Source organism: Billgrantia bachuensis, from assembly GCF_011742165.1.
Classification (GTDB): domain Bacteria; phylum Pseudomonadota; class Gammaproteobacteria; order Pseudomonadales; family Halomonadaceae; genus Halomonas; species Halomonas bachuensis.
Genome location: NZ_JAAQTO010000013.1, coordinates 272,599 through 329,707, shown reverse-complemented (window position 1 = coordinate 329,707; position 57,109 = coordinate 272,599). Strand labels below are relative to the sequence as shown.

The window sequence follows — 57,109 nt, the reverse complement described above, 5'->3', positions numbered from 1 at the left end:
TTCATCGCTGAACTCGCCCCAGCTGGCACGGGCCTTGCCCATGTACTCTTTCCATTTGCCTTCGATCTGGTCCCAGTTCATCTCGTCACTCCTTCCGTGAGTCGACCGTTCCCGTCATTGGACCCGTTGTGTACTTCACAAGCTAGATCACGAATCTGCCACTGTAAGTCAAAGTCGGTTTCAGACTGTTACGAAGGGTAGTTAGGGTTACGCCCAGCGACTAAAGAGCAGCCAAGGGTAAGGCTCGGGGCTAAGCCAGCAGGCTGCGGAAGGCACGCAGCATGAGCGGCATCAGGAGCATCAAAGCCGTGATGCGCAGCAGATGATGAGACGTCACGAAGGCAGGGTCGATGCCGAGCGAAAGGGCAACCAGACTCAGCTCCGGGGCACCACCGGGCATGTTGGCCAGAAGTGCCGCCGCCATGGAGTACCCGGTCACCACATGAATGCTCCAGGCCGCCGCGACGGCAATTAGCATCAGCACCGCTGCTTGCAGTGTCGCCATCCACAGGTTGAAGGCCACTGCGGCAAGCGACGTTCCGCCGAAGCGGATGCCCACCGATACCCCGATGATGACCTGAGCGAAAGCCAACACCGCAGGTGGGACGACCGCGTGAGTCAGGCCGGTCAGGTGAAGCGCCGCCGACACCAGCGCGGGACCGAACAGGAAGGCATTGGGCAAGCGCAGCAGGCGGCCCAGGCCGATGCCGACCACGCCTGAGCCCAGCAGCCAGGCAATATCGAAGAAGGAAGGAAGCCACAGCCAGGAGGCGGAATCGGCGGGGCGCATGCCGAGTTCGACGTGACCCAGCACGTCCAGCAGCGGGGGTATCGCAAGCAGCAGGATCAGGATGCGGGTGGCGTGGGTCAGGCCGACGATGCGCAGGTCCGCCCCCGATTCCATGGCCATGGCGGTCACCGCCGAAACGCCGCCGGGAATGCCGGCGTACAGGGAGGTCTCGACGGAGTATCCGGCCACCCGATGCGCGAACCAGAACGAGAAAGCCCACATGGCGGACGTGGCGAGCAGCATCATGCCGAGGCTGATCGTCCAAGACGAGACGTCGCCGGCCATATCGGGGGAGAAGGCCGAACCCAGCATGACGCCGATCACCGCCAGCACGGCCTTGCGTGCCGACCCCGGCCCGCGCAGCCGCATCCCGGCCAGGCTGGGCAGGGTCGTCGCCAACATGGCGCCCAGCAGCCAGGGCAGCGGCAGGCCGGCCCAGTAGGCGAGGCTGCCGCCGAGCAGGCCCAGCAGCAGGGTGGGGAGGAAAGCGCGCAGGGCGTCGAATCGGGTTCGCTTCGAGGGCAAGGTTGGTATCCGCATCAGGCCATCAGTAAATCCGGAAAGAGGGCATCGCCGGGGCTGGGCCCCGGCCGGGTTCAGGCGCGTCCCAGGCGCGCCTTCAACAGCTTGGGCAGCAGCCACGGCAACACCAGCAGCGCCGCGGCAGCGATCCACAAGCCGAGCGAGATGCCCGAGCGCCACAGAATCTCCAGGTCGCCTCCGCTGATCGACAGAGCGCGGCGAAGGTTCTGCTCCATCAGCCCGCCCAGCACGTAGCCGAGGATCACCGGTGCCAGCGAGAAACCCAGCTTGCGCAGCAGGTAGCCGAACACGCCGATGATCAGCATAAGGTAGATGGCGGTGAGGTCGGAATGGAGCTGGTAGACGCCGACGAAGGCCAGGATGGCGATACCCGGCACCAGCACCCAGCGCGGGATGGTCAGCACCCGGGCGAACACCCCGGCGAGCGGCAGGTTGAGTGCCAGCAGCACCAGGTTGCCGATGTACAGCGAAGCGATCAGGCCGCCGGCGACTTCCGGGCGTTCGCTGAACATCATCGGCCCGGGGGTGATGTTGTAGAGCATCAGCGCGCCGAGCAGCACGGCGGTGGTGCCGGAACCGGGAATGCCCAGGGTCAGCATCGGCACGAACGAGCCCGCCGCCGCCGCATTGTTGGCCGATTCCGGTGCCGCCAGGCCGCGCATGTCGCCGTTGCCGAAGGTACCTTCCTTGTCGGAAAGGCGCTTCTCGGTAGTGTAGGAGACCGCGCCGGCCACCGAGGCCCCGGTACCGGGCAGCACGCCGATGATGAAGCCGATCAGCCCCGAACGCAGCATGGCGCCCTTGCAGAAGAGCACCTCCTTGAGGGTGACGAACACCCGCCCCAGCGGGGGAATGTCGCCGCCGGAATCCTTGCGGTTGGCATGTTCGAGCATCAGCAGGATCTCGCTGATGGCGAACAAGCCGATGATCATCACCACGAAGTCGATGCCGTCGTAGAGTTCGGCCATGCCGAAGGTGTAGCGCAGCACCCCGGTACCCGAGTCGACGCCGACGGTACCGATCAGCACGCCCAGCACCGCGCCGATGGCGGTCTTGGTCGGGTCCTTGCCCATCATCACCGACATCGAGGCGAAGGCGAACACCATCAGGGCGAAGAACTCGGCGGGGCCGAACATCACCGCGACTTCCGCCAGCAGCGGGGCGAACAGGGTCAGGCCGAGGATGGCGATGGTCGCGCCGACGAAGGAACTGACCGCCGACAGGCCCAGTGCCGGGCCGGCGAGCCCCTGCTTGGCCAGCGGGTGGCCGTCGAGGGTGGTCATGACCGCGCCGGCGTCGCCGGGCACGTTGAGCAGGATGCTCGACATGCGTCCGCCGTATTCGGCCCCGGTGTAGATGCCGGCGAGCAGGATCAGCGCCGATTCGGCCGGTAGGCCCAGGGTGTAGGCCAGCGGCATCAGGATGGCAATGCCGTTGATCGGGCCGATGCCGGGCAGGGCGCCGAACAGCGTGCCGAGCAGGGCGCCGAGGAAGGCCAGCCCAAGATTCAGCGGGCTCAGCGCAACGCCGAAGCCCTGGATCAGGAAATCGAACATGAGGGCGTTCCTCTAGAGTAACGGGCGCAGCCAGTCACCGCTGGGCAGCGAGATCCCAAGCCCGGCGGTGAACACGTAATAGCTGCCCACGGCCATCAGCACGCCGGTCAGCAGCGCCTTGCCCCAGGGGGCGGCGAAGGCCCGGGCCAGGGCGACCGTCGTCAGCAGGGTGGTGGCGACGAAGCCCAGCCGCGTGAACAGCAGGGCATAGACCAGCAGTGCGGCGAGCACCGCCAGCAGCTTCACGGCCAGGGAGCGGTCGGGCCAGTGGCCGTTGCTCCCGGGCTTGAGCACCAGCACCAGCGACAGCGCGGCGAGCAGGATGGCGAGAATCAGCGGAAAGGCCTTGGGCCCCACGGGATCGTAGCTGAAGGGCACGTGAAGCCTGGCGGCCTGGACGGCGACGAACGCCGCCAGACCGATCAGGCACAGGCCCAGCACTCGGTCGGCGGCAAGCTTCATTGGCTCAGACCCACTTCTTCCGCCAGCGACTGGAACTGCGCGACCTGATCCTGGACGTAGCGGTCGAACTCGGGCCCGAAGCTAGACATCGGAAACAGCCCGCGTGCCTCCCGCAGCTCGGCGAACTGCGGGGACTCGGACAGTTCGGTGAGCCGGTTGACCCAGGAGAAGTAGGCGTCGTCGTCGACCTCGGGGCCCATGTAATAGCCGCGCCAGATAGGCCAGTGCACGTCGTAGCCCTGCTCGGCGGCGGTGGGAATGTCGGCATAGGGGCCGTCCATGCGCTCCTCGGAGAGCGCCGCCAGCACGCGGATCTTGCCGCTCCCGAGCTGCGACTTGAGCTCGGAGAGGTCGCCGGTGAAGACCTGGATATGGTCGCCGAGCAGCGCCGCCAGCGCTTCGCCGCCCCCTTCGAAGGCGACATAGCGCAGATCCCGCGGCGAAATGTCGGCGGACTTGGCGGTCAGCGCCGCCTTCATCCAGTCCTGGCTGCCGATCGTGCCGCCGGCGCCGAAGGCGATCTCGCCGGGGCTGTCGCGCAGATCGTCCATCAGCTCGTCGAGGTTCTGCCAGGGCGCATCGGCACTGACCACGATGGCGCCATAATCGACGCCCAGGGCGCCCAGCCAGCGAACTTCGGTGGCGTCGTACTGGCCGAACTTGCCCAGCGCCAGGTTGACCGCCGCGCCGGTGCTGGCCGCCACGATCAGGTTGGGGTCGTCCTTGCGCACGCCGTTGACATGGTTGTAGGCCACGGCGCCGATGCCGCCCGGCATGTAGGTGACGACCATCGGCTGGTCGATCAGCCCGGTCTCCTGCAGGCCGTTGGCCGCCAGGCGGCAGGTCAGGTCGTAGCCGCCGCCCGGCTTGGCCGGAGCGATGCACTCGGTGGAATCGGATTGGGCCTGGGCGCCGCCGGCAACCAGCATGCCGCCCAGCAGGGCCAGCCCGGAGCAGTGACGGAAAGCCTTGTTGATCTTCATGGCGAACTCCTGTTCTCTTGTTCTGGGAATGCGGAGAGGGATTTCCCCGCCTGCCATCGCCGTGGATGCCAGAACGGCCATGCTAGGCGCGCAACCTTTCATCAACCTGTCATCTCGCCACCGCCTCATGGGACTTTGGTCGTATGCGCCTGCTCGTCGTCGAGGACGATCCTCTCATCGCCCGTTCGCTGCACCAGGCCCTGACGCCGCTGGGCAATACCGTCGAAGGCTTCGCAAGCCATGCCGAGGCCGGCGCGGCGCTGCGACACGACAGCTTCGACCTGATCCTGCTCGACCTGGGGCTGCCCGACGGCGACGGCCTGACGCTGCTCGGTGAACTGCGCGAGCGTGGCGACACCACCCCGGTGCTGATCCTCACCGCCCGCGACGGCATCGACGACCGCGTGCGCGGGCTCGACCTGGGCGCCGACGACTATCTGGCCAAGCCGTTCTCGCTTGCCGAGCTCGAGGCGCGGGTGCGCGCCCTGCTGCGGCGCAGCCAGCAGCGCAGCGACAACCGCCTACGCCTGGGCGCGCTGTGCTTCGACCCGGCCCTGGGTGTGGCCTCGCTGAATGACGAGGCCCTCGAGCTGCCGCGTCGCGAGCTGTGCCTGCTGGAAGACCTGCTGCTGCATGCCGGCAGCATCACCCCGCGCGAGATGCTCGAGAACCGACTGTTCGGCTTCGGCGTGGTGGGCTCCAATGCCCTGGAGGTCTACATCAGCCGCCTGCGCAAGCGGTTGAAGGACAGCGGGCTGCGCATCCGTACCTTTCGCGGCCTGGGCTATCGGCTCGAGGAAGAGCGCGAGTGATCGAGGTCGACGGCACCCTCAAGTCGCGCCTTGCGGTATGGCTGTCGGTCACTGTCACTGCACTGGGCGCGCTGCTGCTGGTCGAGGCCTATTTCAGCTCGCAGCGCGCCGCCGAGCGCGCCTACGACAGCCAGCTCGAATCGGCGGCGCTGACCATTGCCGAGGCCGTGCAGTGGCAGGAAGGGCAGCCGGTGGTGGAAATTCCCGCCGCAGCGCTGCAGATCATCGCCACCCGTCATCAGGAACGGGTCTTCTACGCCGTGCTCGACGCCGAGGGGCGGCGGGTCTCGGCCAATCTGGATATCCCCATTCCGGCCGAGTGGCGCACCCAGGTGGCCGAACGTCCGGTGTGGACGAACACCGAGCACAGCGGCGCCGAATGGCGCCTGCATGGCTGGGAGTTCGACTCCGCGGGTTGGGAAACCCAGGACCCGGTGCAGATCTGGGTCGGCCATACCCTGGCCGGGCGCCAGGCCTTGACCGGTGAGCTGTTCGAGGGCGCGGTGAGCCGCTTCCTGGTCATGGTGCTGGTGGCGGGATTGTTGATGCTGCTGGCGATGCGGGTGGCATTGAAGCCCATGCGCCGGCTGCGCCAACTGCTGCGCCAGCGCGAGGCCGACGACATGCGCCCGCTCGATGCGCGGGTGCCGGAAGAGCTGCGCGAGCTGGCCGAAACGCTCGACACCCTGTTCGCCCGCCAGCGCGAGAGCCGCGATGCGCTGCTGCGTTTCACCGCCGATGCCAGCCACCAGCTCAAGACACCCCTGTCGGGGCTGCAGAGCACCAGCGAGCTGGCCTTGAAGAGCACCCGGCCCGAAGAGTGGCATCGGGCACTGACGGCGGTCCACCAGGGGGCCGAACGCACCAGTCGTCTGGCGAGCCAGCTACTCAGCCTGGCGCGGTTGCGTCACGTCGCCGATGGCAGCGGGATGAACCGGCTCGACCTGGCGGCGCTGCTGCGCGAGACCGTGTTCGACTGGGCCGGGCGCGACGTCGCCCAGGGCCACGACCTGGGCCTGGCCGAACTTCCCGATACACCGCTGTACATAAACGGCGAGCCGTGGGCACTGCGGGAACTGCTCGGTAACCTGATCGACAATGCCCTGCGCTACACGCCGCCGGATAGCGTGATCACCCTGGGCTTAGTGAAGCGCGGTGGAGAAGTGGAGCTCTACATCGAGGACGACGGCCCCGGCGTGGCCCCCGAGGTGATGGAGCGCCTGCATCAGCCCTTCGAGCGTGGTGGACGCCAGGACACCGAAGGCTCGGGGCTGGGGCTGGCGATCGTCGACTCCATTGCCCGGCGCCACGACGCCCGCCTGAAGGTGGCGCCGCACACGCCATGCGGGCTGCGAATCAGCGTTTCTTTCCCCTTGGAGAACAGGCCATGATGCCCCGCTATTTCCACGCCTTCGCGTTCGTCGCTCTCCTGCTGGCGGCGGCACCGGGCCGGGCGGCGAATCCGCTCGTGGTCGAGGCGGCGCTCGACAGGGAAGTGGTCGCACCGCTGCTGGCAGCCTTCGAGCTGGCGCATCCCGACATCGACCTGGACTTCCTCGACCGCTCCACGCTGGAAGTCGATGAGCGCGTCACCGGCGCCGCCCCGGCGCCGGACGTGGTGATCAGCTCGGCCATGCCGTGGCAGATGGCACGCGTCAACGAAGGCTACGCCAGCCGCCTGGATTCGGCCGAAGCGCGGGCCTGGCCGGAATGGGCCAAGTGGCGCGACGAAGTGTTCGGCTTCACCTTCGAGCCGATCGTCATGGCCTACCGTCTCGACCTGTCGCGTCATATGATGCCGCCGGCCACCCATGCCGACCTGCACACGCTGCTGACCGAGCAGTGGGATCTGCTGCGCGGTCGGGTGACCACCTACTCGCCGTCCCAAAGCGGCGTGGGCTACACGCTGTTCCAGCAGGATGCCCGCTATACCACCCGCTTCTGGGACCTGGTCGCCGCCATGGGCAACGCCGAGGCCGTGCTCGAAGCCAACACGCGCGACATGCTCGAAGGCATCAGCGAAGGCCGCTACTGGCTGGGCTACAACCTGCTGGGCTCCTACGCCATGGTGTGGGCCCAGGAGCATCCCGAAGTGATCGTCCAGGTGCCCCAGGACTACTCGCTGGTGATGATGCGCATGGCGTTCATTCATCGCGATGCGCCGCACCCCGCCGCGGCCCGGCAATTCCTCGACTTCCTGCTCAGCCGCGAAGGCCAGCGGGTAATCGCCGGCGAGACGCCGCTGTTCAGCGTGCGCCCCGACGTGATCGGCCCCTATACCGCGCAGCGCCTGCGCGACCAGGTCGGCGATCGGCTCTATCCCATCCCGATCGATGCCTCGCTGCTGGCGTTCGTCGACCCGCAGCGCCGCGATGCCTTCATGCAGCGTTGGCGACGCGAATTCATGCGCCGTTGACAAATCGACCCGGCCGGCCTTCGCATTGCCCGTGCCTTGGCCCGGACGCTATAATGGTCGATTACTTTCCCCACTCCCCCCACCAGCACTGGGTGTTGCCGATTATGTTACGTATGGCCCAAGAAGCTCTTACGTTCGACGACGTATTACTCGTACCCGGCTACTCGGAGGTCCTGCCCAAGGACGTCAGCCTGCGGACCCGCCTGTCCCGCGACCTCTACCTCAACATCCCCCTCGTCTCCGCCGCCATGGATACCGTGACCGAAGCGCGCCTGGCCATCGCCATGGCCCAGGAAGGCGGCATCGGCATCATCCACAAGAACATGAGCATCACCGCCCAGGCGGCCGAGGTGCGCAAGGTCAAGAAGCACGAGAGCGTGATCGTCAAGGACCCGGTAACGGTGGGGCCCAAGGCCAAGCTCGAGGACCTGCTGACGATGGCCCAGGAGTACGGCTTCTCCGGCTTCCCGGTGGTGGAGGGCGAGACCCTGGTGGGGATCGTGACCGAGCGCGACATGCGCTTCCAGCCCAACCAGGGCGACCGCGTGGCAGACATCATGACCCCGCGTGACCGCCTGGTGACCGTGGCCGAGGGCACCGAACTCGACGTGATCAAGTCCAGGATGCAGGAGCACCGGGTCGAGAAGATGCTGGTGGTCAACGACGCCTTCCACCTGCGCGGCCTGGTCACCTTCAAGGACATCGAGAAGGCACGCACCTTCCCCAACGCCGCCAAGGATGCCGACGGCCGCCTGCTGGTCGGCGCCGCCGTGGGCACCGGGCCGGAAACGCCGGACCGCGTGGCCGCCCTGGCCGAAGCCGGCGTCGACGTGATCATCGTCGACACCGCCCACGGCCACTCCAAGGGCGTGATCGACCGCGTGGCCTGGGTCAAGGAGCACTTCCCGCAGATCCAGGTGATCGGCGGCAACATCGCCACCGCCGCCGCCGCCCGCGCACTGGCCGAAGCCGGCGCCGATGGTGTCAAGGTGGGCATCGGCCCCGGCTCCATCTGCACCACCCGCGTGGTGGCAGGCGTCGGCGTGCCGCAGATCACGGCCGTTTCCAACGTCGCCGAGGCGCTCAAGGAGTACGACATCCCGCTGATCGCCGACGGCGGCGTGCGCTTCTCCGGCGACCTGGCTAAGGCCATCGCCGCCGGCGCCAGCTCGGTAATGGTGGGCGGCCTGCTGGCCGGCACCGAGGAAGCCCCGGGCGAGGTCGAGCTGTTCCAGGGCCGTACCTACAAGGCCTACCGCGGCATGGGCTCGATGGGCGCCATGGCCCAGAGCCAGGGCAGCGCCGATCGCTACTTCCAGGACAAGGACGCCGGCGCCGAGAAGCTGGTGCCGGAAGGCATCGAAGGCCGCGTACCCTACAAGGGCGTGATGAGCGCCATCGTCCATCAGCTGATGGGCGGCCTGCGCGCCTCCATGGGCTACACCGGCTGCACCAACATCTTGGAGATGCGCACCAAGCCGGAGTTCGTGCAGATCACCGGCGCCGGCTTCGCCGAATCGCACGTGCATGACGTGCAGATCACGAAAGAAGCGCCCAACTATCGCGCGGGCTAAGACCCGCTCGAGAGGGTAGAGATAGGAAGTAAGACGGAAGATAGAAGATAAGAGAAGGAAGGGAGAAGATGTTTCTTCTTTCTTCCCTCTTATCTCTTCCTACTTTCTACTTCCCTCTCATTCTAAGAGACATTGACCCAAGCCGCGGCGCTTGAGTCCACAACGGCGGTGGCCTTTTCAATGCAAGACATTCACGCCCACAAGATCCTCATCCTCGACTTCGGCTCCCAGTACACCCAGCTGATCGCCCGCCGCGTGCGCGAGATCGGCGTGTACTCCGAAGTGCGCGCCTTCGACATCACCGAGGAGGAGATCCGCGAGTATCAGCCCAACGGCATCATCCTCTCCGGCGGCCCGGAATCCACCGTGGCGGCCGGCTCGCCCCGCGCGCCCCAGTGCGTGTTCGAGATGGGCCTGCCGGTACTGGGCATCTGCTACGGCATGCAGACCATGGCGGTGCAGCTCGGCGGCGAAGTGGAAGGCTCCAACAAGCAGGAGTTTGGCTACGCCCAGGTCAAGGTCGACGGCAGCGACGAGCTGTTCCGCGACATCAAGGATCACGTCGACCATGACGGCAAGGCGCTGCTCGACGTGTGGATGAGCCACGGCGACAAGGTGGCCCGCGCGCCCGAGCCCTTCACCGTCACCGCCTCCACCCCGAGCTGCCCCGTGGCCGCCATGACCTGGCCGGAGAAGCGCTTCTACGCCGTGCAGTTCCACCCCGAGGTGACCCACACCCTGCAAGGCATGCGCATCCTCGAGCACTTCGTCGTCGGCATCTGTGGCGCCGAGAAGCTGTGGACCCCGGCGCGCATCATCGAGGACCAGATCGCCCGCGTGCGCGACCAGGTCGGCGACCGCCACGTGCTGCTCGGCCTCTCCGGCGGTGTGGATTCCTCGGTAGTCGCGGCGCTGCTGCACAAGGCCATCGGAGACCAGCTCACCTGCGTGTTCGTCGACAACGGCCTGTTGCGCAAGAACGAAGGCGACCAGGTGATGGAAACCTTCGCCCGCCACATGGGCGTGAAGGTGATCCGTGTGGACGCCGAAGAACTGTTCCTCGGCAAGCTGGAAGGCGAGAACGACCCGGAAGCCAAGCGCAAGATCATCGGCAACACCTTCATCGACGTGTTCGACGAAGAGGCCAGCAAGATCGAAGGCGTCGACTTCCTGGCCCAGGGCACCATCTACCCCGACGTGATCGAATCCGCCGCCAGCAAGACCGGCAAGGCCCATGTGATCAAGTCGCACCACAACGTCGGCGGCCTGCCCGAAACCATGAAGCTGCAGCTCGTGGAACCGCTGCGCGAACTGTTCAAGGACGAAGTGCGCAAGCTCGGCCTGGAACTCGGCCTGCCCTACGACATGGTGTACCGCCACCCCTTCCCGGGGCCGGGCCTGGGCGTGCGCATTCTCGGCGAAGTGAAGAAGGAGTACGCCGACATCCTGCGCGAAGCCGACGCCATCTTCATCGAGGAACTGCACAACGCCGACTGGTACCACAAGACCAGCCAAGCCTTCGCCGTGTTCCTGCCGGTCAAGTCCGTCGGCGTGGTCGGCGACGGCCGCCGCTACGAATGGGTCATCGCCCTGCGCGCCGTGGAAACCATCGACTTCATGACCGCACGCTGGGCACATCTCCCGTACGAGCTGCTGGAGAAAGTCTCCAACCGCATCATCAACGAGATTCGCGGCGTATCACGCGTGACGTATGACGTCAGCAGCAAGCCACCCGCAACGATTGAGTGGGAGTGAAGCACGCGTAAGGGGTTAGCTGGCAATGGAAACGTTTAAGCCCATATTTTATGGGCTTTTTTCTTTTTTTAGTGCTGTCTTGAAATTTTTTGTCAGCTCCAAGGACCGCTTGAGCGTGGCATCTGAGGTGGTATGATCAAGTCATGATGCATGGGTAATAGCTGATACCGTGCGTACCGACCAAAGACCAACGTTTAGATCAGTAGTGTGATGCGCTCATTCGAGCTGGGGCGTAGGATGTACTTCTGAAGAGCCGTTAGCGGTAAGAGAGAGGTCAGCTCGGAAGTTGGAGCAAAACCGAAGGACGCTGCAGATGGTACGTACTTTTTTCTGAAGGCCATTGTCCATAATCCGAACAGTCTAAGCGAAATCATGGGCGGTAAAGTGGGGAGCATGAAGATCTACAGCGCATCGCAACTGTCTGCTCTGACCCGGCTGTTCTCTGCCGCCGTTTTCCGTGAAATGGCGAAGAAAGGCCGATCCGGCATATACCGTCGGCTTTTAGAGCAGACGGATCTGACCAAGCATGCCGGCCCGAATGCGACTGTCGGTGACACCTTCGACTCCGCATTCGACATTTTGAAGGTCGCGGGGCAGCGTGACGAATATATCTATCGAGCGGCAATCAGCCAGAAAGTATTGATGGGAACGCATTCGCTCCGCACAGCCTCGATGCTCAATGAGTTTCGTGCTGGTAGTAGTAAGGCTGATCTTGTTATCTTGAATGGCACTGCTACCGTATATGAAATCAAGTCGGAGCGGGATTCGCTTGCGCGGCTCGCCAACCAGGTCGAGGACTACAAGCGCGTTTTCGCCAAGGTGAATGTGATCGCGAGCGAGGGCCATATCGAAGGCGTGATGAAAACGGTCCCGGAAGATGTTGGGGTAATGTGCCTTTCAAAGCGCTATCGGATCACAACTGTGCGCGAAGCATTAGAGTGCTCGGCGCGAATTTGTTCGGTGACCGTCTTTGATTCGTTGCGCATGGCCGAAGGCATCGCAATCTTGCAGGCAATGGGCGTGATAGTGCCGGAGGTTCCCAACACGCAAAGACATGCGGTGATGCGTGACCTTTTCGCTACGCTAGACCCGGTGGCGCTACATGTAGAAATGGTGCGGACGCTCAAGCGGACGCGCAATCTTGCGCCGCTTGGTGACTTCGTCAATCGTTTGCCCAAGTCTTTGCAAGCTGCGGCGCTTTCAATATCGGTGCGCCGTTCTGATCATCAGAAATTGATCGACGCCATTGAGACTCCGCTGCACACAGCCATGACTTGGAGCTGACCGACGCATGTATTATCCCTATTTCCGCGGAAAACAATTCGAGCTCATCACTATCCGAGAGATGTCAATATTGCTTGCAGAAAAGGGCTTTGTGCCTGTGATTGAGCCAGTACGTGAGTCACTTGGTAGCCTCAAAAAAACTTTGAGCGCAGTATGCGACGCCGGTGGGCGCGCTATTGTTATCGTAAATCCTTATCACGGTGACCATAAGGAAGACGGGGCGAGCATTACTGGTCTACTCCAAGAAGAATTTAGCAACGTTAGTAATATCGCTGCCGGAATTTTGTTGCGCAACGACATGAGTTCCGATGAAGTAATTTCCTGCTATGGCCAACATATCAATCATCATCCTATTTTAGTCCATGCGGGCTTTACTGCGCCCAAGGAGCTGGCGGCCGCGCTGGAGAATGACATGCCCGGCCTCACTAATATCTTTATCGAAGATCATGCAAAGCTGCTTTACCGGAAGCACTTCGAACATAGCAGGCGCATTCTCGTGCGCGACGGCTTCAAGCGACAGCGCAATGCCGATTATCCGCCGATAGAGGAGTTTTCCGAACTTCATGTCACTTATGATGATCTCGGAATGAGAGGCTTTGGCGACTTTCTTATTGCAGGCGATGTCTACAGCGAGAGCGGAGGTCCGGCTTATGCCGTCGCGATCCATCTGACCTTCATTGATCCTGACAAAGACAATGTAATGTACATCTATCATTTCGTCTAGAATACAAATGACACTCCAACCGACCCTGCCGGAAAGTTTGCTCAGGCGTTGGAGAAGCTGGTCATTAAACTGAATAGCGGTACCTCTCATATTCTCGAAACCAAGGCGATAGAGGAGTTTCGCGCCCTTCATGCTAAGGGCCATTTTCCGGGCCTTGGCTACGTTAAAAAGCTCTCGATGAAGCATCACATCGAGACGCTTGCCCACTATCTGGGTTGAGCCCCATGGCACAGCGATTCTGTTGCCCCGAGTGTTTCGATGATCGCAGCTTGCGCGATCAGCTCTTCCCATCTCTCGGTCCTAGCCACGGGACGTGTGATTTCTGCGGGACCGCTAATACTCATCTCGTTGAACCGGGTAATCTCGCCAATTATTTCGAGCTCCTAGTTAATATTTATGAGCCGAGTGAGGACGGAAAGTCTCTAGTCGAATGGATGAAGGATGATTGGCAGCTCTTTAGTCACAGGCGCATGGACATTGCCCACGCTAAGGAATTGCTCGGCGAGATTTTGGATGACGGTGACATCGTCCGAAGAAGCTTTGCACCGTCTCCAAGCTATATCAGCGAGGGTCTCGCACAGTGGGACAAGCTGCGCGACGAAATGATGTATGCCAACCGTTGGTTTCTCGACGTTGCCATTGATCTAGACCGACTTGACGAGCTATTCGGTATGCTGTTGTCGTTGCATTTACCCCGGCAATGGTATCGTGCGCGCCTCCGCGCTGAAGACGAGGTCTTCCCGATAGAGAAGATGGGTGCACCGCCGAAACGACGCTCATCACATGGCCGAGCCAACCCGGCTGGAATCCCATACCTTTATCTGGGGTCGCTTCCTGAAACTGCTGTGGCAGAGATCAGACCTCATACCGGCGAGGTCGCTTGCGTCGCCGAGTTCACGATCCCTGATATTAAGGCCGTGGACTTGCGCAATCCGCGCAAGCTCGTTTCGCCCTTCATCCTGTCAGAGTCGAGCGCAATTGGTCAGCTGCGCGCCGACTTGCCGTTCCTCGAACGCTTAGGTGAAGAATTGACTCGACCAGTTCAGCCGTCGGGGGCGGCGATTGACTATATTCCGAGCCAGTATTTGTGTGAGTTCATTAAGAAGAGCGGGTTCGACGGAGTGGTCTATCGTAGTTCAGTCAGCGACGGTATCAATCTCGCTCTGTTCAATCCCGAACAGGCGGTCGGTGGGAATGTTACGCCCTACAATGTTACCAAGGTGTCGGTCGCAGTGGGTGCTGCCTAAGTAACCACATATATAACTGCGGACCAGCCTTCAGGTCCGGCGATCGCTATCTACGGCGGCGTAGACGAGCCGCAAGACGTGGCTCATTGGTTCCGCATCACGCTGGAGAAGTTCGGCCGTATCAATGTGGCGATAATACAGCACTGGCATTATGCACATAGCGGCCATAGATAGTGGCCATCTGCATCATTGCCACCACAGTATGATAGCCAAATCTTTTTTCCACACATTGCCAGCAAAACCGGCAAGGCCCACGTGATCAAGTCGCACCACAACGTCGGCGGCCTGCCCGAGACCATGAAGCTGCAGCTGGTCGAACCGCTGCGCGAACTGTTCAAGGACGAAGTGCGCAAGCTCGGCCTTGAACTCGGCCTGCCCTACGACATGGTGTACCGCCACCCCTTCCCGGGGCCGGGCCTGGGTGTGCGCATCCTTGGCGAAGTGAAGAAGGAGTACGCCGACATCCTGCGCGAAGCCGATGCCATCTTCATCGAGGAGCTGCACAACGCCGACTGGTACCACAAGACCAGCCAGGCCTTCGCCGTGTTCCTGCCGGTCAAGTCCGTCGGCGTGGTCGGCGACGGCCGCCGCTACGAATGGGTCATCGCCCTGCGCGCCGTGGAAACCATCGACTTCATGACCGCAAGGTGGGCGCATCTCCCATACGACTTGCTTGAAAAGATCTCCAACCGCATCATCAACGAGATCCGTGGCGTCTCCCGCGTGACGTACGACGTCAGCAGCAAGCCGCCCGCGACGATTGAATGGGAGTGAGGCGCGCCTAGGCAGAACGCCTGACACAGCTAGGCTGACCGAGATCAAGGGCTTACCATTTGGTAAGCCCTTTTTCTTTGCAATTTGTTACAGAGATGGGTTAACTCGGTCTAAGGTCGCTGAGACGACTGCCGATAGAACAGGTAGGTACAACGCAGACAGGACTGTCGCAGGGAAAGGATGTCATCCCCGGGCGGTAGCGTGTTTGATCCCTTTAACCAAAGCAGCCATTCATCTGTGGAAGGGTTGGGTCTTAGTTCCGACTATTCTGTGCGATTGGTGCCTGGAAAATCATCGAAAATCTTGGGGTCAAGGCGGAGCCGGGCACTTGTTCATAAAGGCCTTTCGTTTAGGGCGACCGCAAGTCTCACGAATGTCTTGGGAATGCGGAAGGGCTGGATACCCCCTCAAACCAACTAGCTTTTTAGCGAGGAATTGGAAAAGATTGTTCTTCATTTCCACCAACAGGTAGGCCATGCGGCTGCGGAATGGCCTTTGCGCTGAGAGTAGCTTTTAGAACATAGGATTGGTAATGTTGGGAACGATATTATTTGATAATGCAGTCAAGCTGGCCACTCCGATTGCCCAGCGTTTGGTTAGAGATAAGCTGCTGCCTTTAACTGAAGGTAAGATAGCTTCGCTTTTCGAAAACAAAGCTGCCATCAAGAAGTTTGAAAAAAAATCGGTTAAGTATATAGCCAAGCTTGCTGGTCAGTGCTCCACATTAAACACAATTGCATTTCAGAATGAGCCAAAGAGCTTAAATGAATTGTATATACCTTTAACTTTGACTGATGGGAGTGAGGGAGGGGAGTTAGTAGTTGACGAAGATTTGGATATTTGTGATTGCCATGACCACGTGCTGATTAATGATACCGCAGGAATGGGAAAATCAACTATATCGAAAAGGTTGGTTTTGAATATAATTAATAAAGGAGAGTATATTCCAGTATTTATAGAGATGAGAAAGCTAGAGAATAGGCCTATCGAAGAACAGGTGGCTGAATATCTTGGAGTGATTGCAAAAGACAAAGTTGAGCTGCTCAGAGAATTGCCATTATTGTATGTGTTTGATGGGATGGATGAGATTTCCCACGACATAAAAAAAGAATTAGTTGGGTACTTAAAAGGGTTTGTAGAGAAAGTTAGCGAGTCTAAGATATTAATTACATCTAGGCAAGAGACTTTTTTGGCGGAATTTTACGGATTTAAGCATTACTCTATTCGTCCGCTTGTAGTCGAAGAAGCATATTCTTTGATAGAAAGATATGATCCATCTGGAGAGGTGTCTAATAAGTTGATTGAAGGGGTTAAGAGAAGCCAAGGCTCCGGGATTAGGGAATTTCTTTCTACTCCGCTCTACGTTTCCCTTCTTTTTTGCTCCTATCGACATAAAACCGTTATTCCACAAAAAAGACATTTGTTCTATTCTCAAGTCTATGATGCGCTTTTTGAGTCGCATGATTTAAGTAAGGAGGTCGGATATGTGAGGCAAAAGCACTCTAAGCTAGACTCAGCTGAGTTCCATGCAATTTTGAGGCGGCTAGGTTTTTGGTGTTTAAAAAATAATGGGAAGATTGAGTTTCAAAGAGATGAGCTTGAAATTGTTGTTGGTGATTTGCTTAGTAAAGTAAGTGGTGTTAGTGCCAGCGCACCAAGCTTCGTGAAAGATTTAACCTCAACAGTTCCTCTTTTTGTTAAGGAGGGGACTAGCATAAGATGGTCTCATAAATCTCTCATGGAGTACTTTGCATCAATGTTTATATGTAATGATGCAAAGCTGCAGCAGCAAAAAATTCTGATGTCTTTTTATAAAGGGAGTCGGTGGACAAGCTATGCAAATATTTTCGAGTTATGTGCCGATATAGATTATAGTTCTTTCAGATCTTCTGTTGTTAAAAATATGCTTGAGGCTTATATAGAATATCATGGTGCTTGCTATAATAACATAACCAATTCTCGAATAAAAAAGTCAGAGATCGAGGAAAGAATATCGCTCACATTTTCTTTTAATATGGCGTTTCGCATATTGGAGAAGGACGGGGCGCGGTTCGGTTGGCTTGGTGATGAAGTTGTCTCCAAAGATGCAAAGGCTTTGATTGAAAAGAAGGGGAATAAGTTTTCAGAGATCATGCTTCATATTACTTCACGGCCTATCCACTGCTGCGTTGCGTCAGGCCGGGAGAAACTGATTATGGAAATTGTGCATAAAAAGGCACCTGAGATTTTTGTTAAAGGAAGTAAAAAGCATTTTGAGAAGGTGAAGGATGCTGATAATTCATCTTTGAAGACTGGTAGGGCTTACTTGGTAAATGATGATCCCAAAAATGCTATAAATAATTCTGCAAATTTCTCTTTGGTTAATTCGATTTTGTGGTTTGTGTCAGAAGCTGCGCTTGATAAATCATCTGTTGAAAAAGAAATTGAATTAATTAAGGAAGATGAAAGTGATGGAATAGATAGTCTTCTGGAAGGTTTGGTCTGACTGTACAGTGATGTTATTCAACTGAAACATGCCCCCGTGGGCTCTCTATATGTACAGTGACAGTATTCACCTGACACATGCCCCCGTGGGCTCCTTATAGTTAAGCAGTGTTTTCTGCCGTTTTCCCAGATTCCTTCTTCGTCGCTTTGGGGAGTCCTTTCTTGAAGTCGGCATAGGGCGACGCCCCTTTCTATGTTGCGGCCCTGCTGTGCCATTTCGTGTTGTAGGTGGCCAGTAGTCATCAAGGTTCAGCTGTGCTCAGAACGACTTGGGTGCCCCCTAGATACGGCTGATTAGCCTAAATGGTGATTCTTGATGAGTGCGGCTACGCTGAATGTGAGAGGAGCGTTGTCACACTAAGAGCTTAGCTGACCGAGTGTTTGGTATGACAGCAGCTCCTAGAGAGGTGCTGTGCCGCAGCGGCTCCGAAAAAACAATGACAATACGCAGGAGATAGATCATGGAGCGTCCCGATTTCGTCAAGCGGGCTGATGTGGCCCGGCTCATACCTGTTGTTGCCGATACCAGTCGTGAGCAGCGAGCTGCTTCTGTCTTGCTGGCCGCCCTGAGGGGCGTGCACGAGTTTCGTCAGCAGATGCTGGCATCGCTGGGTGTGCGTGTGGGCAGTCGCGCGGCATTGGGGGCTTGGACGGAGATCGTTCTGGAGGCCGAGCTAGATGCGATCAAGAGTGATCGACCGGATGGCTTGCTTGTGCTGAAATCGGGCCGCAAGACATGGACGGCTCTGATCGAGGCCAAGATCGGTAACGCCGAGGTGGGAGAAGAGCAGTTGAAGCAGTACCTGCTGCAGGCCAAGAGACACAAGGTTGATGCGGTCATCACTATCACCAACCAGTTCGTGGCCATGCCTTCCCATCACCCGGTGAAGGTGCCCAAGTCGATGCTGAAGGGCATCGAGCTGTACCACTGGTCCTGGATGTACGCAGTCACACAAGCCACGCTCTTGCTGGAGTCTGGCGAGATTGCCTCACCAGACCAACGCTTTCTGCTGGAGGAAGTGCTGCGTTACTTGAGCCACGATTCCAATGGGATTACGCGGTTCGATAGCATGAATCGGGAATGGAAAGAGGTCGTCGGCAAGGTAAAGAGTGGGGCTGTGCTGGGCAAGAATACGGAGGAGGTGGAGAACACGGTGTCGAGCTGGCACCAGGAGCAGCGCGACCTGTGTCTGGTGATGAGCCGTCAGCTAGGCAGGCCCGTGAAGCTGAAGCTTCCGAGAGCGCATCGCACCGATCCGGTTGTACGTCTCAAGGAAGATTGTGACCTGCTGGCCAAGCAGAAGGTACTCAATTGCTGCCTTGAGGTGCCTGATGCTGCTGCGGATCTCAACGTCACCGCAGACCTCACCAAGCGAACCATCGTCTGCTCCATGCGCCTGGCCGCCCCTCAGGACAAGAAGCGGAGCTCAGCTAGGGTGAACTGGTTGGCGAAGCAGCTAACTCGTGCGGAAACGGAGAACATGTTCGTCAAGGCGCTGCGGCCAGGGCGCGCAGAAGAGACCCAAGAGACGTTAGCGCGAGTGCTGGAAGACGCAATTTCTTTGGAATCTGCCGCTACCGATGTTGTGCCCAGCGCTTTCGAAATCTTCTATATGGCAGACCTCGGGCACCGATTCGCCGGAAACAAGATATTTATTGAAGAGCTGGAGAAAGCCGTACCGCATTTCTATCAGCAAGTTGGCCAGCGGCTCAGGGCCTGGGTAGCACCACCGCCGAAGCTTCATCGGCGCGATCCCGCGGAGCAGGTAGAAGACGAAGCGGATGAGTCGGTTGAGCTTGCTGTCGCTGAGATGTCGCTATCCGCCTCTCACTTGACCAAAATCGGTACAGGCCAGGCCTGAGGAATGTGACATTGCTGACCTGGCTGTTTGTAGGGGCCCTTAAACGGGCCTCTTACTTTTCGGTGTGATAGCGCATCAACACTTGGTCCACATAGCTTCCATCCTGGAATCTCTCGATTGTCATCTCGGCAATCTCTGCTTCCATCTTGCCCTTGGCCTTTTCCTGCTCAAGATATGCTCCGGCCAGTTCTGGGGCGGCGCGGCTGTCGGCAAGGATAGCCGCGCTCACCCAGTTGGCAGGGATTTCTCCATCTGCATCGTGCCGCTCGGCGTAACTTTCCTCGACTGCTGAGTAGCACTCCCTCGCGCTTTCATTGCTCTCGACTTCTTCTATCAGCATGCAGCGAAAAAGGGGGAGAGAGTCGTTGCTCGGTGCGATATCATAAGCTTGCTCCACCGTGCTTAGAGCAAGCTCGTAATTTTCTTGATAGATGGCAATTTGGGCTCTATTTATCAGCGCGAAGTGATTCTCGGGATCGGCCTCGAGCGATTGCTCGATAAGGGCTTTTGCTCTTTCTAGTCTCTCATTGTTTCTTTCCGCTATGCCAAGAGAAGTTTGTTCGTTGGCTTGCCTCTGAAGTTCGATAGAATCGTTGGCGATATCATTGCCTCTACCTTCCTGGCAGGCCGTGAGAAGAAGGGTCAGCGCTAGGACAAAGATTTTTTTTCGCAGCATACTATTTCTCAATCACCTGAATGGAAATCGTCTTGCTTGTGCTGGGTGGTACCGGTGCTGCTGATCCAGCGCTGGTCTGGTACTGGAAGGTGCCTTGGAGGTAAAGAGAAAGCGCCTTGCCAGGCCGTGGTTCGGGCAAGGAAAAGGTGGCGTGGCCTACCGGTCTATACTGAGGTTCATCCGGCCAAGCATTGATTCCGTCATTCTGAAGCACTGCCGATTCCAGTAACTGGTCGCCATCCATGAGCTCCGCACGCATGCCTAGAATAGCTTTACCGCCCCCCGGGATCAGTGCTGCGACTGCTCCACCACGTGCCGATAGGTGAAGCGTGTGATCTCTAATCGTGACATTGACCCGGAAGATATAGCCGCCATTGCTGCCAACACCTTCGACGAAGAGGTAGGCTGGCTGATTCATGATCGCTTCAGTTTCGGTGGCTACATACTCGTATTCAGCTGCTGGGGAGTTTTCGGCAAACGAGGCCTTGAACGAGTCATCTTGATGACCGGTCATCCTAAGAGAAGTTGGATGAGCCATTGGGCCTGCTGCCGACATGCTCGCGCTGGTGGGTGAGCCGGTGACTGTGGTGGAAGCCGCTTCGACGTAACCACCACATGACGTGGCGCTGCCATGTATGGCTGCGGCAGAGCCCTCGATTGGATACCAGGCCACCCCAGCGGTGATGCTGGCTCCACAGGAACTCTTGTCACCGACTCTGGCAATGGGAATGCCATCTACCTTGGCCGTGCTTGCACCGGAAACGATGCGATGCGGCCCACCCTTGCAGGAACAGACTACTTTGTCGCCAACCTTCGCAAGATCCATTGGGTTCCTTCCTTGTGTCCCCATGCCATGGTGCGGTTATCGATTATCCTCCGCTTCGCTGCGTTGGCTACAGCTTGGCGGGACTTTAAGAAATCGCTTACGGCGATGTCAGCGATGTCTTACAGAGCTAACGGTAGGGGAAGGGGAGTGGTAGGTATCGCTACGCCGAGTCCTATTTTTATATAAAGCGGGCGCCTCAAGGGCGCCCGCTTTCGTTATGGTCTTGCATTCAGAAGCGATCGACGCGGAACGGTGCCATATCCACCGCGGGCGCTTCGCCATCCATCATCTGGGCGAGCAGTTCGCCGGTGGCGGGGCCCAGGGTGAAGCCCTGGTGGCCGTGGCCGAAGGCGAGCCACAGCCCTTCCTTGTCGGGGGCGGGGCCGATCACCGGCTTCATGTCGGGCAGGCAGGGGCGGGCGCCTTTCCAGGGCTGGCTGTCACGCCGCTTGCCCAGCGGGAACAGCTTGCGTGCCACCTTCTCGGCGGCGGCCAGCTGCTTGTACTGGGGCGGCGATTCCAGGTCGGCCAGCTCGGCGCCGGTGGTCAGGCGAATGCCGGCGCGCATGGGTTCGAGCAGGAAGCCCTTCTCGGCGTCCATCACCCAGTGGTTGAGCTTGGCTTCCCCTTCGGCGGAGTAGTGCATGTGGTAGCCGCGCTTCACGAACAGCGGCACTTTCATGCCTTGTCTCGCCAGCATTTCACCGGCCCAGGGGCCCAGGGCCACCACCACTTCCTCTGCCTCCAGGGTTCCCTCGCTGGTCTTGACCTGCCAACCGCCATCGACCTGGAGCACGTCCTCGACGCTGGCCTTCATCACATGGCCGCCCTGTTCGGCAAAGCTGCGGGCGTAGGCCTGCACCAGGCCGCCCGGGTCCGAGACCATCCAGGGCTGCGTCCAGTGGATCGCCCCGATCAGCCCCTTGCCCAGATGCGGCTCCTTGGCGTAGAGCGCCTCGGCGTCCAGCACCTCATACGTAACCCCGAAGCGCTCGTGGTTTTCCTGGGCTTCTTTCTGGCGCTCCTCCAACTCCTTTTGGGTGCGGTAAAGCTCCAGCCAGCCGCCCTGGCGCACCAGCGCCTCGGCGCCGGCGGCCTCGATCATCGGGGCGTGGGCATCCTGGCAGCGCATGATCAGCGACGCCCATTCGGTAACGATGCGCTCGTAGCGCTTACCGCTCGAGTTCAGCCAGTAGTCCAGCAGCGGGCCCGCCGCGCTCAGCATGCCGGTGGGGCGGTAGCGGATGTCCACCTGGCGGTTGGGCACCACCCGCAGCAGGGTGCCGATATCGCGGGGGAAGGCGTAGGGGCGCACTGCCTCGCGCTGGATGATGCCGGCATTGCCGAAGGAGGTCTCGAGACCCGGTTCGCGGCGGTCCACCAGCGTGACGTCATGGCCGCGACGCACCAGGTGCCAGGCCACGGATACGCCGACCATGCCGGCACCAAGAACGATGATTTTGCGGGCCATGAAGGTCTCCCTGCCGATGGAAAATGGAAAGCTCCGCCGCGGGGCAGAGCCTGTCATTGCGCGGAGTTTATCAGCACTTCCCAGAAAATCGGCTACCTGCTGAAAATTAAGATAAAGACACCATAACTGGATTTCGTGGCAGAATATTTGTCCGTGTTCGCGGGGATGAGTGGGGTTTTTGTTTGTAGCTGGCTGTTGGGCCTGCTTGCGCCATTACCGATAGTGTAGGTGCTGCACTGAGGGCCGCCATGGTCTGGACCTGGGCGTTGTGATGGGGGCTCAACGCGGTGGCGTTGATCTATTCGCAACAGCCATCCAACTGAACCGGATGAGAGGATCCAGAGTCGCTAGTCAAGGCGTCTTTGGCGCGTTGTGAGCTTGGTGATGGCGCGGCTGCGCTTCAGTCTGCGCACCGTGTTTGAGTAGCTCCTCCCCTTGGCGGGTAGCGGTGCGAACAAAAGTGGTAGGGGATTGACCAAGTACTTTGCGAAACATGCTGGAGAAGGCGCCCGGGCTGTCGTAGCCGAGTTCCATTGCGGTTCGAGTAACGGAACTTCCGGACAGCAGTCTGGGAAGGGCGGCCATCAAGCAGGCCTGTTGGCGCCATACCGCGAAGGACAGTCCGGTCTGCTGACGGAACAGACGATTGAAAGTGCGCTGGCTGCGATGCAGTTGTCGGGCCCAATTCTCGGGAAGGCTGTGGATGTGGGGCTGACCGAGAAAGCCTCGGCACAGGCTGGCCAACTGGGGATCCCGGGGCAGAGGAGCATAAAGCGGCAGCGCCGGAGCCAGTTGCAGTTCGTACAGCAGGAGCTGGGCAAGAGCACCATCGCGACCGTTCTCGTCATACAGCGCGGGTATATTGGCGGAGGCCAGCAGCAGGTGATGCAGGAGTGGCGTCACCACTAGCACCTCACAGCTGCGGGAAGGACGTGGAGCCACGAGAGGCTCGATATACAGGCTGCGGGTGCTGACGCCGTTCATGCGCACCCGGTGACGTTTGCCCGCTGGCAGCCAGACACCGCTGTAGGGAGGCACCATCCAGGTTCCGTCGTCGGTATCGACTTCCATCAAGCCCGTCATGCCATAGAGAAACTGAGCCCGGCGGTGGGTATGAAAATCGAGCAATGTACCGGGGCTGTAGTCGGTGCCGATGGCCACGATTGGGCGCGCCACATGATCCACATCTGACAGAGGGGTATTGAGCATTGTCGTCAGCCTGGCCGAAACACAACGATTATTGTCCAGCTGGCGAAAGTCGGCCAGGTCTTATCGGAATATCGTTCCTGTCGTCGAGTTCCCACAGGAGAGTTCCGGTGTATAGCGTATTGTTCCTCTGCGGCGGGGTGGCCGGAGTCACCACCGTGCTGTTCGGCTTCGGTGGCGGTTTCGTCGTTGTTCCCTTGATGTATACCTTGCTGATTTCCGTTCATGATTCGGATAGCGCGGCCGGTCTTGCGGCCATGCATATCGCGGTGGCCACCTCGACCGCGCTGATGATCTTTGCCGCTTCCCTATCGACATGGCGTCACCATCGGCTACGGACCGTGCAATGGCATTTGGTGCGGCCGCTGGTCGGCTATATCGCCATCGGTGCCGTGCTCGGCGCGGCGGCGGCAGTGTCATTGAATGGGGACTGGGTGCGCTGGGTGTTCATTGGCTATCTGGGGCTCACTATTGCGGATGCCATCCTGCGGCCCGGTTTCCTGCATCAGGCGAGTGGCGATGTGCGTCCCATGGGCCGCTTGCTGACGGCGATGACAGGCACGTTCATCGGCACAATTGCCGCCTTGCTGGGTGTTGGCGGGAGCGTGATGACCGTACCGCTGATGCGTCGCAGAGGGGCCAACATGACCGCGGCCACGGCGATGGCCAGTCCGTTGTCGTTGCCGATGGCGGTAAGTGGCACCGTGACTTATGTGTTGCTGTCGGCCAGCAATACTGCTCTGGGCGCCTGGCATGCGGGGTACGTGGATCTGCGCGCCTTGCTGACGCTGGCGGTAGGCTCATGGCTCGGTATCCGTCTGGCGTCGCTATGGATTGGGCGCATTCCCGATCGCATCCATGCCGGGGGGTATCTGGTATTGCTAATGGTGGTGCTGGCGGTGATGGTCGTCATACACTGAATCGATACGGGGCTTCACGCAGGATGGGCGCTCGCTGAGGCTGGTCAGTGGCAGCGTAATCAGTTCATAACCGAGGCCGCTGTAGGTGCTGGCCAGGGGCGGGGGGGCGTTGATCGCAATGAGAACTTGCGTGATTACCGCTCGGTAATTATCAAGGTAAGCAAGGCTCGACTTGCAGTAGGGGTTACCGCTCGGTAACTTTTTCAACGTCACACTGGCACGGTAACGGTGGGGCTCGGGCGGCTGCGTTGTTTATCGCGCCCCACCGCGTATCTTCGCCTCGCCTTCCATCAATACGCTCCATGCCTGGCGCCTCAGCGCCTCGTCTCCCGCTGTCATCACTTCCAGCAATTGGCGTTTCTCGGCCAGGTAGACCCGGGCGAAGCCGGGGGCCCGCGCGACGATGCTGCCGGTGTTGTCGATCAGGTCGGCGTACTTGATGGTCTGCGCCTCGGGGGAGACCTGAGCCAGCCTGTCGCGTTCCAGCGCCTTGCGGTGAGCGCGATTGCCGATTTCGGGATCGACGAATTGATCCGTCAGCTCCAGGACCAGGACGGCCACCCGCTCGCCGAAGCACGCCTCGATGTCCAGCGCCGTCACCGCGGTATCCTCGAGCACGTCGTGCAGGTGGGCGGCGGCGATCATTTCCGCTGTCGCCGCCTCCACGGCCGACACCATCTCTGCGACGGTCGCCGGGTGCTGCCAGTAGGGCTCGCCGCTGTACTTGCGCCGCTGCCCCACGGCTTGATGGGCGGCCCGGCTGAACAGCGCGGCCCGTTCGATCATGTCGTCCATCCTGGTCGCTCTCTCTGTAACTCTTTCCGTAACTCTCTCCGTAACGCTCTTCGCTTCACCTTCTTCCGCTCGACTTTCACCTGCCTCAATCCCGGGGGAGTTTCTTCAGGCGCTCATCGGCGCGCTTCACCGTTTTCATCTTTTCCGGCCGCTTCATCGCTTTCCAGTGGCGTATCTCTTCCATCGTGCGGCCGCAGCCGATGCAGAGATCGCCTTTCAGTTGGCATATCGAGACGCACGGGCTTTCGATCTTCTTCGCCATTCAATGCCTCGCTGCCTTGGTGCGCAGCCGGCGCTGCCAGTCGCCGCCGTGCTCCCGCTGGCACGCTTCTTCGCTGTCGAAATCGAGATGCCGCGAGATGTCGCCGACATCGAGGCCGGCCTCGGCCAGTGCCTCGGCGGTCAGCTCATTGATGCAGCGCCGGGCATCGCCCTTGAGGGCATTCGTCAGGTTGGGGTGGGTATCGAACACCCAGGTGACCACCAGGGTCTCGGGAAAGCGCTGGTAATCGACCTCGTGGGTCAGCCAGCTAAAGCCGGGCAGCAGGGGCTTGGCCTGCTCGCAGGCGTGGGTCAACGCAGCGCTCAGCCGGCGCTCCATCTTGCCGCGTACTTTCTTGGCAATCATTCACTCTCCAATAGGTTTGGCCTGCCACGGTAACGCTCGGCACTGCATATCGTGCAGCTTACGGCAAAAAAACCCGGATCAACGCTTCGCGCTCCATCTCCAGCATCTCTGCCAACATCGGGTTCTGCCCGGCTTCCTCACTAGCCTGCCATTCCAGCAGCAGCGCCTCGGCTTCGGGCGAGCCGGCCAGGCGCGCCGCCAGGATATGGTTGGCGTCCGGGTGGCCGACTGGCTCGCCGGCCATGACATAGGCAGCCTCCACCTTGGCATAGCACGCCAGGGCATCGTCCGTGGCTCCCTCCAGGCGCTCATGCACCATGCAGCGCAGCAGCATTCCCTCCTTGTGCAATCCCCCTTCGTGAAGTTCATCCAGGTCGCGCTTGGCTTCTTCGTAACGGCCCAGACTGGCAAGCAGGCTGGCGCGGTGACCGCGCAGTTCGGTGTTGTCGGGGTGGCGCTCCAGCCCCTCGTCATAGATCGCCAGCGCGTTTTCGAGCCGCTGCGTACCCCCACTGGCTTCCATCAGCGCAGCACCGGCGCGCTCCAGATAGTGCGCCGGCGGTTCGCCGCTGGCCGGTGAGCAAGCGGCAAGCAGCAGAGTGACAAATACATATCTTCCAGACTTCGGTGAGCTCATCCCAATCCCTCGGCCATTCTCCATGTTGAAATTCATTATTGTTCGCCTGAAGCGACAGGTCATGAATGAGCGAGGGGTTGAGATATGGCTTACAAGAGTTTCAGCGATTTCTTACGCCAGTCGTGGCTGTCATCGTTTTGTCAGGTCGGCATAAGGTTGTCATCTGACAACCTATAGTGATACACCTCCCAGGGAGGACGACAAACCATGACCCACTACGACTTCACTCTCAAATTCGCCGTCCCTGATGCGCTCGACATGGAGACGCTGGAAACCCGTCTCTTTGAGGAAGGCTGTGACGATGCGCTGGTCGGGCTGGGGCAGAAAGGCCGTCTGGCTCTGGAGTTTTCACGTGAAGCGGTCTCGGCTCATGAGGCGATCATCAGCGCCATGGCGGATGTGAAGCGTGCCGTACCAGAGGCGCGTCTGATCGAAGCCGGCCCCGACTTGGTAGGGGTGACGGATATCGCGGAGCTGTTTGCGTTCAGCCGCCAGAATATGCGCAAGCTGCTGCAGTCTCACCTGGCGACCTTTCCGCTGCCGCTGCACGAGGGGCGCGCCGCACTCTGGCACTTGGCCGAGGTGCTGGAGTGGTTCCGTACCCACCAGCACAAGGCCGTCGATGAGGCCCTGCGCGAGGTGGCCCGGGTCAGCATGCAGGCCAACGTCGCTCGTGAGACCCGTCGTTTGCCTGCGGAGGAGCTCCAGCGCTTCGAGGCGCTGGCCTGATGACCAGGCGCTATCACGCTGGCGAGCCGATGCCGACGGCAGCGCTATTGGAGGGAGCGGCGACCTTGGCGGGCTTGCGCGCACTCAGCGCGTCGCGCTTCGGCGGCGCCTGGAACAGGCGGCCATACTCGCGGGTGAACTGCGAGACGCTCTCGTAGCCCACCTCGAAGGCGGCGCTGGTCGCCGAGTAGCCTTCGTCGAGCGTCAGCCGGCGTGCTTCGACCAGGCGCAGCCGTTTCTGGTACTGCCCCGGCGTCAGCGAGGTCATGTGCTTGAAGTGCTTGTGGAACGAGCTGAGGCTCATGCCGGCTTCCGCCGCCAGTCGCTCCACGGATACGCGCGTCCGGTACTCGGCCCGGAGGATCGCAATGGCGGCGGCGAGGCGGCCTGCGTGGCTGTCTGGATCCGCGAGTGTACGCAAGACGGTGCTGTGAGGCCCCGACAGCAGCCAGTAGTGCAGCTCCCGCATGATGCCCGGGCTCAGCAGCGGCGCCGCTTCGGGGCGGTCCAGCAGTTGCATCAGTCGTGCTGCACAGTCGAGCAGTGCGGCTTCGGTGTCCACGGCGAATAGCGTCGGTAACTCGGAGGGGCGCTGCGGGCGGGGGCTACCGAGGTGGGCGGTGAGCTCACGGAGAATTGCCATGTCCAGTTCGACCGCGATCGCCAGATAGGGCTCAAAGCGACTCGCTTGCACGACCCGCCCGATCACCGGCATGTCGGCACTCACCAGGACGGACTGGCCGGCCGAGAAGACCCGCTCCTCCCTCCCCACGGTCAAGCGCTTCGCTCCCTGCAGCACCAGGCACACCAGCGGCTTGTAAACCGAATGCAGGTCGCCGGAGGGCGCTTCGAGACACATCATGCGCAGCCTCGGCACCGGCGTCAGCGCCATGCCGCGGCGGTTGGCGTGGCGGCGGGTATAAGCCCGCACGGCCTGTTTGAGCGATTCCATGGTTCCCTCCTGCGTTTCCGTTGGAACGTAGCATGGCGGCCGGGGTGCCGCGGATCAGAACTGCCAGTTGGCCGGGACCCACGCATAGCCGCTGTCCGTTTTGAGCATGTGGCCAATGCCCGGGAAGGGAAAATGAAAACCGAGCACGGGGAGCCGGTCTGCCGCCGCCATGTCGAAGATGCGGCGACGGGAGGCGAGTGCGGTCTCCTTGTCGCGATCCGGCCCGGGCAGCCAGACGTGATCAATATTAACGATAGGATGATAGGCAAGATCGGCCGTCAGCAGTAGCTGGTCGTTCCCCGAGTGGACCAGGAAGTTGGCCATGCCGGGGGTATGGCCGAGGGCCGGCAGCGTGGTCAGGCCGGGGACGATCTCCGTGCCGGCTTCGTACAGTTCGATGCCGCTTGCGACCGGCTCGAGGCTTTGCCGGATGGCGGCGGCGAAGTGACGGCGGAAATCCTCCGGCACCGGCATGTAGGAGAGGTCGGGGTCGCTGCCCATGAAGAAGTCCCAGTCGGCGCGGGGTGCGAAGACGGTTGCCCGCGGAAATGCCTTGCCACCGTCGGCCGTGCGCAGGTTGCCGACATGGTCCGGGTGCGTGTGCGAGACCACCACGACGTCGATCTCCTCGGGCCGTAAACCGATGGCGGCCAAGTTGTCGAAGATGCGACCGCCTTGCGGCCCCATGGTCTGCCCGGCGCCGGCTTCGAGGAGGATCCGCCTGCCATTCGTCTCGATGAGCAGCGTGTTGAGATTGAGCGTCAGGTGATCGGTTGGCAGGAAGGCTTGCCTCAGTACCTCCTCCAGTTCTGCCTCCGGTGCGTTGCTGGCGTAGATCCGCGGAGGCCCGCCTATCAGCCCATCGCTCAACACGGTGGCGGCGATGTCGCCGACGCGAAAGCGGTAGTAGCCGACATTTCCACCCGTATTGCCACCAGGGGCAGTGGATGACGCAGAGGAAGCCGCCTGCGCCAGGGCCATGCCGCCGGGCGGCAGGATCAGTCCCGCCGCTGCCGCCGCCGCTGTCAGCATGATCTTCCTGCGATTCAATGTAATTCCGCTCATGTCTGCCCCCGTCCGAGTCTCCGGCTGCTGGAGCCGTGGTGGTTGTTAGCGCCGGCCAGGGCCGCGGCTGTCTTGAACCGAAGCCTTGCGACGTCTTTCAAGGATGACGCAGAACGGACGTGCGGATAAGCTAACGAAAACGGATCACGTTATTAAGCAGGGCTTTGCAATGCGACCGCTACGCCTGGACAGCTTGGAAATCTTCGAGGACGTGGTGCGCTGCGGCGGCTTCAGGGCCGCCGCGCTCGGCAGGGGCGTGTCGTCGTCGGCCATCAGCCAGTCGATCAGCACGCTCGAGGAAGCGCTGGGCATCCGGCTGTTGAACCGCACGACACGCAGCGTCGCGCCTACTGAAGCGGGCGAGCGGCTTCTCGAGCGGCTTGGGCCCGCCCTTCACGACATCAGAACGGCGATCGACGATCTCAATCAGCTGCGCGAGCGCCCCTCCGGCACCGTGCGGATCAATGCGCCGGGGTCGGCCGCCGACCACGTGCTGTGCCCCCTGGCCTTCGCGTTCATGGAGCGTTATCCCGACGTCGAGGTCGAGATCATCAGCGATGCGGCGATCATCGATATCGTGGAGCAGGGGTTCGACGCCGGCGTGCGCTTCGGCAATCAACTCGCCCAGGACATGATCGCCATGCCCCTGGGCCCCGCCTTGCAATATGCCATCGTGGCCTCGCCCGAGTATCTCCGCCAGCGTGGCCGGCCCGGCTCGCCGCGCGATCTCCTGCAGCATGACTGCATTCGCCGCCGCTTTCCCGGCGGCACCATGGAGACCTGGACATTCGAGAAGGACGGCGAGGAGGTGGAGATCCGCCCGCAAGGCCGGTTGACGCTGAGTTCGGCGCATCACGAGCGTCAGGCCGCGATGGCGGGAGCGGGAATCGCACATCTGTTCGAGGCCTATGTTCGCGACGACCTCGAGCAGGGCAGGCTCGTCGAGTTGCTCGCCGATTGGAAGCAACAGCTGCCGAGCTGGTATCTCTATTACCCGAGCCGGCGGCATACCGGCGCGGCCATGCGGGCCTTCCTCGAGTTCATTCGCCAGCGTGAGTGGCTACCTGTAGGCAACTAATGCGCCGCCGCCTATCTCTCACTGCGCAAAGGCACAAGTCCAAAGCATTCTCGTGAGTGTTTCTAACGTAGATGGCGATGGTGAGATAACACCGACCTTGCAGAATCAGGCAAGTTTTGTGCCGGGTGTGGCAAGCCTCGTTTCCGTCCAGTTGTTAAAAAATGAATGCTTAACACAGCGGTCGTCGAATGCCTTCGGCGTCGAGATCGTCCGAGCGTATCGGTCGAAATCGTGTCGGGTCATAACAGCAAATGGAGATGAAACGATGAAAAGGTCAGGAAACGTCATTCTCATCACCGGGGGAGGCTCGGGGATTGGCCGGGAGCTTGCCCTACGCTTCAACGAACTTGGGAACACTGTGATTGTCGCTGGGCGGCGTCTGGAGACGCTGGAGGAAACCATTGCCGGTCGGAGCGACATGCACGCGATGGTCGTCGATATCGAGGATTCGGATGCCATTACTGCCTTTGCCGAGCGTGTCGTCGCCGAGCATCCGAGCCTCAATGTGCTGATCAACAATGCCGGCATCATGCGGCGCGAGGATTTGTCCCGCACTCGAGACCTGAGCGATGCCGAGCAGACGGTTGTTGCCAATTTGCTCGGGCCGATCCGGCTGACGAACGCACTGACCGACCATCTAGTCAATCAGCCAGACGCGGCGATCGTGAACGTTTCGTCCGGCCTCGCCTTCGTGCCGCTGAGCGGTACGCCGACCTACAACGCCACCAAGGCGGCGATTCACTCCTATACGGTCTCCCTGCGCGAACAGCTCAGGGGCAAGGTCGAGGTCATCGAGCTCGCGCCTCCCGCGGTGCAGACAGAACTCACGCCTGGCCAGTCGACCCGTGAAGGCTACATGCCTCTCGATGACTTCATCGACGAGACCATGGCACTGCTCCGTGAGCAGCCGACACCCAGGGAAATCCTGGTGGAGCGGGTTAACTACCTGCGCTGGGCGGAGCGCGACGGACACTTCGATCAAGCGGTCGAGGTGCTCAACGGGCACTGAGCGCAAGTGGGCCGGTCGCCTTGGGAGCGCTGGGATCACGCTGTCGAAGCCGCCAGCTGCGCTGGCAGGCGTTCCGTCGGTCTTCGGGTGCGCAGCACGTCGCGCTTCGGCGGTGCCTGGAACAGGCGGCCATACTCGCGGGTGAACTGGGAAACGCTCTCGTAGCCCACCTCGAAGGCGGCATTGCTCGCCGAGTAGCCTTCGTCGAGCATCAGCCGGCGTGCTTCGACCAGGCGCAGCCGCTTCTGGTACTGCCCGGGTGTCAACGAGGTCATGTGCTTGAAGTGCTTGTGAAACGAGGAGAGGCTCATGCCGGCTTCCGCCGCCAGTCGCTCCACGGATACGCGCGTCCGGTACTCGGCCCGGAGGATCGCAATGGCGGCGGCGAGGCGGCTGGCGTGGCTGTCAGGGTCCGCCAGTGTTCGCAAGGCACTGCGGTGGGGCCCCGACAATAGCCAGTAGTGCAGCTCCCGCATGATGCCCGGGCTCAGCAGCGGCGCCGCTTCGGGGCGGTCCAGCAGGTGCATCAGCCGCGATGCACAATCGAGCAGTGCGGCTTCGGTGTCCACGGTGAATAGCGTAGGCATCCCGGAAGGGGGCTGTGGGCGTGGGCTGCCGAGGTGGGCGGTGAGTTCACGCAAGGTTGCCATCTCCAGTTCGACCGCGATCGCCAGATAGGGCTCGTAGCGGCTCGCTTGCACGATCCGTCCGATTACCGGCATGTCGGCACTCACGAGGATGGACTGGCCGGTAGAGAAAACCCGCGCCTCACTCCCCACGATCAAGCGCTTCGCCCCCTGCAGCACCAGACATATCAGCGGCTTGTAAACCGAGTGCAGTTCACCGGACGGCGCCTCGAGGCACATCATGCGCAACCCCGGTACCGGGGTTAGCGCCATACCGCAGCTGTTGGCGTGGCGGCTGGTATAAGCCAGGACAGCCTGCTTGAGCGAATCCATATGCATCCTCCGCATTTCGACTTGAACGTAGCATGAGGGGCGGGTGCGACCGCGGTTTCACCCCATCTGGCTTTTTGGCTCTTGCAACGCGTCCACGCTCCAAAGGCCTGGGCCGGCGGCGCTGATATAAAGGAAAAGGAAGCAATACAGCATTGCCGCCTCACCGTGGTTGAGAACAGGGAAGAAGCCGTTCGGGCTATGCGCGATAAAATAGGCGAATGCCATCAAGCCGGAAAGAATGAAGGCTGTCGGGCGAGAGAAGAGACCAATGAGCAGGAAGAAGCCTCCAATCACTTCTAGGAAGCCGGCGGTATAAAGCATGGGGTTAAGGGGGTACTCGAAAGCGGCGGGCCAGCCAAAAAGCTTCATCGTTCCATGGGTCATGAAAGAGCCGGCCGCAAAGATTCGCAGTACGCTGAGAAGGTGCGGGGAAAGGACATCGAGGCGCTGAAAGCGCTGCATTTGTAGTGTTAGCATGTTTTCCTCGTGTCTTTGCTGGAGTTTATGGAACCGGGCGATCGAAACGCTACGGCGACAACGAGGAGAGTAGGACGTGGTTGTCTCCACGGTATGCCAGAGACTCAATATTTTGTCGCAAAATGTCCCGATAACGCTAAGTCGAAGTAAACAATGTCGGATGAAGCCCTGGCAGTGGAATTCGCCAGGCCTGGGCGGGCAGAACAGAACATGGTGGCGAGCTATTTCGGTAAGTGAGCGCTCTGCGCGGGGCTTGAGGTTTTCCTGAGCCTCCAGATGCTCGCCTTTCGCGCTGGCGCTGCGTCAACACGGCCTTCCATCGGGAGTGAGATGACGGCCTGCATGCCGGCTTCGCCGTTGGAAAACGAAATATCTCCCCCATGCTGCCGCGCGACCGAACGCACGATCGAGAGACCGAGGCCGATGCCTCCGGTCTGCCTGTTTCGCGACGTCTCCAGCCGGACGAAGGGCGCGAAAACTTTTTCCCTCATGTCGTCCGGAATCCCGGGGCCGCGATCTTCAACGACGATATCGACAGTCGATGCGGTGCACCTTAGCGCCACTTTCGCCTCTCCCCCATAACGTACTGCATTCTCCACCAGGTTTCTTATCGCGCGGCGGAGGCTATCGGGTCGGCAGCGGTACTTCACCTTCACACCCTCGATATGCGTGACAGGGTGCCCCAGATCGGATTGGTCGTCACAGATGCTTCCGACCAGCGCCTCGAGGTCGATGGCGCGAGTCTCCTCCCTGATGGATTCTCCGCGTGCGAATGAAATGGCGGCTTCCGTCATCGATTGGAGCTCGTCGATCGTTTCTATCATCTTGCGCTGGATATCCTCGTCGTTGACGAATTCTGCCCTCAGGCGAAGCGAGGTTAGCGGCGTCCGTAGGTCATGGCTGATCGCTGCCAGCATTTTCGTCCGGTCCTCGACGAAGCGATGCAGGCGGCTTTGCATCTTGTTGAAAGATTGAGCCGTCCGCTTGATCTCTTCCGGCCCTTCTTCCATCAAAGGCGGCAGGTTTTGTCCTCGTCCCAAGGCTTCAGCGGAGGTTGCCAGGTTTCGTAGTGGCCGCGCGATCCGGCTTGCGATGAAAGCGCCGATCAAAGCCAGCATGAGAGCGGTAAACCCAAGCGACATCAGTGGTCCCGACGTCCATAAGCTGCCCTTGTCATGCTGGTAAAAGGCAGCGTTCAGCCAGCGTCCGTCGTCGAGCTGTGTCTTGAACCCAAACCCCAGGCTGCCTGAAAAGCGGAGCGTCTTTGCGGGCTGCGACAGCATCCATAAATAGTCCGCTGGGGTCCACCATGGGTCATCTGCGTTTGCGGAGGCCACTTCGTCGGCGCTCGGCAATTTCGGATGAGGAGAGCCGGCCCACCCCAACGCTCCACTGCGGTCGACGGAGCTGTCCAGCGGCCGGGAAAGATGGGCGAGGGCCTGCAGTCTCCAGGCATTCGGATCCGTGGTTTCGCTGTCGGTCAACCAGTATCGCAAATAGCTGCCTTCACTGGCATGCAGGGCCTGCTCCCTCAAGGAAGGCGGTAGCGATTCCATCAAGCGGGTTACCGATGACGCCCGGCTGATGAATTCAGCTTTCGCCCCAGCGTCGAATTTCTTGGTGAACTCATCCGAGGAAATAAAGAAGGAAATTGCCTGTGAAACGATCAACGCCGCGAGCATCAGCCCGATGAATTGTATGGCCAGGCTCCTGCGCCAGATACGAGTCATTCGAACGCGACCTCGGTACACAGGCTGTAGCCGCCACCCCAGTGAGTCTTGATGATCGTCGGATTCTTGGGGTTATCCTCGATTTTCTTCCGCAGGCGGCTGACCTGGTTGTCAATGCTGCGGTCGAAGATGTCGGCTGTCCTTCCAACCGTCAGATCCAGGAGCTGTTCCCGGCTGAGTATCAACCCAGGCCGCTCGATGAAGACCTTGAGAAGGCGAAATTCCGCTGTGCTGAGCGGAATGCCAACGCCATCGTCGCCGAAGATCTCCTGGCGACCCAGATCGACCTTCCAATGTCCGATGCGGACTATCCTGCGCTCGAGAATCGTGCGTGCAGGAACGGCGCTCGTGGCGCGACGAAGCACGGCTCTAATCCGGGCAAGAAGCTCGCGCGGATTGAATGGCTTCACCAGGTAATCGTCCGCGCCGAGCTCGAGACCGACGATACGATCCGTGTCTTCGGCCATCGCTGTCAGAAATATGATGGGAATATTACCGGTAGCCCGAATGTGTCTGCACAGGGAGATGCCGTCTTCGCCGGGCATCATGATATCGAGGATGATCAGGTCGACAGTCTGCCGTTCGAGGACGCGTCGCAGGGTCGCACCGCCCTCCGCGACGCTGACCTTGTAACCATGGTGCTCGAGATACTCCCGAACCAGGTCCCGAATATCGTTATGGTCGTCTACGACGACGACATGTGTGGCGTCTTGCATTACCTAACCTCCGCCGTAAAGCTGAAACTCTCTTCAGTCGATACTCTGGCCTGTGCTCTTGGCTAGCTCATCGTAGAGTTGCGAAGCCACATCGGGAGTGATTCACGTAGAGTGTTCCTGGCTAACCCCGGACGTCAACTCGCTCGTTGACAAGACCGTAGACTCTCAGCGGCTGCATCAGCGATTAATACAACAGATTTGTCGCTCAAATATGACGTTCTGGTATCAAACTGTCGCAAGTCTCCCCAGCGGCCGTTGAATCTTTTCTGCCCAGAAACAAGTCTGCCCCGCTTTTAATTAGAACCCTCGTCAGTCCGGCAGGATCGGGCAAGTTTTACGTAGAGAGTGGCAAGACCTCCCACTGCCGAATAATTGACAGTGAAATACCCAAAGCGCATCCCGTCACGCAATCGTGGCCAGCCGAGGAGAAGCACTCATGACTGCATTCACGCTCAACGGGCGCGAGGTCGAGGTCACCGCCGAGCCGGCTACGCCGCTGCTCTGGGTGATCCGCGAGCAACTGAAACTCACCGGCACCAAGTACGGCTGCGGCATCGCACAGTGCGGTGCCTGCACGCTGCATGTCGATGACGAGCCGGTACGTGCCTGTGTCTTCCCGCTATCCGCTGCCGAAGGCAGGTCCGTCACGACCATCGAGGGGCTGTCCGAGGATGGCTCGCATCCCGTCCAGCAGGCCTGGGTGGAGCTGGACGTACCGCAGTGCGGTTACTGCCAGTCGGGGCAGATCATGAGCGCGGCCGCTCTGCTGGCGCGAAATCCGAGCCCCTCCGATACGGAGATCGACGAGGCGATGGCCGGCAACCTGTGCCGTTGCGGCACTTACGTGCGCATCCGGGCGGCCATTCATCGCGCCGCCGAGGCCTGAGGCGACTCGCTTCCATCCAAGCTCATTCAAGGCGCAGGTGGCAAAATGGAACCACTAAATCTCTCTCTTACTCGCCGTTCGTTTCTCGCCGGCGCTGCTGCGGCCGGCGTTGCTTTGGTCGTTCCTCTTCGCTTGCCCGCATGGGCGCGGCAGGGGGAGGCGTCAGGCTTCTCGCAGGCCTTCATCCGTATCGATACGAGTGGCCAGGTGACCTTCCTGCTGCCCACCAGCGAAATGGGCCAGGGCACCCACACCGGCCAGGCCCAGATCCTTGCCGATGAGCTGGGTGCCGACTGGTCGAGCATCGTGGTGGGCATGCCGAACCAGCCGACCTCCGATTACCGGATTCCGTTCATCGGCCAGATGCGCTCCGTGGGTTCGTTCGGCATCCGTTTCTGGCACGACCCGCTGCGCCTCGCCGCCGCCCAGGCGCGGGAGATGCTGACGCAGGCGGCGGCCGAGCGCCTCGATGTAGCGCCTGCGGCCTTGCATGCCGAGAACGGCTTCATCGTCCATTCCGAGAGCGGCCGGAGGATTCCCTTCGGTGAACTGGTGGAAGACGCCTCGTCGCTGCCGGTGCCGGAGGAGCCGACCCTGCGCCCCGACGACCAGCGAACGCTGAGCGGAAGCAGGGTGCCGCGCCTCGATACACCAGAGAAGGTGACGGGAAAGGCGGTGTACGCGGTGGACGTCGAGCGCGAAGGCATGCTGTATGGCGCCGTCCGGCTCGCCCCGGTCTATTCCGCCGAGGTCGAGTCGATCGACGAGAGTAGCGTCTCCGGAATGCCGGGCGTGGTCGCGGTGGTTCGCGTGCCGCGCGGCGCGGTGGTGGTCGCCGACTCCTGGTGGCAGGCCAAGCAGGCGGCCGACGCCCTGGACATCACCTTCACCCCGACAGCGGCGGACACGCTCTCCACCGATGAGATAGACGGAATGTTTCGCGAGGCGCTGGAGCGGTCCGACGTTCCCGTCTCCACCTTGCGCGGCGACGCCGAGGCGACCTTGTCGAACGACGGACAGGTCGTCGAGGCCGAGTACTCGGTGCCGCTTCTCACCCATATGAGCATGGAGCCGATCAACTGCACTGCCGAGTCCACCGAGGAGCGGACGGAGCTGTGGATCGGTACCCAGGGCCAGGACATCGTCCGCATGACGCTCGAGAACGCGCTGCAGGTGCAGGCCGAGCAGTTCTTCATCAATACCACCTATCTGGGTGGAGGCTTCGGCCGCAAGACCCACGGCGAGATCGCCCTGCAGGCCGCGCTCGCCAGCCGCGCCGTCGAGGGCCGGCCAGTAAAGGTGCTGTGGGCGCGCGAGGACGATGTTCGGCAGGGCCAGTACCGCCAGACGATGAGGTGCCGCTTCCGGGCGGTGCTGGACGAAGCCGGCAACATCACCGGCATGCGCATTCGCGTCGCCGGGCCGCAGATGGGCCGCGAATACGGTATCGATCCGGAGCAGCGGGCGCAGGCAACGGGCAACCTGGCGAACTTCGATCCTTTCTCGCTCGGCGGGCTGTCGGACATGCACTACGTCATCCCGAACTTCGTCGTGGAGCACGCGGTGGTCGATCTGCCGATCCCGCTCTGCCCCTGGCGTTCGATCGCCCACTCCTTCAACGGCTTCTTCTTCGAGAGCTTCATGGACGAATGCGCTGTAGCGGCGGGCCGCGATCCGCTGGAGTTTCGCCGCAGCCACAGCGAAGGGCAGGAGAGGATGCTCGCCGTCCTCGACCGGGTCGCCGAGATGTCGCGCTGGAACGAGCCGGCGCCGGAGAGAATCGCTCGCGGCCTGGCCGTGGTCGAGAGCTATGGCTCCTACGTCGCCCAGGTAGTCGAGGCTCGCGTCGGCGATGAGGGTATCGATGTGCAGCGCGTCCATGCGGCCATCGACTGCGGGCGTGCGATCAATCCGGGCCAGGTGGAGGCGCAGATCGAGGGTTCCGTCATCGATGCACTCGGTGCGGCGCTGCGGCAGAAGGTCACCATCCGGGAAGGCCGCGCCGAACAGTCGAACTTCCACGACTACCCGCTGCTGCGCATCGGGGAGGCGCCGTCTGTGTCGGTGGGCATCGTCGAGATCGGCTCTCCGCTGGGCGGGGTCGGTGAGCCGGGCGTTCCACCGCTCGCGCCGGCGCTGGCCAACGCGCTGTTCGCCGCCACGCAGCAGCGGATCCGCCACTTGCCGCTGGCCGACCACGTCCAGGTCTAGCGCCGGCAAGACAGACCGCCGAGGCTCGCTATGGATCTTCAACATCTGTATCTGGAACATGCCCAAGACGTCCTTGGACAATGGCTTGCCTGGCGCCGGGCGGGCGAGGTCGCACTCGTCGTCGTGACGGCGACGCAGGGCGGTGCGGTGCGAGCGCCGGGCGCGCTGATGGCTGTGTCCGCGGCTGGCGAGAGTTGCGGCTATCTCTCGGGCGGATGCATCGACGCGGATGTGGTGAATCATGCTCGGCAAGCGCTGCGCTCGGGTCAGGTCGCGCGCCTGAGATACGGCAATGGCTCGCCCTTCATCGACATGCCGCTCCCCTGCGGCGGTGCCATCGAGGTTTGTGTACTGCCCGATGCAGACGCCGGTGTACTGAGGGTATGCCGTGATCGGCTCGCCGCGCGTCAGCCGGTGACGCTCACTCTTGCGCATTCTGGCGCTCTCGGGGTGGGGCATCCACCAGTACCAGGCGCGGTGTCCTTCCGGTACACGCCCAAGCTCCGCCTGCGCATCGCCGGGCGCGGAGCCGACAGCCTGGCCCTTGCCCGCCTTGCCATGGCGAGCGATGTCGAAACCGAGCTGCAACTGCGCGACGGCGCCGACGTTCAGGCCGCCCGGCGGCTGGGGGTCGACCGGGTTACGGCGCTGACGCTTCCCGCCACGCTTCCGGTACTGGACGACGACCCCTGGACCGCCTTCCTCCTCGCCTTCCATGACGTCGATTGGGAGGAATCACTCCTTGCCCAGGCACTGGAAGGCCCGGCCTTCTATATCGGCGCGGTTGGCAGCCAAACGACGCACGCTCGGCGCTGCGAGAGGCTGCGTGCGGCCGGCATCGCCGAGGGCCGGATCGGGCGCATCCGCGGCCCCGTCGGCTTGATCCCCTCGATGCGTGAGGCCTCGATGCTGGCCGTCTCCATACTCGCCGAGATCGTCGAGGCCTATCAGCGCAAGGCATTCGCCGGTTCGGCGCTCGATATTGATACACGTGCAGATCTGGCGCATGCACAGGCGGGTTGCATCTCACCCTTTCTCGTTGATGTTTGATGGGCCCAGGCGCCTGCCTCCGGCACATCTGACGGCCCACTGCGCTATCCATTGCACGCCATCGTCCACTCCGCTGTACACCTGGGCACGGCCCAGGGCACTGCCTGGGGCGATTCAGTCCGGTAATGCGTCTTTCAGAAGTCCTACGGGGGGATCGGAACGATCGAGAAGTATTGCGTAAGTTCTCAGTAAGTGTGCGGCTGCGACATTGGGCACTCTTCCACCCAATGTCGACTGAAGGGCCTCTGGTCTTTCGAGAATCCGCGCATGTTCCATCGACTCCTGCACCGGTGGCGCTGGCTTGGCGCCTGGACCCTGGCCAACCTGCTGCTTGCCTGGATGATCTCGCTGCGCTATGTCGCCTATATCCAGCCCGAGGGGGCCGAGCAGTGGAGCTACCTGCTAATGGTTTTCCTCGGCCATCTCTCGCTGCTGGTATGGATGGGAGCTTTGCCAATGTTCCTGCTGGCCACGCTCTTGCGCGGCATCGGGCTATGGCTGGTGACCACCCTATGGGCGAGTGGCCTGCAGCTGCTGCTGCTGCTTGATACCTTCGTCTACGCTCAGTATCGCTTCCATTTGAGCGGCTTCATCCTCGACCTGCTGCTCAACGCCAGGGGAGACGTGTTCAGCTTCTCATGGGTTGCCTGGGCACTGGCCGTCGGTGGCGTGCTGGGCATGTTGGCGGTGCAGGGTGGTCTCGGGCTGCTGTTCAAGCGACATCCACCTTCACGGCCTGTGGGTGCAATGCTGGTAGTGAGCTTGTTGGCCCTGCTAGGGGTGCACGGTTGGCATGCCTGGGCGGATGCCCACTACGACCGCGACATCACCGGCATGACGCGTCATGTGCCGGTCTTCTATCCGGCCACTGCCAAGCGCTTCTTCGTCAAGCAGGGGTGGGTCGACCCCCAGGCGGTGCGCGATCGGGTGGATCTCGAGGCGACGGCGGGCGAGGCGAAGGACCTGATCTACCCCTCCGCGCCGCTGAGCTGCTCGCCGTCGGTGTCTTCCGACAACCTGCTGCTGGTGGTGCTGGATACCCTGCGTCACGACATGCTCACTCCTGAGGTGATGCCGAATCTTTACCGATACGCCAATCAACCCGGTTGGTTCAGGGCGCGTGAGCATATCAGTGGTGGCAACTCCACCAAGGCCGGCGTCTTCAGCCTCTTCTATGGCCTGCCAGTCACCTATTGGGATGCATTTACTGCCAGTCAGACGCCCCCGGTGCTGATGGAGCGATTCGAGGCTGCCGATTACCGCTTTCAGGTTCTCTCTTCGGCGACGCTGGTGAGCCCTGCCTTTGACCGTAACGTTTTTGCCGGCCTCAAGGATGTCTCGCTGGAGCCAGCACAGGGCGAGCCCTGGGAGCGCGACCAGCAGATCACTGATGACTGGCTAGCCTGGATGGACAATGAAGATGCAAGGTCAGATGAGCGGCCGTTCTTTGGTTTCCTTTTCTATGACGCCGTGCACGGCTACAGCCATCCGCCAGACTTCCCGCGGTTCACGCCCTATTGGGAGCATATCAACCACATGCGCCTTGGGCCTGACTTTGATCCCGAACCTTACTGGAATCGCTATCGCACGGCGGTGCGCTATGTGGACCAGCAATTGGGACGCGTACTCGATGACCTGGAGCGCCGAGGGCGGCTTGAGGATACTGCGGTAGTGATTACTTCCGACCACGGTGAGTCCTTCAACGAACATGGCAAGAATTACTGGGGACATGGTAGCAACTACACGCCGGAGCAGGTCCAGGTCCCGCTGGTGATGCATTTGCCGGGACGGTCCGGTGGTGCGCTGGAGAGACGAACGCACCACGCCGATATCGCACCGACGCTGCTCGAGGAACTGCTCGACTGTGAATCGGCTCCTCAACATTACACCTTGGGGCAAAGCCTGTTGAACGTCGAACCCCATCGCGACTGGATGCTTTCAGGCAGCTACATGGGTTATGGCATCCTGATGCCCGACTATCAGGTGGCCGTGCACCCCACAGGGGCCTTCGAAGTCTATGACTACCGCATGAACGAGCTCGACGATATCGAGCTCCAGGCCCGGGTGGCGAACGAGGTACTCAGGGCGCTGTCGAGGTTCTATCGCTAAGACGCCGCCTTTCCTAATCCGTTGCTGGAGGCGCAGGCGTATGAGTCAATCGCCCTAAGCGCTTGGTGGCCCACCTCACTGCATCGTCCAGGCAGGTGTACACCACCGGTATGACGAGCAGGCTCAGCAGCGTCGAGGTCATCAGCCCACCGATCACGACGAAGGCCATGGGGGCCCGGAAGCTGGGGTCTCCGGCCCAACCCAGGGCGACCGGCATCATGCCTGCCCCCATGGCGATCGTTGTCATCACGATGGGACGGACGCGCTTGCGGCAGGCATCGATGATCGCGTCCCAGCGATTCAGGTCGTGATCTCGGCGCGCGATGATGATGTAGTCCACCAGGAGAATCGAGTTCTTCGTGGCAATTCCCATCAGCATGATCAATCCGATCATCGCCGGAAGCGACAGGGAGGAACCGGTGACATACAGCGCCAGGAAAGCCCCCGGGACGGAGAGCACCAGTGCCACGAGAATCGTGACCGGCTGCATGAAACTCTTGAACAGCATGAACAGCACCAGGTAGATGCATAGAACACCGGTGAGCATCGCGATGCCGAACCCCGTGGCGACCTCGGCCATTTCCTCCGCATCGCCTGTCGCTGCCTGGTGAATGCCAGGCGGCAGCTGGCGCAAGCTGGGCAGCGCCTGCACGATCTGCTCGATCTCTCCCAGGGGCTGCCCCAGCAGGGCGACCTCGAAATTCACGTTGCGCAGCCTATCGTGTCGGGTGATTTCCGCAGGACCGCTGCCCCATTCGAAAGACGCCACGTTTTCGAGCGGCACCATCCCCCTCGCACCGGGAACGGGTAGCCGTCTGAGGGTCGCGATGTCTTCTCGCGCGGCATCCGCCAGGCGCACCATCACCGGTACCTGGCGCTCACTGAGGTTCAGCTTCGGCAGGTCCTCGGCATTGTCCCCCACCGTGGCGATGCGCAGCGTGTCGGCAATGGCAAGCGACGAGACGCCAAGGTCGGCGGCGCGGCCGAAATCAGGGCGTACGATGAGTTCGGGTCTGACCAGGCTGACCGTCGAACTCACGGCCCCGATGCCGGGAATGGCGCGAAGATCCTGCTCTATTTGCCGGGCATGCTGCTCGAGAAGCCGACTATCCTCTCCGGCCAGTACCAGCTCGTAGATGTCGTCGTCGCCCACGCTGGTTCGTACGCCGGGAAGGGGGGCGAGCGCATCGCGCAGCTGCTGCTCGATCGCCTGCCTCGTTATGCCGGCACGGTTCGTGCGATCCACCAGACCTACGGTCAGCATCACGCTGGTCACATCGGCATCGTTACCAGCCGATGCGTCCCCGATGGCGGAAAAGACGCGGGTGACCATTTCATTCTCCTCCAACCTTGCGCGTGCCTGCTCGGCAAGCTCTGTCGCTTCCGCCAAGGTGCTCCCGGGCGGCAAGGTCAGCGTCGCTTGCGTCTGGGAATTGTCGTCGGGGGGGAGGAATGCGCCCGGCAGGATCGATGCCAGCCATAGGCCACCGGCAAAGCATGCTGCCGCAGCGATGAGCGTTGCCTTGCGGTGGCGCAGGCACCAGCTGGCGCCGACCAGGTAGTGCGACACCCACGTCGGTTCGCCATGGCCCTGGCGGGGTTTGCGCAGCAGGTAGGCGGCCATCGTTGGGGTGAGAAGACGGGCTACCACGAGCGAGAACAGCACCGCCACGGAGGCGGTCCAACCGAACTGGACGAAGAATCTCCCCACCGTGCCGCTCATGAATGCCGTGGGCAGGAAAACGGCAATCAAGGTGAAGGTGGTGGCGACCACGGCCAGGCCGATTTCCGCCGCCGCATCCATCGCTGCCCGGCGTGATGGCTTGCCCATCAGAAGATGGCGCTCGATATTCTCGATCTCGACGATGGCGTCGTCGACCAGCACCCCGATCACCAGCGAGAGCGCCAGCAAGGTCACGGTGTTGAGCGAAAAGCCCATCAGGTTCATGAGGGCAAAGGTGGGAACGATCGACAGCGGTAGCGTCACCGCGGCAATCAGCGTCGCACGCCAGTCGCGCAGGAAGAGGAACACGACCAGCACGGCGAGCAGCATGCCCTCGAACAGCAGACGCATGGAGCCTGCGTAGTTTTCCCGCACGGGCTCGACGAAGTCGAAGGCTTGCTGGATCTCGACATGAGGATGTTGCGCCTGCAGGGCGGCAAGGGCGGACTTCACGCCCTCGGCCACGTCGACTTCACCGTAGCCTCGTGCCCGGGTCATCTCGAAACCGACGACGGGCTCCCCATCGAGAAACGCCGCCGAACGCCGCTCGGCCACGCTATCGATGACGGTGGCGACCCGATCGAGACGAATGCGGCGGCCGTCGCTGAGCGCCAGCTCCATCGCTGCCAGTTCAGTCGCCGATTCGGCGTTGGCAAGGATGCGCACGGCCTGTTCGGCACCCCCGGCATTTGCGCGCCCACCGGGCGCTTCCATCTGCGTCTGGCGCAGCTGACGCGAGATATCGAACGCCGTGGTGTTCAATGCCAGCAGACGATCCGGATGCAGCTCCACGCGGACTGCGCGATCGACACCGCCGATCCGCCGTACCTCTCCCACACCCGGCACGGCCAGTACGGCCTTGGCGATTTTGTCGTCCACGAACCAGGAGAGTGCCTCCTCGTCCAGTTGGGATGAGGCCACGGTGTGGATCAAAAGCGGATCGTCGGAGAACCCCCGACTCTGGATCACCGGGTCACTCAGCTCGGCAGGCAGGTCCGAGCGTATGCGAGAGACGGCATCGCGTACGTCATCGACCGCCTCCTGAATGGTTTTTTCCAGCCGGAACTCAACGCCGATTTCGGCGTTTCCGTCGGTCAGTGTCGTGGTGATGTGCTTGACGCCGGGCACCGTGGCGATGGTGTTCTCGATCTTGCGGGCGACTTCGTTCTCCATCAGGGTGGGGGCGGCCCCCGGCAACGAGGTGGTGACGACCACGAAGGGTATGTCCACATCCGGCAGGTCCTGGATGGACATTCCCCTGAAGGACACCAACCCCCACAGGGTCAACAGGAGGAATAGCAGTACGATAGGGGCGGGGTTTCGAATCGCCCAGGAGGAGGTATTGAACATCATGGCTGCCTCCCTGACAGCGATAGCGCCCGTTCGACACGTACCCGATCGCCGTCGCCCAGGAAGGCACCACCCGAAGCGACCACGCGGGCCTCAGGATCGAGCCCGGAAATTATTTCGATCCGATCGCCCTCGGTTTGACCGAGGGCTACCTTCGCCTCCGTTATCACGCCGTCCTCGCTGACACGATGCACGTAGCCGAAGCCATCGCGGAGCTGCACCGCGGAGCGCGGCAGGGTCAGGGCCCGGCGCGTTCCCAACTCGAATTCCCCACGCGCAAACATTCCCGCCCGTGCGCCGTCGCTTGCCGGGAGATCGACATAGACCAGGCCATTGCGGGTGGAAACGTCCACCAGCGGAGCGATCGTGCGCACACGACCTTCCAGCTCGCCTCCTCCCGGCAGGGTGACCCTGGCGACCTGATCGGGCTGCAGCTTCTCCAGATCGGAAGCGGCGACCTCGGCCCGCCATTCCAGCCGACCGCGCCGAATCAGGCGGAACAGTTCCTGGCCCGCGGGAAGCACCGCGCCGATGGTGGCACTGCGCGCTGAGATCACCCCATCGTCGGGGGCGAGCACCTGGGCCTGGGCCAGGCGGAGTTGCTGAGTGTTTTCGGTGGCTCGCGCCGCTTCCAGCCGGGCCCGCGCGGTACGTTCCGCCGTGATGTACTGAAATATCTGCTGTGTGGCCATCGCGCCTGTCGTTTGCAGCTCGCGGGCGCGCTGGGCGTTGTCTTCGGCTTCGGCGAGTGCCGCCTCGGCCTCGGCGACGGCGGCGCGGCTTTGTGCGAGTTCGGCGCTCACCGTATCGGACGCGAACGTGGCGAGGACCTGGCCGCGCTGGACCACGTCGCCAACGTTGACCTCGACGCTGGCCAGGCGCAGTCCGTTTGCCTCGGTGCCGACGCTAGCTTCCTGCCAAGCCATGATGTTCCCGTTCGCGGCTATTCTGATGGGCAGCATGGCGGATCGAGGCGTGGTAATGGCTACGGTCAGTGCGGGTTGAGCAGCCGCTGTGGTGCCACTTTCCGAGGCGCTGCTGGGGGCTTGCATGACCCAGCCGATCGCTGCGGCCATGCCCAGCGCCATGACCGCCGCGGCAGCGAACGAACGAGGCTTATTCATCTTCGTGTTCCTTGTGTTCGGTAGCGGGCCAGCCGCCGCCTAGCGGGCAGTGCAGCCGGAGCCAGGCGGAGATTCGCTCACGCTGCGGTTCGATCACGACGCTGTGCGTGGCCACCATGCTGCGGTGCGCATCCGCGATCTCGACTCATGGGACGAGACTTTCCAACAATGCGTCTTTCAGAAGACTTACCGGTGGATCGGGGCGAACAAAAGATTTTCGGTAAGTTTCAGTAAAAAGGCTGGTGCTGGGCGCACGGCCCAGGGGCATTATCTTCGATGTATGCAGATACACCTTCGGAGCGTCACCGGAGCCATCGACAAAGCGGATCGCGTCTCGATTATTTCCGGCGGGGCACACTGGACACTGAAGGCGTATTGCGCTCGGGCGGCTCGATAGCCATAAGATAGTAACGACGGTTTTCCATGACCCTTCGGGCCGACGGAAACATTCCGGTCAACCTTTCCATTGGCCAGTCGTCTGGAACTGCCAGGAATAGACGTTGGAACCGCTGACTCTGGTGTAGATCGGCCAGTTGCTCCGGTGTCACTTCCCGGACCGTTCCACGGGAATAGAATCTGGCTGAAAATTGTAGGTCATCCAGATAGAGCAGCAAGCTGTCACCATCTTCCCGCACGTTCTGATAATAGTTGACTAGTTCCTTCTCGGTTTTGAGTGGTTTCAGACCCAGTGCAGCTGCTCCCACAAATGCAGTTAGCAGTATTGGAACCAGGCCAGTCATAACTGCCCGAGCCCTCGATGACCAGCCAGCCTCAAGTTCTGCTGCCCAGCGCCCGATCAGAATCGCCGTAAATGGCAATGATGGCAATATATAGGTCCAAATCGTGTTACTGGCGAGGGAGAAAAACAGCATCGGTGACAGCGCGCAGGCTAACAGGAAAACCAGGGCCGGGTCTGTTCCCGCGCGACGAAGAGGACTAGTGTCCCGTTTCTTGATACACGTAGCAACCAGGGTTACCACTGCAGCTATTCCCCAGGGGAATGAGGCCCAGGTCCAGAATACCCATATCATGCCTTTAGGTTCGTTATGGGCACTGCCATAAAGATCCCCCGCCCAACCCGGGTCCAGAAAGCGGCGCAGGTGCTCACCTACGATGAAATAATCCAGAAAGCCGGGAGTCTTGATTTCCGCCAGAAGGTACCAGGGGCCAGCCAGCAGTGTCATTAACAGGGCCCCGCGCACCCAGGGAAAGCGTGTCAGCTTGATGGCTTCTTGTCGGTTAAACAACAACCACAACGTAATCGGAATTACAGTCAGCACAAGAGCCACAGGCCCCTTGGCCAGTAGTCCAATGGCTGCGCCAATAAAGAATAGCCACCGCCAAGCACCAGACTGTCCAGCGATCACCTGCAGGAAGCTGACCAGTGACAGGGTGGTACCTAATGTCAGGAAGGCGTCGGTAATTACAGCGCCAGCGCTGATGTAGGTAAGGGCCATGGTAGCGAATACCAGGCTGGACCACTGGGCGACCTTGGATCCCATAAGTGGCTTGGCGGAACGCCAGACAAGCCAGACCATCGCTAGTGTTGCCAGCCACGACGGGAAGCGTAGAGCGAATTCCGACAGACCAAACACTTTTATGGACAGAGCTTGTGTCCAGAAGGACAAGGGTGGTTTGCCCCAGAAGGGCACGCCAGGCTCGAACCACGGTGTAATCCAGTCTCCGGTTTCCGCCATTAGGCGAGCAATCTCGGCATACCGCGGCTCGGTGGTATCCACGAGTGGGTACAACGCCATGCCAATCAAACGACTGGCAAGTACCGCCGCCAGGACCAGCAGAAATACGTTGAACTGCTTTAACATGACGTTCCCCCGCTTTGCGAGCTCGTGTTCTGGCGACGCAGGCGCTGCGGGCTTTCCACCACCTCCTCGGTCACATAGAGCGGTCGTTGCTTCGATTCCATATAGGCCTTGCCGACATACTCACCAACGATGCCAATACTCAACAGCTGTATACCACCCAGGAAACTTATAATTGCTACCAGAGATGGGTAACCGCTGGTGGCAACCCCCAGCGTCATAGCCTTGATGACGATCCACAGACCGAACAGTGCACCGACGCTCGCCGCTACCAGGCCAATGATCGTTGCCCATCGCAAAGGTGATATCGAAAAGGAGGTCAGACCTTCAATAGCCAATCCAACCAGTGCTGGATAATCCCATTTGGTGTCACCCGCAGCCCGAGGATCGCGATCATACTGGATCACTTGGGTCGGTAGTCCAATCCAGGCAAATAGTCCCTTCATGTAACGATTGCGTTCCTCTAATTGCAGCAATACGTTGACGGCCTTGCGGCTCATAAGCCGGAAATCGCCGGTATCAACAGGGATATCTGTTCGGCTTGTCCTGCTGAGCAGGCGATAGAACAGATGCGCACTCCAGCGCTTTAAAAACGTTTCTCCGGACCTGGACCGACGCTGCATCAGGACCACATCGACGCCGGTACGCCAACACTCGACCATGGCGGGTATATGTTCGGGGGGATCCTGTAGGTCCACATCCATCACGATCACGGCATCGCCCCTGGCGTTCTCCAGACCCGCCGTCAGCGCAGCCTCTTTGCCGAAGTTACGGCTGAGCTTGACGAGCCGGATGCCAGGGGTACGGGTTATGAGCTCCTTGATGTAATCAGCACTTCCATCCTCGCTGCCATCATCAACCATCACCAGTTCCCAATGGATGTTCATTGCCTCCAGAGTGGGAATCACTCGGGCAATGAATAGCGGAAGCATTACCCGTTCATTGAACACGGGAACAACGATTGACAGCAAAGACTTCTCTGTAGCATTGGTCGGCAACTCAAACTGTTGGCTCATGGAACACCAGCCTCTTATAAATTAAGTAGTTCAGTGCAGCGACCACGCCTGTAGTGACAACCTGTGAAAACAGTACGGGAGAGGCCAGGATGGTGTGGAGCAGGTAAAACAAGGCGAGGTTGCAAAACCAGGCAAAAAGGCAGGAAGCGGTGTAGCGCCATATCGTGAACCCGTGAGGGCCAGCCCTCCTGAATGCCAGCCTGCGCTGGAGCCTATAGTTCATCAGGGCGCCAGCCAGACTGCCCGTTGCAGTAGAGAGCGTTGGCCCCAGCCCTATGCTCACCAGACCTGCCAGCACCAGCCAGTGAAACAGTGTGGCAAGGCCTCCGGCGGCACTAAATCCCTGAACTTGAGCGGGAACTTTTCGACTGCTAAAGAAAATGGACACGTTGCTATCCAGTGATATCTGCCTAATTACTGAGGCTTGCATACCCATGTGATCGCTGCGGCAAAGCCCAGCGCCATGACCGCTGCGGCAGTGAACGAACGAGGCTTATTCATCTTCGTGTTCCTTGTGTCCGGTAGTGGGCCAGTCGCCGCCTAGCGCGCGGTACAGTCGGATCCAGGCGGCGATTCGCTCACGCTGCAGTCCGATCACCGCACTCTGGGCGGCAACCATGCTGCGGCGTGCATCCTCGAGCTCGAACAGGCTGGCGGTACCGGCGTGGTAGCTGGCTTCGATGGCTTGGTAGGAGCGTTCGAATCCCTCGGCGGCGATGGCCGCGTCCTCGCTGCGTTTCGCCGTGCTGTCCAGTGTGACGAGGGCTTCCTCGACATCGCGGATCGCTTCACGCAGGCGGGCGGCATAAACGGTGGTGGCGGCCTCGTAGCGGGCGCGGGCCGCTTCCGCATTGGCACGTCGCGTCCCGCCGTCGAACAGCGGTAGCGTTACCGTCACTGGCCCGATGCTCCACACGCTGCCATTGGTGCTGATGCCCCCGCTGGCGATGCGTGTCGTGCCGATGCTTCCGGCCAGCGTAATTCGGGGCCAGCGCTGCGCACGCGCCTGATCCGAATCGGCGCTCGCGGCCAGCACGTCATTCGCCGCCGCGATGATATCGGGGCGCTGCGCCAGCACCTCGGCCGGCATTGCCGTGACGGTGAGTTTGGCCGGCTGTGGCAGCCGGCCGGTTGTGGTGGCGAGTTCGCGCCGCAGCGGTGCCTCGTCCTGCGACGCAAGGGCAGTCAGGGCCTTGATAAGAAGTTCGCATTGCGTTCGCTGCTGAATCAGCGTTACGTTGCCTTGGGCTGCGCTGGCATTCGCCAGTTCCGCCTCTGCCGGGGGGCGGAAGCCCTTGTCCGCAGCCAGGCGAGTGACCTGCGCCGTCTGCACTCGCGATTGGGTATCGATTTCGGCCTGTCGGACCAAGGCCTCACAGGCACGCAGCTCGACGTATGTCGTAGCAATTTCGGCAGCGACCGAAACTCGGGCGTCATGCCAACCGGCCTGGCTGGATTCGAGCCGGGCACGTGCGGCGTCAGCGGCGGCACGGCCTGCGCCGAACAGGTCCAGCTCCCAGCCGAGCTGCAAGCTTGCCGAGGTTTCGGTGCCGACCGGCGTGTCCAGGTCCGGTCGTCCCCGGCTCGCGCTCACGCTGGCGTCCAGCGAGGGCAGCAGAGCGGCGCTCTGCGCCACGCGTGCGGCCTGGGCATCGGCGATGCGGGCGGCTGCCTGCGCCACTGTCGGGCTGACCTGCTGACCGGCCTCGATGAGGCGCAGCATCAAGGGATCGTCGAATTGCGCCCACCAGCGGCTCAGGTCCCCCAACTGACCGCCATGGGGCAACGGAGCGTGCCATTGCGCGGCAACGGGCGCTGCGGCGCTGCCGGGCATGGTTGCGGGTTGAGTCGATGCACAGCCGGCGAGCAGCGCGGCGGTGGCAATGACGAGCCAGGTCGCAAGCAACCGCGGCTTGTGGCCGGGGAGCGTCCTGATGTCTGCCACACCTCGTTGGCAGGGCATGGAGTCAACGGGAATGACATCGGTGGCTGGGAACATGCGGTGTCCTCGTCTCATGGGACGAGACTTTCCCGTAATGCGTCTTTCAGAAGACTTACTGGCTGCTTTGGATCGATTGGGTGTTTCGGTAAGTTTTCCGTAAGTAGGCGGCTGCGAAAGTGGGCTTCTTTTAACAACTCACGAGAAAACGCTCATGTCTCTAATATCCCCGCTTGACTCGATCTCCTCCGCCTCTGTCTCACGTATGGCGGCCGTCTCCGTGCTCGCCGTTGGTCTCTGCACCTCGGCGACGGCCCTGGCCCAAGAGCCGAACGACCCCGAGTCGTCCACCACGACCTGGGGGCTGGGGCTCGGCGTAATGAGCGAGCAGGAGCCCTACGCCGATATCGGTCGGGACAACCAGCCCCTGCCGCTGCTTGAGGTTGAGAACCGGTACATTCATCTCTTTGGCCCGGAGATCGAATTCAAGCTGCCGAGCCTCGATATCAGCGATTCTCAAGAGCTCGACTTTGGTATCGTCGTCCAGTATGACGGCAGCGGCTATGAAGAAGGCGACGCTGATATCCTCGATGGCATGAGCGAGCGCAAAGGTGGCTTCTGGGCGGGTGCCAAGATGGAGTGGAGCAGCGATTTCGTTGATGTCGGCGCCGAATGGCTTGCTGACGTGTCGGGCAACAGCAAGGGCCAACTCATCAATGTCGTCCTGGAGAGAACCTGGGACTTCGGAGAGCATTTCCTGCTTACGCCGCACGTGGGCGCGAGCTGGCAGGACGCTAAGACAATCGATTACTATTTCGGCGTTCGCGACGATGAGGTTCGCTTCGATCGGCCTGCCTATGCCGGGGAGTCCGCTACTAACATCGAGGCAGGAGTACGTGGCGTCTACATGTTCGATAAGCACCACTCGGTGCTCATGGGCGTCGAAGTGACGCGCCTGGCGGATGAGATCAAGGACAGTCCGCTGGTGGATCGCTCGACCACTAATAGCGTGTACCTTGGCTATCTCTACCGCTTCTGATGAGTCGAATACTCCTGGTCGAGGACCATGATCGGCTGGCCCGGCTAATGTGCAAGGGGCTGGAAACCGCTGGCATCGCCGTCGATGTGGCCGAGCGCATCGATGCCGCATGGGCCGCCGTCCAGCAGATGCCCTACCAGGCATTGGTTCTCGACCGGGGGTTGCCGGACGGGGATGGCCTCATCCTGCTGCAGAAGATGCGCCGCGTCGGCCTCGGCGTGCCTTGCCTGGTGTTGACGGCGCGCGATGCGCTGCATGATCGGGTACAGGGTCTCGAAGCCGGGGCCGATGACTACCTGCCCAAGCCGTTTGCCATGGACGAGATGGTGGCACGCGTCCGCGCGCTGCTGCGCCGCCCAGTGGAGTTTCACCCGATCGATCCCAGCCACGGCGACCTGACGCTGCGCCCCGAAGCCGGTGTTCTATGCAGGGGAGACGAAAGCATCACCCTCGCCCCCGCGGAGCTGCATATCATGCAGCTGCTCTTACACAAGCACGAGGAGGTGGTGCGTCGCAGCGCGCTGGAGGCGGCGGCCTGGGGGCTGAGCGACGCGGTCACGCCGAACGCCCTGGATGTGGCCCTGCACCGTCTACGTCGCAAGCTGCTCGCCATCGGTTCACGGCAGCGCATCGTCAACATCAGGGGGCTGGGGTATGCGCTGCGTGAAAATGCTCCCGCTGAATAGCATTAGCCTGAAGGTGCTGCTGGCCTACGTGGCGGGGATGGTGCTCAGCATCGTGCTGCTGGTGATCGCTGCAGTAGTGGTGATCCAGAGCAACATGCTGGCCCGGATGGATCTGGCCGACGCCGCGGAGGGGATGGCGGACAATATCGAATTCGACAGCAGTGGCAGACCCGTCGGGTTCGACTCGAGCATGGACGACCGCGCTTGGCTATACGAGGGCCCTCAGCGCGAGACGGCCTATCGGATCCTGGATGAAGCTGGAAACACGGTCGTCTTCTCGAGTGCCGGAGAGGCATTTTGGCCTTCCGATGGCGATCTGCTTCGCTTGGCGCGCGGAAACTTCACTTTCGAGCATGGGGGAAACACTTTCTACGGCGCCACCGAGCCCCTCGTTTACGATGGGCGAAGGTGGTATCTGCAATTCGCCGTCAGTGCGAGGTTCATGGATGTCGTCTATACCGTTGCCTGGCCGCAGGTGGTCGCCGGCGTCACGGTATTCGGCGCTGTCCTGTTCGTCGCCTTCGGCTTGTGTGCCTATATCACCTTGCGCTATACCCTCAAGCCGCTGCGAGACTTATCGGAATCCGCCGCGACCATCTCGCCGCGCTCCATTGATGCCCGGCTGAAGACGGAAGCGGTGCCCACGGAGATCGCCCCTCTCGTCGACAGCTTCAATCGGGCGTTGGAGCGCCTCGAACGAGGCTACCGTGTGCAGCAGGAGTTTCTCGGCAACGCAGCACACGAGTTGAAGACACCGCTGGCGTTGATCCGCGCTCAGATCGAGTTGAAAGCAGAGGGCAGGAACGACCGCGACTCGCTATTGAGCGACGTCGAATACATGACCCGCCAGGTGCAGCAGCTACTGCTCCTGGCGGAAGCCAGCGAGGCGCATAACTACCATTTCACCACCGTCGGGATGCAGGAAATCGCCCACGATGCCGCTTCCTACTTGCATCGCATGGCGGAAACCGCCGACGTTCACTTGGCGGTGCGTGCCGTCGGCGACGTGGAGTGGAAAGCGGACCGTGCAGCCTGCTTCACCTTGCTCAAGAACCTGTTGGAGAACGCCATCCAGCATGCCCCCGCCCAGAGCTGCGTCAGTGTGGAGATCCAGGGCGATACGGTGACCGTGCGGGACAGAGGCCCCGGCGTCGAGGCAGAGCAGCTGCCCCTGCTGTTCGAACGCTTCTGGCGCGCTGCGCATCGGCGAGACCTCGGAGCGGGGCTGGGCCTGGCTATCTGCCAGGAGATTGCACTGGCGCATGGCTGGCGCCTCACGGCCGAGCAGGCCGAACCGGGGCTAAGGTTCCGGCTGTCGAATGGGGAGGGAAGTGAGGTTGCCAATGATCCCTAGTTACCTCTGAGGGTCGAGTTGACCGCTATAGGTGGAGGTTCCCGCCAAGGGGCCGAACCATTCGGCGGTTGGATTCACGCAGGCCTGACCAGGCATTGAGGAAGAGCGTCAACAGGATCACAAAACCGCCGAGCAGGGTCGCCTGAGGCGGTTGCTCACCCAACCACCACCAAACCCACAGGGTGCCAAACACAGGGCAACTTCTGCCGACGGCAGATGACGGGTCGCATTATTGATCAGTGCGGTGGCCAATGGCATCTGCAGTAGGCCCATCAGGGCCAATATGCCATAGCTTTGTGTCGTGAGGGCCAGCGGCGTTGCCATCGGCCAGGCAATGAATGCCGATAACCCACCTCCAATGGCGATGAGGGGTATTCTGTCCAAGTTGGGGTGACGGCGCAGGAGCGTGAGGTTACCACCGACGGCGGCCGCTGCGATCACCGCGTAGACATCGCCGACAAGGCCGTCGCTGGTCAGCGAGGCAGAGAAGACGATCAGCATGCCGGCCATGGCCGAAATTATCGCCACCCAGGTTCGCACGGCCACGGGATCATGCAAAAAGAAATGCGTAAACAGGGCAGCAAACAGGGGAGCGGCACTTAGGATGACCACCACATTCGCTACCTTGGTGTTCATGACAGCCAGGACAAACAGACTGGAGGTGATGCCCAACAGTAGCGCGGAGAACAGTGATACGCCAAGATGGCCGCGCAGCGTCGCCAACCGGCGCCCGTCGAGGCATAGCAGACTAAGCGATAGTCCCATCAAGGCACCCCGCCAGAAGATGATGTTCCAACCATCCGTTGCCGCCAGGCGGACCAGCAAGCTGTCGAAGCTCAGAACAGTGACACCGGCAGCCGCCATCACCAGGCCCCGTCCGTGGCCATGTAAAGAGAAAGACATCCGAAGTGCTCCTGCCGGGATACGTAGTGGTCAGGCGTTCAGCCGTGGGAGATCAAGAAGGTACTGACAGTTTGTCTGCAAGGATACGGCCCCGGTGGGAGCGGGCTATTCTCTCCACGTCACGCGGAAAGGCTTGTGCGACACATGCACGCCTCTTGAACCGTCATTAACAACACCCGCCGCAGCCGCGTTGCGCCTGGCCGCGTCGATCGAGGCCGCGTGGGCATCGAAGCCGTGAAGGAGCGATCGGGAAAGGCCTGGCTCGCTCAACCTCCCAACGCAACAAGGCCCGCCTAGGCGGGCCTTGCTGTCGAACCCGGGAGGTTCGAAAACTCGTGACCGTTAGGTCAGGCGAGTTGGATGTTCGAAGCCTGAAGGCCTTTCTTGCCCTGGGTCACGTCGAAGGAGACGTTTTGACCTTCCTGCAGGGACTTGAAGCCTTCTGCCTGAATTTCGGAGAAGTGGGCAAAGACATCGTCACCGCCATCGGCGGGGGTGATGAAGCCGAAGCCTTTGGAATCGTTGAACCACTTGACTGTTCCAGTCGTCATAATAAATCCTTTCGCGCATTTAGCGCCTTGCAATGTTCCTGGTTTTACCCAGATGTGCCGCGGGTAAAACAAGGTTCAATTACAGGCTGCCGAAAGAATTCGAATGCTACTGAAACCGTACTGCTTGCTACCAGCTGAACCCACGGTGTCATGCTTGGGCACCGTGGGTCAAAGGGTTTATTTTTTTGTTTTGCTGAAACTAATCCCGCCAAGCTGTTTGCATGACCGGGCGGACTCGTCGCGTAAAGTTAACGCCTCGCTTCGAGGATCAGGTTGAACGGCGTTTCCGCCGCGCGCCGGAAGTGGGTGAAGCCCGCCTGGCGGAACACGTCGGCCAGGCGATCTTCGCCGGCCTGGGCGCCGAGCACGAGGTGGCCTCCTTCCGAGATGGCGTGGGCGCAGCAGATGGTGGTGGAGGCGGCATAATACAGGCGCGAGACGACCGAGAGGTTGTTCTCGACCTTGTCCTGGGCGTAGGGCTCGACCAGCAGCACTGTGCCATTGGGCGCCAGCACCTGTTCGGCGTGGCGGGCGGCGGCGATGGGGTCGCCCATGTCGTGCAGGCAGTCGAAGAAGCAGATGAGCCCATACTGCCTGTCGGGGTAGGTCACCGCCTGGGTGAGTTCGAAGCTCACGCGATCGGCAACGCCAGCCGCGGCGGCGTTCTGCCTGGCGGCCTCGATCGAGGCTGGGTGAACATCGAAGCCGTGGAAGCGCGAGTTGGGGAACGCCTTGGCCATCAGTACGGTCGAGTGGCCGTGGCCACAACCCACGTCGGCCACGGTAATGCCGGCTTCGAGCTGTTCGACCACGCCCTCCAGGGCGGGCAGCCACTCCGGTACCAGGCTGGCACGATAACCGTTGCGGTAGAACGCCGCCACACCGCACTGCAGGCGACTGTCGTGGTCGCCCCAGGCCACGCCCTTGCCGGTGCGAAACGCTTCCAGAGTGCGCTCCTCGTCGAACCACATCGAGGCCGGCACCTGCCAGGCATGGGGGATGAAGACGGGACTCTCTTCATCGGCAAGCACCATGGCCTGCTCGGGGGATAGCTCGTAGGTGCCGCTGGCGGCGTGGTAGCCCACGTAGCCGCCGGCGGCCTGGGCGTTCAGCCACTCGGAGACGTAGCGCTCGGCACAGCCGGTGCGGCTGGCGAGTTCCTTGGCGCCGATCGGCCCGGCGCCCGCCATGGCCTTGTACAGGCCGAGTTTGCTGCCTAGGCTGACCATCACGCCGCCATAGGCCGAGGAGAGGTCGCCAACGGCCTGGGCGACGAAGGATTCAAGCTTGGTCTGATCGATTGCGGGGGCGTTCATCCAGTGCGGTTCCTGTCTTGTTGTGTGGGGGTCCAGCGTCCCGCTCATCATCGCCGCGCGGCACTACTCGCTGAAGAGCCTAATTCGCCCGCAATCGGTCCGTTTGTGCCACACTGAATCCTCCCTACCTGAGAGGCGCATGGCGCCATGACCGGATCAGCCATCCCTGCTGGGGCGAGCCCCCGGCACGTCAGCCTCGTGGCGCTGCCCGATGCCGTGGTCTCAACGCTTGCCGGTCTCTTCGACGTGATGAACGGCGTGGCGCTCATGGGCTTGGTGGCACCAAATGCCCCTGCCCCGTTTCATATCGAGATCGTGGGGGAGGCCGTGGGACCGCTGAAGCTGGCCAGCGGCGTGCCGATCGATGTCCAGCGCTCCATCGACAGCATCGAGAGTAGCGACATCGTCATCGTTCCCTCGGTATTGCTCCCGGCTCAGGGCTGGGAGAAGGGCCGCTATCCCCACCTGGTCGAATGGCTGCGCACCGTGCATGAACGCGGCGCCGTGCTCTGCTCGGCGTGCTCGGGTGTGTTTCTGCTGGCCGAGACGGGGCTGTTCGACGGCAAGGAGGCGACGGTTCACTTCGGCTATGCGGAAGCGTTCATGACCAGCTACCCGGCCGTTTCGACGCACCCGGAGCGCGTGCTGGTGATTGCCGGCCAGCAAGAGGAACTGGTGAGCTCGGGCGCTTCGATGAGCTGGCACGACCTGGCGCTCTATCTCATCGCGCGCTATGCCGGCGCGACCACGGCGCAGGAGGTGGCGCGACTGTTCGCCTTGCAGTGGCATCAGGATGGGCTTACGCCTTACCTGGTGTTCGCCGCCAAGACGGACCATGGCGATGGCGAGATCCAGCGCGGGCAGCAGTGGCTGGATGAGCATTTCGCACTCG

At 61.2% G+C, this 57,109-nt stretch carries 49 protein-coding genes and 2 pseudogenes (2 of these 51 running past the window's edge); 23 read left to right on the top strand and 28 right to left on the bottom strand.

Features of this window, described 5'->3' with window-relative positions; translation table 11 throughout:
• The 5 genes from HBJ55_RS06270 to HBJ55_RS06250 form a co-directional block, all read right to left on the bottom strand.
• A protein-coding gene (locus HBJ55_RS06270) for a CsbD family protein (protein ID WP_167112124.1) crosses the window boundary here: on the bottom strand, window positions 1–81 show its 5' end (the start). It extends 117 nt beyond the left edge of the window; 81 of the gene's 198 nt are visible here — the first part of the coding sequence; its start codon is at window positions 79–81; its stop codon lies beyond the left edge, outside the window.
• Between the two features lie 169 nt (window positions 82–250).
• On the bottom strand, window positions 251–1,315 hold the full coding sequence (locus HBJ55_RS06265; protein WP_240935997.1) for an AbrB family transcriptional regulator: 1,065 nt from the start codon (window positions 1,313–1,315) through the stop codon (window positions 251–253).
• A gap of 71 nt (window positions 1,316–1,386) precedes the next feature.
• Complete coding sequence (locus HBJ55_RS06260; RefSeq protein ID WP_167112120.1) at window positions 1,387–2,889, bottom strand: tripartite tricarboxylate transporter permease; 1,503 nt, start codon at window positions 2,887–2,889, stop codon at window positions 1,387–1,389.
• 12 nt (window positions 2,890–2,901) lie between these two features.
• Window positions 2,902–3,351 carry a tripartite tricarboxylate transporter TctB family protein gene (locus HBJ55_RS06255; protein ID WP_167112118.1) on the bottom strand — a complete coding sequence of 150 codons (450 nt, stop codon included), beginning with the start codon at window positions 3,349–3,351 and terminating at the stop codon, window positions 2,902–2,904.
• A complete protein-coding gene (locus tag HBJ55_RS06250) occupies window positions 3,348–4,334 on the bottom strand; it encodes a Bug family tripartite tricarboxylate transporter substrate binding protein (protein WP_167112115.1) in 987 nt (328 codons plus the stop codon). The genes HBJ55_RS06255 and HBJ55_RS06250 overlap by 4 nt, the downstream gene beginning before the upstream one ends.
• A 143-nt stretch (window positions 4,335–4,477) precedes the next feature.
• On the opposite strand from HBJ55_RS06250, the gene HBJ55_RS06245 reads away from it, so the two are divergent.
• From HBJ55_RS06245 to HBJ55_RS06195, 11 genes and pseudogenes are all read left to right on the top strand, one after another.
• Window positions 4,478–5,146, top strand: a complete 669-nt coding sequence (locus tag HBJ55_RS06245; protein WP_167112113.1) for a response regulator — start codon at window positions 4,478–4,480, stop codon at window positions 5,144–5,146.
• Window positions 5,143–6,537, top strand: coding sequence for a sensor histidine kinase N-terminal domain-containing protein (locus tag HBJ55_RS06240; RefSeq protein WP_167112111.1), 1,395 nt, complete (start codon window positions 5,143–5,145; stop codon window positions 6,535–6,537). The genes HBJ55_RS06245 and HBJ55_RS06240 overlap by 4 nt, the downstream gene beginning before the upstream one ends.
• Window positions 6,534–7,562 carry an ABC transporter substrate-binding protein gene (locus tag HBJ55_RS06235; protein ID WP_240935996.1) on the top strand — a complete coding sequence of 343 codons (1,029 nt, stop codon included), beginning with the start codon at window positions 6,534–6,536 and terminating at the stop codon, window positions 7,560–7,562. The genes HBJ55_RS06240 and HBJ55_RS06235 overlap by 4 nt, the downstream gene beginning before the upstream one ends.
• Before the next feature lie 104 nt (window positions 7,563–7,666).
• Window positions 7,667–9,136, top strand: a complete 1,470-nt coding sequence (guaB, locus tag HBJ55_RS06230; protein ID WP_167112109.1) for an IMP dehydrogenase — start codon at window positions 7,667–7,669, stop codon at window positions 9,134–9,136.
• A gap of 180 nt (window positions 9,137–9,316) precedes the next feature.
• Window positions 9,317–10,891, top strand: coding sequence for a glutamine-hydrolyzing GMP synthase (gene guaA, locus HBJ55_RS06225; protein ID WP_167112107.1), 1,575 nt, complete (start codon window positions 9,317–9,319; stop codon window positions 10,889–10,891).
• A gap of 393 nt (window positions 10,892–11,284) precedes the next feature.
• Window positions 11,285–12,175 carry a sce7726 family protein gene (locus HBJ55_RS06220; RefSeq protein WP_167112105.1) on the top strand — a complete coding sequence of 297 codons (891 nt, stop codon included), beginning with the start codon at window positions 11,285–11,287 and terminating at the stop codon, window positions 12,173–12,175.
• Window positions 12,176–12,182: 7 nt separating this feature from the next.
• Window positions 12,183–13,118, top strand: a pseudogene (locus tag HBJ55_RS06215) (sce7725 family protein).
• A gap of 5 nt (window positions 13,119–13,123) precedes the next feature.
• On the top strand, window positions 13,124–14,146 hold the full coding sequence (locus HBJ55_RS06210) for an RES family NAD+ phosphorylase (RefSeq protein ID WP_167112103.1): 1,023 nt from the start codon (window positions 13,124–13,126) through the stop codon (window positions 14,144–14,146).
• A gap of 231 nt (window positions 14,147–14,377) precedes the next feature.
• Window positions 14,378–14,920 (top strand): annotated as a pseudogene (locus tag HBJ55_RS06205) (GMP synthase (glutamine-hydrolyzing)); the annotation flags it as partial.
• Between the two features lie 532 nt (window positions 14,921–15,452).
• On the top strand, window positions 15,453–17,405 hold the full coding sequence (locus tag HBJ55_RS06200; protein ID WP_167112100.1) for an NACHT domain-containing protein: 1,953 nt from the start codon (window positions 15,453–15,455) through the stop codon (window positions 17,403–17,405).
• A gap of 460 nt (window positions 17,406–17,865) precedes the next feature.
• Window positions 17,866–19,266 carry a hypothetical protein gene (locus HBJ55_RS06195; protein ID WP_206022260.1) on the top strand — a complete coding sequence of 467 codons (1,401 nt, stop codon included), beginning with the start codon at window positions 17,866–17,868 and terminating at the stop codon, window positions 19,264–19,266.
• Between the two features lie 52 nt (window positions 19,267–19,318).
• Here the strand turns inward: HBJ55_RS06195 and HBJ55_RS06190 are convergent, their stop codons facing one another.
• The 4 genes from HBJ55_RS06190 to HBJ55_RS06175 all read right to left on the bottom strand — a co-directional run bounded on the left by HBJ55_RS06190 (window position 19,319) and on the right by HBJ55_RS06175 (window position 23,448).
• Window positions 19,319–19,942 carry a hypothetical protein gene (locus HBJ55_RS06190; RefSeq protein ID WP_167112098.1) on the bottom strand — a complete coding sequence of 208 codons (624 nt, stop codon included), beginning with the start codon at window positions 19,940–19,942 and terminating at the stop codon, window positions 19,319–19,321.
• Between the two features lies 1 nt (window position 19,943).
• Window positions 19,944–20,768 (bottom strand): PAAR domain-containing protein, encoded by an 825-nt coding sequence (locus HBJ55_RS06185; RefSeq protein WP_167112096.1) that lies wholly within the window; start codon window positions 20,766–20,768, stop codon window positions 19,944–19,946.
• A gap of 229 nt (window positions 20,769–20,997) precedes the next feature.
• Complete coding sequence (locus HBJ55_RS06180) at window positions 20,998–22,239, bottom strand: NAD(P)/FAD-dependent oxidoreductase (protein WP_167112094.1); 1,242 nt, start codon at window positions 22,237–22,239, stop codon at window positions 20,998–21,000.
• 351 nt (window positions 22,240–22,590) lie between these two features.
• On the bottom strand, window positions 22,591–23,448 hold the full coding sequence (locus HBJ55_RS06175) for an AraC family transcriptional regulator (RefSeq protein WP_167112092.1): 858 nt from the start codon (window positions 23,446–23,448) through the stop codon (window positions 22,591–22,593).
• Between the two features lie 107 nt (window positions 23,449–23,555).
• On the opposite strand from HBJ55_RS06175, the gene HBJ55_RS06170 reads away from it, so the two are divergent.
• The gene (locus HBJ55_RS06170) at window positions 23,556–24,365 is read left to right on the top strand and encodes a TSUP family transporter (RefSeq protein WP_167112090.1); all 810 of its coding nucleotides are present in this window, start codon (window positions 23,556–23,558) and stop codon (window positions 24,363–24,365) included.
• 252 nt (window positions 24,366–24,617) lie between these two features.
• On the opposite strand, the gene HBJ55_RS06165 is transcribed toward HBJ55_RS06170, so the two are convergent.
• The 4 genes from HBJ55_RS06165 to HBJ55_RS06150 form a co-directional block, all read right to left on the bottom strand.
• Window positions 24,618–25,151: an HD domain-containing protein gene (locus tag HBJ55_RS06165; RefSeq protein ID WP_240935995.1), complete on the bottom strand. Its 534-nt coding sequence runs from the start codon at window positions 25,149–25,151 to the stop codon at window positions 24,618–24,620.
• 94 nt (window positions 25,152–25,245) lie between these two features.
• Window positions 25,246–25,422 carry a DUF1289 domain-containing protein gene (locus HBJ55_RS06160; RefSeq protein ID WP_167112086.1) on the bottom strand — a complete coding sequence of 59 codons (177 nt, stop codon included), beginning with the start codon at window positions 25,420–25,422 and terminating at the stop codon, window positions 25,246–25,248.
• Window positions 25,423–25,788, bottom strand: coding sequence for a hypothetical protein (locus HBJ55_RS06155; RefSeq protein ID WP_167112084.1), 366 nt, complete (start codon window positions 25,786–25,788; stop codon window positions 25,423–25,425). It lies immediately after the preceding gene.
• Between the two features lie 58 nt (window positions 25,789–25,846).
• Entirely contained in the window at window positions 25,847–26,425 is a 579-nt protein-coding gene (locus tag HBJ55_RS06150) for a tetratricopeptide repeat protein (protein WP_167112082.1), read from the bottom strand.
• Between the two features lie 207 nt (window positions 26,426–26,632).
• Between HBJ55_RS06150 and HBJ55_RS06145 the strand changes: the two genes are divergently transcribed.
• Entirely contained in the window at window positions 26,633–27,154 is a 522-nt protein-coding gene (locus HBJ55_RS06145) for a helix-turn-helix transcriptional regulator (protein ID WP_167112079.1), read from the top strand.
• 13 nt (window positions 27,155–27,167) lie between these two features.
• On the opposite strand, the gene HBJ55_RS06140 is transcribed toward HBJ55_RS06145, so the two are convergent.
• Window positions 27,168–28,106, bottom strand: coding sequence for an AraC family transcriptional regulator (locus HBJ55_RS06140; protein ID WP_167112077.1), 939 nt, complete (start codon window positions 28,104–28,106; stop codon window positions 27,168–27,170).
• Between the two features lie 54 nt (window positions 28,107–28,160).
• The gene (locus tag HBJ55_RS06135; protein ID WP_167112075.1) at window positions 28,161–29,171 is read right to left on the bottom strand and encodes an MBL fold metallo-hydrolase; all 1,011 of its coding nucleotides are present in this window, start codon (window positions 29,169–29,171) and stop codon (window positions 28,161–28,163) included.
• 169 nt (window positions 29,172–29,340) lie between these two features.
• Here HBJ55_RS06135 and HBJ55_RS06130 point away from each other — a divergent pair, with 169 nt between their 5' ends.
• The gene (locus HBJ55_RS06130; protein ID WP_206022258.1) at window positions 29,341–30,249 is read left to right on the top strand and encodes a LysR family transcriptional regulator; all 909 of its coding nucleotides are present in this window, start codon (window positions 29,341–29,343) and stop codon (window positions 30,247–30,249) included.
• A gap of 97 nt (window positions 30,250–30,346) precedes the next feature.
• Entirely contained in the window at window positions 30,347–31,258 is a 912-nt protein-coding gene (locus HBJ55_RS06125) for an SDR family oxidoreductase (RefSeq protein ID WP_240935994.1), read from the top strand.
• A 35-nt stretch (window positions 31,259–31,293) separates the two neighbouring features.
• Here the strand turns inward: HBJ55_RS06125 and HBJ55_RS06120 are convergent, their stop codons facing one another.
• The 4 genes from HBJ55_RS06120 to HBJ55_RS06105 form a co-directional block, all read right to left on the bottom strand.
• A complete protein-coding gene (locus tag HBJ55_RS06120) occupies window positions 31,294–32,217 on the bottom strand; it encodes an AraC family transcriptional regulator (RefSeq protein ID WP_167112071.1) in 924 nt (307 codons plus the stop codon).
• Between the two features lie 57 nt (window positions 32,218–32,274).
• A complete protein-coding gene (locus HBJ55_RS06115; RefSeq protein ID WP_240935993.1) occupies window positions 32,275–32,694 on the bottom strand; it encodes a DoxX family protein in 420 nt (139 codons plus the stop codon).
• Between the two features lie 221 nt (window positions 32,695–32,915).
• Complete coding sequence (locus tag HBJ55_RS06110) at window positions 32,916–34,424, bottom strand: ATP-binding protein (protein ID WP_167112069.1); 1,509 nt, start codon at window positions 34,422–34,424, stop codon at window positions 32,916–32,918.
• Window positions 34,421–35,140: a response regulator gene (locus HBJ55_RS06105; protein ID WP_167112067.1), complete on the bottom strand. Its 720-nt coding sequence runs from the start codon at window positions 35,138–35,140 to the stop codon at window positions 34,421–34,423. Before HBJ55_RS06105 ends, HBJ55_RS06110 begins: the two co-directional genes overlap by 4 nt.
• A 436-nt stretch (window positions 35,141–35,576) precedes the next feature.
• Between HBJ55_RS06105 and HBJ55_RS06100 the strand changes: the two genes are divergently transcribed.
• The 4 genes from HBJ55_RS06100 (at window position 35,577) to HBJ55_RS06085 (ending at window position 41,396) form a co-directional block, all read left to right on the top strand.
• Window positions 35,577–36,026: a (2Fe-2S)-binding protein gene (locus HBJ55_RS06100; protein ID WP_167112065.1), complete on the top strand. Its 450-nt coding sequence runs from the start codon at window positions 35,577–35,579 to the stop codon at window positions 36,024–36,026.
• 45 nt (window positions 36,027–36,071) lie between these two features.
• Window positions 36,072–38,237: a xanthine dehydrogenase family protein molybdopterin-binding subunit gene (locus tag HBJ55_RS06095; RefSeq protein ID WP_167112063.1), complete on the top strand. Its 2,166-nt coding sequence runs from the start codon at window positions 36,072–36,074 to the stop codon at window positions 38,235–38,237.
• A gap of 30 nt (window positions 38,238–38,267) precedes the next feature.
• Entirely contained in the window at window positions 38,268–39,287 is a 1,020-nt protein-coding gene (locus HBJ55_RS06090; RefSeq protein WP_240935992.1) for an XdhC family protein, read from the top strand.
• A gap of 267 nt (window positions 39,288–39,554) precedes the next feature.
• A complete protein-coding gene (locus tag HBJ55_RS06085) occupies window positions 39,555–41,396 on the top strand; it encodes a DUF3413 domain-containing protein (protein ID WP_167112061.1) in 1,842 nt (613 codons plus the stop codon).
• Between the two features lie 13 nt (window positions 41,397–41,409).
• On the opposite strand, the gene HBJ55_RS06080 is transcribed toward HBJ55_RS06085, so the two are convergent.
• From HBJ55_RS06080 to HBJ55_RS06055, 6 genes are all read right to left on the bottom strand, one after another.
• Complete coding sequence (locus HBJ55_RS06080; RefSeq protein WP_167112059.1) at window positions 41,410–44,472, bottom strand: efflux RND transporter permease subunit; 3,063 nt, start codon at window positions 44,470–44,472, stop codon at window positions 41,410–41,412.
• Window positions 44,469–45,593 (bottom strand): efflux RND transporter periplasmic adaptor subunit, encoded by a 1,125-nt coding sequence (locus HBJ55_RS06075; protein WP_240935991.1) that lies wholly within the window; start codon window positions 45,591–45,593, stop codon window positions 44,469–44,471. The genes HBJ55_RS06080 and HBJ55_RS06075 overlap by 4 nt, the downstream gene beginning before the upstream one ends.
• Window positions 45,594–45,931: 338 nt before the next feature.
• Window positions 45,932–47,416 (bottom strand): ArnT family glycosyltransferase, encoded by a 1,485-nt coding sequence (locus HBJ55_RS06070; protein ID WP_167112057.1) that lies wholly within the window; start codon window positions 47,414–47,416, stop codon window positions 45,932–45,934.
• A complete protein-coding gene (locus HBJ55_RS06065) occupies window positions 47,410–48,429 on the bottom strand; it encodes a glycosyltransferase family 2 protein (protein WP_167112055.1) in 1,020 nt (339 codons plus the stop codon). The genes HBJ55_RS06070 and HBJ55_RS06065 overlap by 7 nt, the downstream gene beginning before the upstream one ends.
• Window positions 48,413–48,817 (bottom strand): GtrA family protein, encoded by a 405-nt coding sequence (locus HBJ55_RS06060; RefSeq protein WP_206022250.1) that lies wholly within the window; start codon window positions 48,815–48,817, stop codon window positions 48,413–48,415. Before HBJ55_RS06060 ends, HBJ55_RS06065 begins: the two co-directional genes overlap by 17 nt.
• Window positions 48,818–48,922: 105 nt before the next feature.
• Entirely contained in the window at window positions 48,923–50,428 is a 1,506-nt protein-coding gene (locus HBJ55_RS06055; RefSeq protein ID WP_167112053.1) for an efflux transporter outer membrane subunit, read from the bottom strand.
• A gap of 205 nt (window positions 50,429–50,633) precedes the next feature.
• On the opposite strand from HBJ55_RS06055, the gene HBJ55_RS06050 reads away from it, so the two are divergent.
• The 3 genes from HBJ55_RS06050 to HBJ55_RS06040 are packed head-to-tail and all read left to right on the top strand — an operon-like array spanning window position 50,634 to window position 53,447.
• Entirely contained in the window at window positions 50,634–51,407 is a 774-nt protein-coding gene (locus HBJ55_RS06050; protein ID WP_240935990.1) for a MipA/OmpV family protein, read from the top strand.
• The gene (locus tag HBJ55_RS06045) at window positions 51,407–52,093 is read left to right on the top strand and encodes a response regulator transcription factor (RefSeq protein ID WP_104204578.1); all 687 of its coding nucleotides are present in this window, start codon (window positions 51,407–51,409) and stop codon (window positions 52,091–52,093) included. Before HBJ55_RS06050 ends, HBJ55_RS06045 begins: the two co-directional genes overlap by 1 nt.
• Entirely contained in the window at window positions 52,062–53,447 is a 1,386-nt protein-coding gene (locus HBJ55_RS06040; RefSeq protein WP_167112049.1) for an ATP-binding protein, read from the top strand. Before HBJ55_RS06045 ends, HBJ55_RS06040 begins: the two co-directional genes overlap by 32 nt.
• A gap of 117 nt (window positions 53,448–53,564) precedes the next feature.
• On the opposite strand, the gene HBJ55_RS06035 is transcribed toward HBJ55_RS06040, so the two are convergent.
• The 3 genes from HBJ55_RS06035 to HBJ55_RS06025 all read right to left on the bottom strand — a co-directional run bounded on the left by HBJ55_RS06035 (window position 53,565) and on the right by HBJ55_RS06025 (window position 56,217).
• The gene (locus tag HBJ55_RS06035; protein ID WP_240935989.1) at window positions 53,565–54,350 is read right to left on the bottom strand and encodes a DMT family transporter; all 786 of its coding nucleotides are present in this window, start codon (window positions 54,348–54,350) and stop codon (window positions 53,565–53,567) included.
• A gap of 347 nt (window positions 54,351–54,697) precedes the next feature.
• Window positions 54,698–54,901 carry a cold-shock protein gene (locus HBJ55_RS06030; RefSeq protein ID WP_167112047.1) on the bottom strand — a complete coding sequence of 68 codons (204 nt, stop codon included), beginning with the start codon at window positions 54,899–54,901 and terminating at the stop codon, window positions 54,698–54,700.
• A gap of 248 nt (window positions 54,902–55,149) precedes the next feature.
• Window positions 55,150–56,217, bottom strand: coding sequence for a class I SAM-dependent methyltransferase (locus HBJ55_RS06025; RefSeq protein ID WP_167112045.1), 1,068 nt, complete (start codon window positions 56,215–56,217; stop codon window positions 55,150–55,152).
• 147 nt (window positions 56,218–56,364) lie between these two features.
• On the opposite strand from HBJ55_RS06025, the gene HBJ55_RS06020 reads away from it, so the two are divergent.
• Window positions 56,365–57,109: the 5' portion of a GlxA family transcriptional regulator gene (locus HBJ55_RS06020; RefSeq protein WP_167112043.1), read on the top strand. It continues 311 nt past the right edge of the window; the window shows 745 of its 1,056 coding nt (coding positions 1–745); the start codon lies at window positions 56,365–56,367; its stop codon lies off the right edge, out of view.

Excerpts from the sequence above, each read along its gene's own strand:
- HBJ55_RS06260 (WP_167112120.1), bottom strand. The coding sequence starts at position 2,889 with ATGTTCGATTTCCTGATCCAGGGCTTCGGCGTTGCGCTGAGCCCGCTG.
- HBJ55_RS06255 (WP_167112118.1), bottom strand. The coding sequence starts at position 3,351 with ATGAAGCTTGCCGCCGACCGAGTGCTGGGCCTGTGCCTGATCGGTCTG.
- HBJ55_RS06250 (WP_167112115.1), bottom strand. The coding sequence starts at position 4,334 with ATGAAGATCAACAAGGCTTTCCGTCACTGCTCCGGGCTGGCCCTGCTG.
- HBJ55_RS06245 (WP_167112113.1), top strand. The coding sequence starts at position 4,478 with ATGCGCCTGCTCGTCGTCGAGGACGATCCTCTCATCGCCCGTTCGCTG.
- HBJ55_RS06235 (WP_240935996.1), top strand. The coding sequence starts at position 6,534 with ATGATGCCCCGCTATTTCCACGCCTTCGCGTTCGTCGCTCTCCTGCTG.
- guaB (WP_167112109.1), top strand. The coding sequence starts at position 7,667 with ATGTTACGTATGGCCCAAGAAGCTCTTACGTTCGACGACGTATTACTC.
- guaA (WP_167112107.1), top strand. The coding sequence starts at position 9,317 with ATGCAAGACATTCACGCCCACAAGATCCTCATCCTCGACTTCGGCTCC.
- HBJ55_RS06220 (WP_167112105.1), top strand. The coding sequence starts at position 11,285 with ATGAAGATCTACAGCGCATCGCAACTGTCTGCTCTGACCCGGCTGTTC.
- HBJ55_RS06210 (WP_167112103.1), top strand. The coding sequence starts at position 13,124 with ATGGCACAGCGATTCTGTTGCCCCGAGTGTTTCGATGATCGCAGCTTG.
- HBJ55_RS06200 (WP_167112100.1), top strand. The coding sequence starts at position 15,453 with ATGTTGGGAACGATATTATTTGATAATGCAGTCAAGCTGGCCACTCCG.
- HBJ55_RS06195 (WP_206022260.1), top strand. The coding sequence starts at position 17,866 with ATGGAGCGTCCCGATTTCGTCAAGCGGGCTGATGTGGCCCGGCTCATA.
- HBJ55_RS06190 (WP_167112098.1), bottom strand. The coding sequence starts at position 19,942 with ATGCTGCGAAAAAAAATCTTTGTCCTAGCGCTGACCCTTCTTCTCACG.
- HBJ55_RS06185 (WP_167112096.1), bottom strand. The coding sequence starts at position 20,768 with ATGGATCTTGCGAAGGTTGGCGACAAAGTAGTCTGTTCCTGCAAGGGT.
- HBJ55_RS06180 (WP_167112094.1), bottom strand. The coding sequence starts at position 22,239 with ATGGCCCGCAAAATCATCGTTCTTGGTGCCGGCATGGTCGGCGTATCC.
- HBJ55_RS06175 (WP_167112092.1), bottom strand. The coding sequence starts at position 23,448 with ATGCTCAATACCCCTCTGTCAGATGTGGATCATGTGGCGCGCCCAATC.
- HBJ55_RS06165 (WP_240935995.1), bottom strand. The coding sequence starts at position 25,151 with ATGATCGAACGGGCCGCGCTGTTCAGCCGGGCCGCCCATCAAGCCGTG.
- HBJ55_RS06160 (WP_167112086.1), bottom strand. The coding sequence starts at position 25,422 with ATGGCGAAGAAGATCGAAAGCCCGTGCGTCTCGATATGCCAACTGAAA.
- HBJ55_RS06155 (WP_167112084.1), bottom strand. The coding sequence starts at position 25,788 with ATGATTGCCAAGAAAGTACGCGGCAAGATGGAGCGCCGGCTGAGCGCT.
- HBJ55_RS06150 (WP_167112082.1), bottom strand. The coding sequence starts at position 26,425 with ATGAGCTCACCGAAGTCTGGAAGATATGTATTTGTCACTCTGCTGCTT.
- HBJ55_RS06145 (WP_167112079.1), top strand. The coding sequence starts at position 26,633 with ATGACCCACTACGACTTCACTCTCAAATTCGCCGTCCCTGATGCGCTC.
- HBJ55_RS06140 (WP_167112077.1), bottom strand. The coding sequence starts at position 28,106 with ATGGAATCGCTCAAACAGGCCGTGCGGGCTTATACCCGCCGCCACGCC.
- HBJ55_RS06135 (WP_167112075.1), bottom strand. The coding sequence starts at position 29,171 with ATGAGCGGAATTACATTGAATCGCAGGAAGATCATGCTGACAGCGGCG.
- HBJ55_RS06130 (WP_206022258.1), top strand. The coding sequence starts at position 29,341 with ATGCGACCGCTACGCCTGGACAGCTTGGAAATCTTCGAGGACGTGGTG.
- HBJ55_RS06120 (WP_167112071.1), bottom strand. The coding sequence starts at position 32,217 with ATGGATTCGCTCAAGCAGGCTGTCCTGGCTTATACCAGCCGCCACGCC.
- HBJ55_RS06115 (WP_240935993.1), bottom strand. The coding sequence starts at position 32,694 with ATGCTAACACTACAAATGCAGCGCTTTCAGCGCCTCGATGTCCTTTCC.
- HBJ55_RS06110 (WP_167112069.1), bottom strand. The coding sequence starts at position 34,424 with ATGACTCGTATCTGGCGCAGGAGCCTGGCCATACAATTCATCGGGCTG.
- HBJ55_RS06105 (WP_167112067.1), bottom strand. The coding sequence starts at position 35,140 with ATGCAAGACGCCACACATGTCGTCGTCGTAGACGACCATAACGATATT.
- HBJ55_RS06100 (WP_167112065.1), top strand. The coding sequence starts at position 35,577 with ATGACTGCATTCACGCTCAACGGGCGCGAGGTCGAGGTCACCGCCGAG.
- HBJ55_RS06095 (WP_167112063.1), top strand. The coding sequence starts at position 36,072 with ATGGAACCACTAAATCTCTCTCTTACTCGCCGTTCGTTTCTCGCCGGC.
- HBJ55_RS06090 (WP_240935992.1), top strand. The coding sequence starts at position 38,268 with ATGGATCTTCAACATCTGTATCTGGAACATGCCCAAGACGTCCTTGGA.
- HBJ55_RS06085 (WP_167112061.1), top strand. The coding sequence starts at position 39,555 with ATGTTCCATCGACTCCTGCACCGGTGGCGCTGGCTTGGCGCCTGGACC.
- HBJ55_RS06080 (WP_167112059.1), bottom strand. The coding sequence starts at position 44,472 with ATGATGTTCAATACCTCCTCCTGGGCGATTCGAAACCCCGCCCCTATC.
- HBJ55_RS06075 (WP_240935991.1), bottom strand. The coding sequence starts at position 45,593 with ATGAATAAGCCTCGTTCGTTCGCTGCCGCGGCGGTCATGGCGCTGGGC.
- HBJ55_RS06070 (WP_167112057.1), bottom strand. The coding sequence starts at position 47,416 with ATGTTAAAGCAGTTCAACGTATTTCTGCTGGTCCTGGCGGCGGTACTT.
- HBJ55_RS06065 (WP_167112055.1), bottom strand. The coding sequence starts at position 48,429 with ATGAGCCAACAGTTTGAGTTGCCGACCAATGCTACAGAGAAGTCTTTG.
- HBJ55_RS06055 (WP_167112053.1), bottom strand. The coding sequence starts at position 50,428 with ATGTTCCCAGCCACCGATGTCATTCCCGTTGACTCCATGCCCTGCCAA.
- HBJ55_RS06050 (WP_240935990.1), top strand. The coding sequence starts at position 50,634 with ATGGCGGCCGTCTCCGTGCTCGCCGTTGGTCTCTGCACCTCGGCGACG.
- HBJ55_RS06045 (WP_104204578.1), top strand. The coding sequence starts at position 51,407 with ATGAGTCGAATACTCCTGGTCGAGGACCATGATCGGCTGGCCCGGCTA.
- HBJ55_RS06040 (WP_167112049.1), top strand. The coding sequence starts at position 52,062 with ATGCGCTGCGTGAAAATGCTCCCGCTGAATAGCATTAGCCTGAAGGTG.
- HBJ55_RS06035 (WP_240935989.1), bottom strand. The coding sequence starts at position 54,350 with ATGTCTTTCTCTTTACATGGCCACGGACGGGGCCTGGTGATGGCGGCT.
- HBJ55_RS06030 (WP_167112047.1), bottom strand. The coding sequence starts at position 54,901 with ATGACGACTGGAACAGTCAAGTGGTTCAACGATTCCAAAGGCTTCGGC.
- HBJ55_RS06025 (WP_167112045.1), bottom strand. The coding sequence starts at position 56,217 with ATGAACGCCCCCGCAATCGATCAGACCAAGCTTGAATCCTTCGTCGCC.